Here is a 57671-nt window from a genome sequence, read left to right as displayed (position 1 = left end):
CGAGTGCACCACCTCGGCACCGAGCCGGGACAGGCCGTCGATCACTTTTCCGACGTTCCCCTCGTTGCCGGGAATGGCGTGGGACGAGAGCACCACGAGATCGCCTTCACCTATGGAGATCCATTTGTTGTCCGCCGCAGCCATCAGTGCCAGCGCAGACATCGGCTCGCCCTGAGAACCCGTCGAGATGACGCAGACCAATCTCGGGTCGTAGTCCCCGATCCGCTCTATGTCGATGAGACTCTCGTCGGGAATGCTCAGTAATCCCATCGATCGGGCGAGCGAGACGTTCTTGCCCATCGAACGACCCAGCGTGGCGATCACCCGGCCGCACTCGATCGCCGAGTCCGCGATCTGCTGAATCCGGTGGATGTGGCTGGCGAAACAGGCGACGATGATCCGCTTGTCCTGGTTGGCATTGAAGAGATCGGTCAACACCCGGCCGACCGCACGCTCGCTCTGGGTGTGGCCATCCTCCTCCGCGTTGGTCGAGTCGGACAGCAACAGGCGGATCCCGGGGCCTGACGCGATCGCGCCGATCCTCGCCAGATCGGTCGCGCGGCCATCCACGGGGGTCAGATCGATCTTGAAGTCGCCGGAGTGCAGGATCACCCCTTGAGGCGTGTGGAACGCCGTCGCAAAACCGTGGGGCACCGAATGGGTTACGGGTATGAACTCGACGTCGAACGGGCCGATCTTCCGTCGCTCACCGTCGCGCACCGGCACGAGCTCCGTTTTGTCGAGAAGGCCCGACTCTTCGATCCGGTTTCTGGCGAGCCCTAGAGACAGCTCTGAGCCGTATACCGGGAACGACAGATCCCGCAGGAGAAAACTAAGCCCCCCGCAGTGATCCTCGTGCCCGTGGGTGATGATGCAACCCTCGACGCGGTCGGCATTTTCGAGCAGGTAGGTGAAGTCCGGGAGGACAAGGTCGATGCCCGGCATCTCCGAGTCGGGGAACATGAGCCCGCAGTCGAGGATAAGGATCCGCCCGTCCACCTCGACGCAGGCGCAGTTCCTACCGATCTCGCCCAGCCCCCCGAGGAAAACGACTCGAACCGGCGAAGCGGGCGGGGCCGGCGCGTCAGGCATGCAGCTGGTCAAAGACCCGGCGGGCGCGTTCCTCCAGCCCGTCGGGCTCCACTCCCATGGGAAGCCTGCAGTGGCCGACCTTCCTGCCGAGGGTCCTCAACATCGCTTTAGCCGGTACCGGGTTCGGAGCGTCCTCGGTCGACTGGAACTCGTGGGACGGGATCAACCGGGCGTTGACCTCGCGCGCGTGATCCACGTCGCCCTTGAGGAACGCAGAGATCATCTCGGTGACCAACTCGCCCGCCCAATGCGCCTCAACGGAGATCACGCCGACAGCGCCGACGGCTAGCAGTGGGAGTGTGTCGGCGTCGTTGCCGCTGTAGAGCTCGAAGCCTCCGGGCGCATCGGCGGCCAAGGCAGCGCTGGCCGCGGGGTTTGCCGTCGCGTCCTTCACGCCCACGATCACCTCGTCACGGGCGAGCTTGAGGATGGTGTCCTTGCTCGCCTTGCGCCCGGTCCGGACCGGGATGTCGTACAGCAGCACCGGCAGGTCCCCCGCCGAGTCGGCGATGGCGCGAACATGCGCTTCGATACCGGCTTGGGACGGCCGGTTGTAGTACGGCGTCACCGCCAGGATCCCCGCGACACCAGCCTGGCGGGCGAGCTTGGTTAGCTCGGCCGAATGCCTGGTATCCGCTGTGCTCGTCCCGGCGACAACAGGAACCGTCACCGCGGACGTGACCGCCCTCCACAGGTCGGTCTTTTCCGAATCGGAGAGAACCGGGCTCTCGCCTGTTGTACCCGTCAGGACCAGGAAGTCATTTCCGTGCTCGGTCAGCCACTTGGCGAGCGAGACGGCGGCGTCGACGTCGAGGTCACCGCCGGGACCGAACGGGGTAACCATTGCGCAGCCGACTGCGCCGAACCTGCCGGTCATTGGCATGTGCAGAGCCTACCGGGGCGGCGCCGGCGAAACCCGCATAAACAGCCGCTCCCGGGCATCAGGCGATCTGGAAGACCTCGAACTCCTCGCCGGTATCGGTCAGGTTCTCGAACTCGATGACGCCTAGCTCGGTGAACCGCTCCCGCAGCCACGAGTCGCCGTTGTCGAGGAGGCCCAGTTTCTTGCAGTTGGGAACGATCTTCGAAAACAGCATTCGCTGGAAGAGCTGGCGCTCGGGCGACCGGGTCACTACGGACACCGCCTCTTTGACGGGGACTCCCAGCCGCTCCCACACCTCCTGCTGCAAGAAACGGTCCCGCATCCGCACCGCCGCCTCGAACGCGAACTCCTTGCGTTCACGCAGCTCCCCTTCGGAGAGGTTCGAGTAAAGCTCCTGAAGGGACAGCACACCGAACGCAACATGTCGTGCTTCGTCCGACATCACATAACGGAGGAGTTGCTTCAACAAAGGTTCGGTCGTGATGTCGTGCATGAAACCGAACGCGGCGAGGGCAAGGCCTTCGACCATGATCTGCATGCCCAGATAGGTCATGTCCCACCGGCTGTCAGCGATGATGTCGTCGAGCAGCATCCTCAGATGAGCGTTGACCGGGTAGTGGCCGGACAGCTTCTCGTTCAGGTACTTGCCGAAGACCTCGACGTGGCGAGCCTCGTCCATCACCTGAGTTGCCGCGTAGTACTTGGCGTCGATCCACGGGACCGTCTCGACGATGCGCGCGGTGCATAGAAGGGCGCCCTGCTCGCCGTGCAAGAACTGCGAAAGCATCCAGTTCTGGCTCTCGCAACCGAGACGCAGCCACTGCTCGTCCGTCCAGTGCTCGAACGGCGTTCCGGTGACGTCGATGTCCAGGCCCCGGGCGCCCATGAGCTCGCGGTTCGCCATCACCACCGCTTCCTGGTCCACGTCGGTGTCCCAGGGAAGGTCGGTCTCGCCGTTCCACTGCGCCGTCTTCGCCTTCTCGTAGAGGCGTTCGAGCCGGGCACGGGCGCCTTTGTCGTAGTCCCACGTGAACAGCGCTCCGAAGTGCGAGTCGACGCTGTGGTCTGAAGCGCTGGAGTCGTTGTTGCTGATGGCGAGGATCGCTTCCAGGTCGTTGACCCCGGCCCGCCCGATGATCTGCTCGTTGATTCCTGGGCTCTCATTGAGAGTCGTCACGCTGAAACCCCCGCTTCACGCGCTGTCAGATAACGCTGTTAGCTTAACTGGGATAGCCGACCTGTCAAGGAATACGGCCGGGCGTGGGGCAGGGGCCCCCACGCTCCCAGAGGGCGGGGCCAGATGAATGTCGGGCGCCCCGCCCGGGCGGTGTCACAGTCCGAGGAGGGCCTCTAGGCCGACGGTGAGCCCGGGGCGGCCGGCCACGTTCCGGACGGCAAGCAGCACGCCCGGCATAAACGACTGGCGGTCGTAGGAGTCGTGCCGGATGGTCAGGCTCTGTCCCGTGGTTCCGAGTAGGACCTCCTGGTGGGCGACCAGCCCGCGCAACCTCACCGAGTGGATGCGTATGTCCGCTGGCCCGGAGGCTCCCCGGGCCTCTGGAATCGTTTGGATCTTGGTCGGGTCGGCCATCCAGTCGGCCGAGGCGGCGGCCATCCGCTCAGCGGTCAGCACGGCCGTGCCGGAGGGGGCGTCCACCTTGGCCTCGTGGTGGAGTTCGATGATCTCGGCCGTCTCGAACCAGGGTGCCGCGATCTCGGCGAAGCGGATCATCAGCACCGCGCCGATGGCGAAGTTGGGGGCGACGACGCACCCGAGGCTGCCGCCGGCGGGGAAGGCGTGGCGCAGCGCGGCTTGTTCGTCTTCCCCGATCCCCGTCGTTCCGATCACCGTGTGGATCCCGTACGAGGCGCAACGGGTGGCGTTGCCGACCGCAGCTCCCGGGACGGTGAAGTCGACCGCGACGTCGACCTTGTCGCCGGCGAGGCTTTCGAGGTCAGGTGCGATCTGGACGTCGCCAGCGGCCGTGAGCCTCCCCTCGGCTGCCGGGTCGACCGCCGCCACGAGCTCCATGTCAGTGGCGGCGACAACGGCAGCGCAGACCGTCGAGCCCATTCGGCCGCCGGCGCCGATGACAGCTACTCGCATCGGCGGCGACAGTAGTTGCAGCAGCTGATGCTGCCGTACGATCTCAGCATCAGAGTCGGCCCATCGCGCAAAATCCGATTGCTCACCGTCATGGCGGCAGCCGGGCTGCCGGTCGGTGCAGCTGCAGCGTGGATACCGATCCGGTCAGACCTTCCGAACACGACGGCCGCTCTGACCGTCGTGCTCGCTGTGGGGGTGGCAGCGGCGGCGGGAGGGAGGACCGCCGCCGCCGTCGGTGCCCTTGCGGGTACCTTCGCGTTCGACCTGTTCGACACCGCCCCCTACGGGCAATTGCTCATCACACACCTACGCGACGTCGTCACTGCCATTGCTGTTCTCGTGGCGGGCCTGTGTGTGGGCGAGCTAAGCGCCCGGTTGAGCTCTTACCGCCTGATCGCCGACAAGCGTGGTGAGGATTTCGCGGTGTTGAGCGCTGCCGCGGGATTGATCGCTCTTGGCGAGGAGGCCGCGGTCGTCGTCCGTGCTCTTGCCGGGGAGCTGCAGGAGTTGCTGCACCTCGAGGACTGTGAGTTCGAATTCGGGCCTCCGAGCGGAAAGCGGTTGTGTGTCTCGCGCGAGGCTTCCCTCATAGCCCTCGGCCCGAAGGTGACCGCAACGCGGGACATCGATCTTCCGGTCTGGCTCGGAAGCGAAGTGGTGGGTCGATACCGGATGACGGTTTCGGGTGATCCGCCTTCTAGGGACCGCCTCGCCGTCGCTCTCGGCCTGGCAGACCAGGCTGGAGCGGCGTTGGCCGGGTCCCAACCAGATCCGTCGCCGGGAGGGCCGACCCGGCGCCGGCGGATGCACCTAGTCCGTTAGGCGCTGGCCTCGGACGAGCTTTCGGGCACCGAGAGCAACTCGTAGTAAGGGTTGATCATGGCGAGGTGGCCCCGCCGCTCTCCGACCATTCCTTCGAGAAGCAGCTCGGTACCTATCCGAACCCCGGGTATCTCCCTCCGCCCGAGGAACACGACAAGGAGCTCCGCACCGCTGCCGTCTACGACGGTGCACTCCAGAGCGGGGACACCGGACCAGGGTTGTATGCGGACCGCTCTGATGCGACCTACGACTTTGGCCGATTTTCGGAAGCTCAAATCCGAGATCGGTACAGCGCCCGGAATCGCTGTGGCGGAGACCTTCCCAGACGACGCCGGCGGTTTCTGGTCGGGGTCCAAACGGAGGTCCCTAGCGGTGAGCTCGCGTTGGGTCTGCGAGATATCTGCGACGTTGAACGGAACCAAGGTGGCGTTGACGTGGGGTATTCGGCCAAGCGACTCGACGAGACGGTCGGCGTTCCGGCCGTGCAGAAGAAGACCGAGCCCTCGCCGGTAGGTTCGGATGGGGATCAACACGCTGACTTCGGTCTGCCCGTCGCCCGCCGCTTTCGCCGCCATTTCGAGCGCCGCGCGTCCTAGCCGTCGATCGGCGACCTCCACGACGTCCAACGGCAGTGACGACAACCCGAGATCCCGCCACCTCCGCATGACCGCATCAGCACGCTTGTCGTCGACGTTGAAGTGCACGGCGTAGAGATCGTCCGGGTTGAGATTTCGTGCGTACTGGATGGCCCTGGCAGTCGCCAGATCGATTCGGTCGACCAGCACAATCACAACATGGCGCCGAAGGACCGGTGCCTCGCATGCCTGAAGGGCAGCTCCTTCGCCGAGGACGGTGTCCTCGGCGCGGTATTGAGCGTTCGTCTTCATCAGTCCGTAGACCAAGATTGGAAGCACTACGACCACGACCCACGCGCCGCTGGTGAACTCGGTGATCGCGAAGATCAGCACCACGAGCAGGCACACCACGGCAGCGGTCAGGTTGACCGCTACACCGCGTCGCCATCCCTGCTCGCGATGGGTGAGGTGATGCTTGGTCATGCCGGCGCCGGCCATCGTGAATCCGGTGAACACCCCGATCGCGTACATGGGAATCAACGAGGCGACTCGCGCTTGCGTCGCGACCAGCAGGGCGATCGACGCAACTGCGAGGACGATGATCCCGTTCGAGAAGACCAGGCGGTGTCCTCTGACCGTCAATGGCCGCGGCAGAAAGGAATCCTCGGCGACGAAACTCACGAGGAACGGAAAGCCTGTGAAGCTGGTATTTGCAGCCAGAATCAGTATCGCCGCGGTCGCAGCCTGAAGGCATCCGTACAGAAGCGAGCCGACGGCGCTGGGCCCGTATACGAGCTTGCCGATCTCCGAAATGACCGTAGGGGTGCCCGAGCCGAAGGGCCGGGCATGTCCGAGTGCCGCCAGTATCGACACACCAAGGAACATCGAGCCAAGGATCGAGCTCATGATGGCGAGCGTTGTCCTTGCGTTCCGAGGCTGCGGATCGCGAAACACGCTCACCCCGTTCGAGATCGCTTCAGTGCCAGTCATCGCCGAGCCCCCGTTGGCGAAGGCCTTCGCCGCGTAGAACAAGGAAACTCCGAGCAGCAACCCTCCACCCTCCTGACCAAGCGGGATCTGTCCGCGGTGCACCGGCACGTGACCCAGGTCTCCGGCAGCCGCCTTGACGAGGCCGCTCACGATCAGCACGCCCATGTTCGCGATGAAGAAGTAAGTCGGTATCGCAAAGAGACGACCGGCTTCCCGCAGCCCCCGGAGGTTGCCGTACGCGATGGCAACCACGAAGGCGATTGACAACCCGAGTATGGCGTGCCGGAGAGGAGGCACGGCCGAGACAATCGCGTCCGTTCCCGCCGCCGCCGAAACGGCCACCGTGATGGTGTAGCTGATGAGCAGGGCAGCCCCTGCGATCTGAGCCACGTTCGGGCCGAAGTTGTCTCGGCTGACGACGTAGGAACCGCCGGCCTTTGGGTACGCCCGCACGACGTCCCGGTAGCAGATCGTCACGACCGCGAGCACCGCGAGAATGATCAACGTCACAGGCGTCACCAAGGCGAACGCCGCCAAGCCGCCGACGGGAATCAGGATCCGAAGGATCTCCTCGGTGGCGTACGCCGAGGAGGACATGACGTCGGAGGAAAGCACCGCGAGGGCCGTCGGTTTGCCGAGGCGTTCCTCTTTAAGGCGCTCGCTGATCAGCGGCGGGCCTAGCAGGCGCTTTTTCAGCCGGTACGCGGTGGACTCTCGGGGGACGGAAACGTCCGACAGCCCGACCTTGGGGTTGGTCCATCCCGGGAGGGGCTTCCCGTCCCCCTCCGGGGTGACGCGGACGTTGCCGTCCGCGGCGGGTGGTATTTCAGTGGCAGATCCGTCGTTGATCGCTGATCCCTCCCGAGCTAACCAGCAGCTTGCACCCTAATCAGTCCGCGGAGCTCGGATACGGCTGCTCCGCTCCCAGGCGGTCGGATCGGCTTACGCGGCCGCCAAGTCGTCGGCGTCGAATGGTCCCACGCACGCCACCGTGGTCGGGCGGGACATCCAGCGCCGGGCCGTCTCGTTGACCTGATCGAGGGTGAGGTTGGCGAGCCTCTGCTCGACTTCTTCGACGGCGAGCACCTTGCGGTGAACCAGCTGGCTGTGCCCGATGCGGCTCATCCGCGCGCCGGAGTCCTCAAGCCCGAGGGCCATCGAGCCCCTGATGTGGCTGCGGGCGCTGTCGAGTTCGGCCTTGGTGATCCCCTCCTCGGCGACGCGCTGGATCTCGTCGAGGATGAGGTCGCGAACCTCGGCCGCTTTGTCCGGGGAGGTTCCCGCGTAGACCGCGAGGGCGCCGGCTCCCTGGAACCCGAGCCGGTACGCGTACACGGAGTACGCCAGCCCACGCTCCTCGCGGATCGACTGGAACAACCGGCTCGACATGCCGCCTCCGAGCACGTGCTCGACGATGCTCATCGCGTGGCGTTCGTCATCGTCCCGGTCCGGTGCAGGTACGGCGACGGCGAGATGGGCTTGCTCGGTCCTGCGGCGCAGAACTTCGACCCGCGACGCCGGGGTCGCCGGCGCGATGCGGCCCGGTGCCGAGCCTCCGGCACGTCCGGCGAGCCGTGATCCGAGCCGCTCGACGATCTCGTCGTGATCGAGCTGCCCGGCGGCCGCGACGACAATGTTGCCGGGCAGGTAGTGCTCCCGGTGAAAGGCCGCGATGTGGTCGCGGTTCATTCGCGAGATGGTTTCGGCCTCGCCAAGCACCTTGCGCCCCAACGGATGGCCAGGAAACAGAGCGGCCGCCAGCACGTCGTGAACGAGATCCGCCGGTTCGTCCGAGTGCATAAGGATCTCCTCGAGTATCACCTGCCGCTCCGATTCGATCTCGTCGAGCCTGAACGCCGGCGACCACATGATGTCCGACAGGATGTCCACCCCCATGCCCGCGTCCTCGCCGAGCAGGCGGACGTAGAAGGTCGTGTACTCCTTCGTGGTGAAGGCGTTCATGTCGCCGCCCACCGAGTCGATCGACTCGGCGATGCTCAGGGCGCTGAGTTCGTCGGTTCCCTTGAAGAGAAGGTGCTCGAGAAAATGGGACGCCCCTGACTCGTTCGGGTTCTCGTCAACCGAACCGGTGCCCACCCAGAAACCGATGCTTGCCGAGCGCACGCCCGGCATCTGCTCGGTCACCACCGTGAGCCCTTCGGGCAGGACGGTGGTGCGGAAGTTCACGGGCGGCGCCGGCGCGGGTTGCGGCGTGGGCCGCGATCCCCAGAACTGCGGTCGCGGCTTCCGACCATCTCGCCCGGACCGAGGTCGCCGAACGTCTCCTGGGCTTCGGCCTCCCAGGTGTCCTCGAATGAAACCTCGCCGGCATCACCCGACGACCCGCCCTCGCGACCAGACCCGCGTGAAGACGAACCACCGGAGTTACCGCCGTGCGACGTTTCTGCCGGCGGGCTGCTTGCGAGCGACAACGACACCTTCCCCTGCGGGTCGATGTCGTCCACCCGGACCTCGACCTCGTCGCCGAGGTCGAGGACATCCTCGACCTTGTCGATCCGGCGGCCCTGACCGAGCTTGGAGATGTGCACCAGTCCGTCGCGCCCGGGAAGGATGTTCACGAACGCACCGAACTTGGTGACGTTCACGACCCGCCCGCTGTAGACGGCGCCGACCTCGGCCTTCGGCGGGTCCAGGATCATCTCGATCCGCCGGCGGGCTTCGGCGACGGCACCGCCGTCCTTCGCCCCGATGGTGACCGTGCCGATCACTCCGTCGTCGTCGACCGCGATCTCGGTGCCCGTCTCCTGCTGCAACGCGTTGATCACCTTGCCCTTGGGCCCGATGACCTCGCCGATCTTGTCGAGCGGGATCTCGAAGCTGACGATCTTCGGCGCGGTGTCGCGAACCTCGAGACGCGGTTCCCCGATCGCTTGGTGCATTACGTCGAGGATCTTCAGGCGAGCCTCGCGCGCCTGACGCAGGGCTGAAGCCAGGACGGATGCGGGAAGGCCATCGATCTTGGTGTCCAGCTGGAGCGCGGTGACAAAGTCAGCCGTGCCGGCGACTTTGAAGTCCATGTCGCCGAACGCGTCTTCGGCGCCGAGGATGTCCGTGAGCGTGACGTACTGGTCGTCGACCTTCACCAGGCCCATGGCGATGCCGCCGACCGGCTCCTTGATCGGAACGCCGGCATCCATCAGCGACAGGCTCGACGCGCATACCGACGCCATCGACGTCGACCCATTGGACGACAAGACCTCGCTTACCAGCCGTAGCGTGTAGGGGAATTCCTCCGCAGGTGGAACCACGGGGAGAAGAGCACGCTCAGCGAGGAGACCGTGCCCGATCTCGCGGCGCTTGGGGCTTCCGACCCTGCCGGTCTCTCCGTTCGCGTAGGGCGGCATGTTGTAGTGGTGCATGTAGCGCTTCTTGTCGTCGACGCCGATGGTGTCGAGAAGCTGGTCCATCTTCGGCATACCCAGCGTGGTGATGTTGAGCACCTGGGTCTCACCCCGCTGGAACAGCCCTGATCCGTGGGCGGTCGGAACGATGCCCACCGCCGCCGAAAGCGGGCGGATGTCCGTCGGGCCTCTGCCGTCGATCCGCACGCCGCTCGTCGCGATGCGCTGCCGTACGAGCTTCTTCGTGAGCGAACGCACCGCGGCCTTGATCTCCCGCTCGCGGCCCTCGAACTCGCCGGCCAGCTCGGCCAGGATCGAGTTGGCGACCTCCTCGGTCGCGGCCTCGCGCTCCGCTTTTGCAGTGATCGTGGTGACCTTGTCGACCCGATCGGTTCCAACCTCCGCCACCCGCGCGGCCACGTCATCGCCGTAGTCGACCTGGGGCTCGTAGGGAAGGGGGGGTCGGGACCCCGCCTCGGAGACGAGCCGGCGCTGAAGCTCGATGCTCTCCCGAATCCAGGTCTTGGACTGCTCGAGACCGTCGGCGATGACCTCCTCGGTCACCTTCGGGGATCCGGACTGGTAAAGACCCCACGCTGCTTCCGTCCCACCGGCCTCGACCATCATGATCGCGATGTCCCCGCCGCTCGTCTCCCGGCCGGCGACGACCAGTTCGAACGCGGAGGCGTCACCCTCGTGGTACGTCGGGTGGGCGACCCACTTGCCTTCGCCGTTGAAAGCGATGCGCACCGCGCCGATCGGTCCTTCGAACGGTATGCCGGAGAGCATCAGGGCGGCGCTCGCGGCGTTGATCGCCAGTACGTCGTGGGGGTTCTCGAGGTCGGCGCCGAGCACGGTCACCACGACCTGGGTCTCGTTCCGGTACCCGTCGGCGAAGCTGGGCCGGAGCGGCCGATCGATCAGGCGGGCGGTCAGGATCGCAGTGTCCGCCGGCCGGCCCTCCCTCCGGAAGAACGAGCCGGGGATCTTCCCGGCCGCGTACATGCGCTCCTCGACGTCGACGGTCAGCGGGAAGAAGTCGATTCCCTCCCTGACCCCTGAAGCCGCGTTCGCGGTCGCCAGAACCAGGGTGTCGCCGATGCGGCCGACGACCGCTCCTTGCGACTGCTGCGCAAGAAGCCCGGTCTCGAAAGTGAGGACCTTGCCGGTCCCGCTTAGCGGGGCAGAGACCCTCGTTGAAGGCTGGGTAGTGGCGGCCATGTGGCACGCTCCTTTCTGCTGCCCCATCCGGGGCGGTTGGAGCGGCGGTCGGGCCAGTTCCCAGTCGAAAGCCTCCCGGAAGTGTTGGGGACACGGGAGGTTCTCGACTGGCAGCTGACCTTCTGTTGCCGCTCGTATCTCATCATGTGGTTATCGATGTGGTTATCGGACAGCTCGGCTGTTGGTCGGGCCCAAAGCCAGTACGGCTTGTCGGGTCATCGGGCTATCGGCGAAGGCCGAGCCGGGCGATCAGTTCGCGGTAACGCTCGACGTCGTTGTCGCGCACGTAGTCGAGTAGCCGGCGCCGCCGTCCGATGAGCTTCATCAGGCCGCGCCGGGTGTGGTGGTCGCCCTTGTGGATCTTAAGGTGCTCGGTCAAATGTGCGATTCGCTCGCTGAGGATGGCGACCTGAACTTCCGGCGAGCCGGTGTCGGTCTCGTGGGTACGGTAGGTCGCGATCGTTGCGGCTTTGTCTGGCATGAAAGCAGGTATTCCTCGGGATTGGTTTTGACGAATGCCTCGTCGGCATGACGGCACATCGGGTCGTGACCGGTCGCCCAGCTCCTGGGAACCGACGACCGGGCGCGCCCGGCTCCGCCGGTCACAAAGGCGATGTTAGCAGCTGGGGTGATCTGTGACCGATGAGAGCGATGCCCCGGAACAGGGCCGCGGCGACGCCTTGCGCGTCACGCCGGGCGTCGAAATCCGGCTCGAAGAACTCGACTGGCGGTTCTCCCCCGCCGGCGGTCCCGGTGGCCAGCACGCCAACACGTCCAACACCAGAGCGGAGGTCACCTTCGACATCGCCGCCTCGACCAGCCTTCGGGGCTGGGCCCGGCAGCGTCTCCTCGACCGGCTGGGACCGACGGTCACCGCGTCCGCCGGCGAGCGCCGCTCCCAGGCGCAGAACCGCCAGCTCGCTCTCGACCGGCTGCGCGCTCGCCTCGCCGCCGGGCTGAAGGTCGAGCGGACCCGGCGCCCGACCCGACCGACCGAGGCCTCGCAGAGGCGCCGGCTCGAGGAAAAGCGCCGGCGGGGCGATCTCAAGCGGCAGCGGCAGCGCCAGCGGCAGCGGGGCAGCTCCGACGATCCGTGAGCGGCGCCGGCTTACACCCCGAGCAGCGTGCGGCACTCCTCGACGTCCCGCCCCATCTGCTCCACGAGGGCCTCGACGGTCTCGAAACGCGCCTGGCCCCTGATCCGGTCGGCGAACTCGACCCGTGCCTCCTCGCCGTACAGATCGCCGTCGAAGTCGAGCACGTGAGCTTCGAGCAGCGAGCTGTCCTCGCGCTCGTAGAACGTCGGCCTTCTACCCAGCGACAGCGCCGCCGGCAGCCGGGCGCCACCGGGGCGGATGTACCAGCCTGCGTAGACGCCGTCCGCCGGCACCATGATCGTGGAAGGCACGGCGAGGTTCGCGGTCGGGAAACCGAGGAGCCGTCCCCTCTCGTCACCGTGGACCACCACACCACGAACCTGATGAAGCCTTCCCAGCAGCAGCGATGCCTCTTTGACGGCGCCGTCGGCCAGAAGGGACCTGATACGAGTCGATGAGATCGGCTGCGCGCCCGGGCCTTCACTGAAAAGGGTGACGCCTGTGACGTCGAAGCCGAGCTCCGCCCCCATCTCCTGCAGAAGCGGGACGTTGCCTCGCCGCTTGTAACCGAAGTGAAAATCGTGCCCGACCACGACGGCCCGAGTCGACAGGCAGCCGACGAGCACCTCGCGCACGAAGTCCGTCGCCGATTCCTCCGCGCGCTCCTCGTCGAAGCGGACGATAAGCACGTAGTCGACCCCGGTCTCCCCCAGCAGCTCGATTTTCTGGTCGAGGTCGGTCAGCAGTTTCGGGGCGGACTCAGGCCGGACGATCGAAGCCGGATGCTGGTCGAAGGTCACCACTGCGGACGCGACTCCGAGATCGGCCGCCTCGCGGCGCACCCTTTCGATCACCTGCCGGTGCGCTAGATGAACCCCGTCGTACGCGCCGATCGTCACCGCACACGGACGCGCGGAGACGCACTCGCCGGGATGGTGGAGGACCTCCATTGCCGCCGAGGTTACCGAGAGATGGTCACAACAACGGCGGGCTTCGCGGTCCCGCCCCGGTGCGGTTGGTACACGGCAAGCAGGTCGCCGTCGGGTCCGATTACCGACCACGGCCCCACCGAGTCACCGTCGATCCCGAGGACCGCGCGGTCCAGGACCCGGCCGTTGGCCACTTGGGCGGCGACCTCGGTGTCGACCTTCACCGGGGTAAGCCACGGGACGGATTCCGCAAGGGGGCGCACCGAAGGGACGTCCAGCGCGTCGAGCGGCACCGCGTCGTCGGCCGACCAGGGCCCGACCGCGATTCGCCGCAAGGCCCGTAGGTGAGCCCCGCCGCCCAGCGCCGCGCCGAGATCGGCCGCAAGCACGCGGATGTAGGTACCGGACGAGCAGTCCACGCTGACGTCGAACACGGGGTCCGGCGCAACCTGCCGATCGATGTTGAAGCGGAACACCGTCACCGGCCGGGGTGCGCGCTCGACCTCGACCCCTGACCGGGCCAGCTGATGGAGCCTCCGGCCGCCGACTTTCAACGCGGAAACCATCGGCGGCACCTGCTGGATCTCGCCCGTGAGCGCAAGCCCGGCTGCTCTCGCCTGCTCGATCGTCACTCCCGCCATATCCCACCGACCGACGACTTCGCCGGACGCATCGAGCGTGGAGGTCGCCGTCCCCAGGACGACCTCGGCCGTATACGACTTGGCGAGCCCGCTCATGAACTGCATCAACCTCGTCGCCCGCCCGAGCCCGACCAAGAGGACCCCTGTCGCGTCGGGATCGAGGGTGCCGGCGTGGCCCACCTTCCGCTGGCCGAAGATCCGGCGGCAGCGACTCACGACGTCATGGCTGGTCATGCCCGCCGGCTTGTCGACCACCGCGAGGCCGTCTACCAAGACTCCTCCGGGCGTTGACCCTCACCGGTCTCCCCCGACTTGCCCTCCTCGGTGTGAATCGTTCGAAGGATGTCCTCGACCCGCTGCCCCGCCTGGACGGCCGGGTCGGCGGCGAACCGCAGCTGGGGCGTCCGTTTCAGGCGAACCTGAGATGAGATCGCCCCCTGCAACCGAACCCGCGACTCCGACAGTGCGGTCGCGGTTTCGTCGTCCAGGGAGGAAAAAAACACGACCGCGTGCCGCAGATCGGGTTCGCACTCGACTGCCGTGATGGTCAGCAACCCGAGCCTCTCGTCGAGATCCTCCATTCGTTCGAGCGCGTCAGCCAGCACCTCGCGCAGAATCTCGTTCACCCTGGCCGTGCGCGGAAACTGACGTGCAGCGTGCGCGGAAGCCCGCCTGCTTCGTCCCGTCACGAGTCCTCGTCGCTCATCCAGCCGCGACTCGCCGACGTGACTTCCACTTCGGGGAACGACCAAACGAACCTCTCCACCGAGTCCAGCACCTCACGCGCGTGGCTCGCCGAACCTGAGACTGCAGCCATACCCACGATCGCGTGATGCCAGGCGTCCTGCCGCCCGACCTCGGCGGCGGCAACAGCGAAGCGCCGGCGGGCACCGTCGAGGATGGGGCGAAGGGCTGCCCTTTTTTCCTTGAGAGAGTGCGCCGCGGGGAGGCGCAACTCCATGGTCAGCGAGGCGACATGCAAGGCCGGCCCCTTTTAGGTGCGGGGGATCTCCCGCTCCTCGTAGGTCTCGATGACATCGCCCTGGCGGAGGTCCTGGTTGTTCGACAAGCCTATGCCGCACTCGAATCCCTCGTGGACCTCGCGCACGTCGTCCTTGAAGCGCTTTAGAGACGTGATCGCGCCCTTCCAGATGATGACTCCGTCGCGCAGGAAGCGGACCTTCGAGCCGCGGGTGATGACGCCGTGTCGGACGTAGCAACCGGCGATCGCTCCGACGCGGGGGACGCGGAAGATCTCGCGGACCTCTGCCTCGCCGGTGATGACCTCCTCGAACTCGGGAGCCAGCATGCCGACCATGGCGCTCTCGATGTCCTCGATCAGCTTGTAGATGATCTCGTAGGTCCGGATCTCCACGTCGTGAGTCTCGGCAAGTTCGCGTGCGCCACGATCAGGTCGCACGTTGAAGCCGATGATGGTCGCGTTCGAGGCCTCGGCGAGGCTGACGTCGTTCTCGGTGATTCCACCAACCGCGCGATGGATGAACGACAACTTGACCTCGTCGCGCTCGAGCTTGCGCAGGCTTTCGGTCACCGCTTCGAGCGATCCCTGAGTGTCGGCCTTGAGGACCAGGTTGAGCGTGGCGGTCTCCCCGCGCTGGATCTGCTCGAAGATGTCCTCGAGCTTTGCCCCGGTGCCTGTCGCCGACGACGTGCGGCGCTGGTCGACCGCGCGGTAGCGCTGCTCGCGCTGCTCGGCGATGTCGCGCGCAGTCTTGGCCTTGTCGGTGACACGGAACTCGTCGCCGGCGGATGGAACGATGTCGAAACCGAGGATCTGAACGGGGGTTGAGGGGCTCGCCTCTTTGACGTTGTCTCCGTTGTCGTCGAGGAGAGCCTTGACGCGGCCCCACGAGGCCCCCGCGACCACCGAGTCCGAAACTCGCAGGGTGCCGGACTGAACGATGACAGTCGCTACCGGGCCCTTGCCGGCGTCGAGGTTCGCCTCGAGCACGATCCCGCGGGCACGACCCTCCGGATTGGCCTGAAGCTCCTCCAGCTCCGCGACAAGCAGAACCTGTTCGAGCAGCTCCTCGATCCCGAGGTTCTGGAGCGCCGAGATCTCGACCATGATCGTGTCGCCACCCCAGGCTTCGGGAACCAGGCCCTGCTCCGAGAGCTGCTGCATGACGCGGTTGGGATCCGCTTCAGCGCGGTCGATCTTGTTGATGGCGACGATGATCGGGACGTCGGCGGCCTTGGCGTGGTTGATTGCCTCGACCGTCTGGGGCATCACGCCGTCGTCGGCGGCGGCGACGAGGATCACGATGTCGGTGACCTCTGCGCCGCGCGCACGCATTGCGGTGAAGGCCTCGTGGCCAGGGGTGTCGATGAACGTGATGAGCTGGCCGTTGTAGGTGACCTGATACGCGCCGATGTGCTGGGTGATCCCGCCGGCCTCGCCGGCGACGACGTTCGTCTCCCGGATCCGGTCGAGCAACAGTGTCTTGCCGTGGTCGACGTGACCCATGACGGTCACGACCGGCGGCCGCGGCCGGAGGTCCTCGTCGTCCTCCTCCTCGTCGTCGAAGTACTTGGCCTGAAGCTCGGCTTCTTTTTCCTCGCCGGGATCGACGAGGCGGATGTCCGCGCCCAGCTCGGCGGCGAACAGCTCGATCATGTCGTCGGAGAGTGACTGCGTGGTCGTGACCATCTCGCCCTGCTGGAACAGGAACCGCACCACGTCGGCGCCGGACCGGTTCAGCTTCGGCCCTAGCTCCTGGGCGGTCGACCCGCGCTCGACGATGATCTCGCCTTCGGGAACGGGCGCGTTCGAAGGCGTGTAGTGGGTTAGCTCTTGAGCTTCCAGCTCCTCGATGTTCCGCCGGCGCCTGCGGGTCGGACGGCGCCCACCCGGCCGCCCTCCACCCCGGTTGCCGAAAGCGCCACCTCGCGCAGGTGCTCCAGCCCCTGCGCCGGGAGCTCCGCCTCCGCCACCACCGGGACCTCCGCGGAAACCACCACCGCCGCCAGCGCCACCGGGACCTCCCCGGAAGCCGCCACCTGCGCCGCCGGGTGCCGGGCGCGGTCCGCTGCGGAAACCACCGCCGGCGCCACCGGGACGGCCTCCGCCGGATCCGCCCGTTCGGGCAGGACCGCCTCCACCCGCTGGGCCGGCGCCGGCACCGGGCGCGCGAGGACCACGCCCCGGAGGGGGCGGAATCGGCTTGCCGGAAGCCGACATCGGCGGCCGCCGCGACCCGGGCGGCGGCGGGATCGGCTTGCCGGATGATGAAAGCATGGGGCCGTCGGGCTGGGCGGCGCCACGTCCCGAGCCAGTCCCCTGTCCAGGGCCTGCTTGACCGGTCCCGTCTGCGCCCGGAGGCGCCTGCCCAGGGCCGCCCTGACCGGGACTCGCTGCGGGGGCACGCACCCCTGGACCCTGAGGGCCGCCGGTCTGGCGGCCTGCCGGACCGGGGCCTGTACGGGCGGCAGGACCCGCGCCGGTCTGACGCGCCGCGGGAGCCGAGGCGGGCTGCCTTGCCTGGCCGGGGCCGCCGGGCTGTCGGGGAGCAGCGGGAGCGGGTGCTGGCGCGGGCGCGCTTGCCGCCGGGGCCTGCGGGCGGGGCTGTGGTGCCGGGGCCTGCGGGCGGGGCTGTGGTGCCGGGGCCTGGGGCCGAGGCTGTTGTCCCGCGGTCCTTGCTGCCGGCGCTTGCGGCTGGCCTGAGGGTCCTACCGGGGTCGTAGCCGGAGACGCCGCGGGAGCATGCGGTTGAGAGGTGGGGGGCGCAGGGCGGGCCCTCGGGGTGTCAGCGGTGCGGGCTGCGGGGGCCTCTGTGCCTCGGGCCGCAGGGGAGTCTGTGCCTCGGGCCGCGGGGGCCTCCGCCGAGGGCGCTTGTGCGACCCTCGCCGGCTCCGCGGTCCGGGTAGAAGCACCCGATGCCCTCGACCCGGCCGGTACTGGCTCGGCCTCTGGGGCAGCCGCCTTCTTGGCTTCGTCGGCCTTCTTGGCCCCGTCAGCCTTCTTCTCCCCGTCCCCGTCGGGTTGCACGGGGCGGCGCAATCCCTCTTGATCCGCCTTACGGCGGACGCGGTCGGCCTGCTGCTCCTCGATGCTCGAGGAGTGGCTCTTTACTCCGATCCCAAGCTGCACGCAGAGATCGAGAGCTTCTTTGTTAGTGAGGCCGAGCTCACGTCCTAGCTCGTAAACCCGGATCTTCTTCGGCAAGTTCCTGCGTCAATCCCTTCTGGTGTTCTGGCTCGTCTTCTCGTTCTGGTGTCCGCTTCGCTGACCGGTTCGGGCAGCACCCTCCATGTTCGCACGTTCTTGCGGCGTCACCCGCAGCGCTTCCCACGACCCGGCGGTGACCGGTCCCCTAAACGCCCTGCTAAAGGCGTTGCGCCGGACCGCGGCGCCGAGGCAAGAAATAGCGATGCCGCCCGTTGCGGGGTCCCGGCACAACCAGGCTCCGCGCCCGGGAACATCCCGATCGGCCACGAGCGACCCGTCGGGGCGGCGGGCCACCCTCACCAGCGTACCGGCGAAACCCTTCCTTCTGCAGCCGACGCAGGTCCTTTCAGGACCCTCAGGCTGCGGCTCGGCCGATCCGGAAGACTCCGGCCTGGTCTGCTCGAGATCCCCGGCTCGGCCGGCGGCTACCGGTCGCCCTCCTCGCCGGCGGCGGTATCTCCGCCAGAAGGGACCGTCTCTGCCGGAGCCCCTGCTGGGGTCTCTGCAGGAGTCTCTGAGGGGGTCTCTGCCGGGGTCTCTGCAGGAGTCTCTGCCGGAGCGACGTCACTGGCCGGTCCTGCGGAGTTGTCGACGACCTCCCCGTCAGTGGCTTGCTCGGCGAGGAGCTGACCGTCTTCCTCGTCGAGAAGGACTTCCTCGTTCGACTGCGACCATTCCTCGGCGGAGACCGCTTCCCCACCTTCGGCGGGCTGCCAGACCATCTCGCCGGCCTCGTTGGTCACCCACTCGCCTTCGGCCCACTCCTGGTTGGCGTAGGCCTCCTCCTCTGCGATCTGGGTCTCACTCTTGATGTCAATCCGCCAGCCGGTGAGACGGGCGGCCAGACGGGCGTTCTGGCCCTCCTTACCGATCGCCAGCGACAATTGAAAGTCGTGCACCACGACAGTCGCGGTGCCGCTCAGCTCGTCCAGGTGGACTTCTTTCACCTTCGCCGGCTGTAGGGCACGCATTACGAACTCGCGCGGGTCGTCGGAGAACGGGACGATGTCGACCTTCTCGCCGCGCAGCTCGTTCGTGACCATCCGTACCCGCGCGCCACGAGCGCCCACGCAAGCCCCGACCGGATCGACGTTCGGGTCGTTCGACCAGACCGCGATCTTGGTTCTGTGACCCGGCTCGCGCGCCGCCGCCTTGATCTCGACGACGCCGCTCGAGATCTCGGGTACTTCGAGCTCGAACAGGCGCTTGATCAGCCCCGGGTGGGTCCGGCTGACCACGATCTGCGGGCCCTTAGTGGTCTTGCGCACCTCGACGATGTAGGCCTTCAGCCTGGCGCCGTGCTCGTAGCGTTCGTAAGGGACCTGCTCCGCCTGGGGCAGGAGTGCCTCGACCTTGCCCAGGTCGAGCAGCGTGTACCTGTTGTCGCTTTGCTGGATGATCCCGGTGACGATGTCGCCCTCGCGGCCGGCGTACTCCTCGTACTTGAGGTCGCGCTCGGCTTCGCGGATCCGCTGGGTCATGACCTGCTTGGCGGTCTGCGCGGCTATACGCCCGAAGTCCTTCGGCGTGTCGTCCCACTCCCGGATGACGTAGCCGTCCTCGTCCAGCTCCTGGCCGTACACGCGGATGTCACCCGTCTCCGGATCGATCGTGACAACAGCCTCCTCCGCCGCGTTCGGCAGCCGCTTGTACGCGGCGACGAGCGCGCCGCTCAAGGCGTCGAGAAGGGTGTCGGTGCTGATGCCCTTGTCCTTGGCGATCTGCTGGAGAGCGTCGAGGAAAGCGAAAGTGTCTTTCATGATCCTGCGTCCTTCGCATCTAGGGCAGCGGGCGCGGCGGACGCTTTGGCGACAGAAGCACCGGTGCCGGTCCGGGCACCACGGCGTCTCGCAGCGGGCGCTGGAGTGGGTCCCCACACCAGGACGGTGCGGGCACGTTCAATCTGGTCGTGTCGGATCCGAAGCACGGAAACGTCGGGGCGGTCCGACGGTTCGATCTCGATCGCGGCCTCGTCTGCGGCGACCAGTCGACCGCGGTGGCGGCGTCCGCCTTCGACCGGTTCGGTGGTCTTGACGTTGATCTCCGAGCCGACGTAGCGGCGGTAGTGGTCGAGATCGCGGAGAGTCCGCTCGACGCCGGGGCTCGACACTTCGAGCTGGTAGCTGCCCGCGGGGGTCAGTTCCGGGTGCTCGTCCAGAAGCGGCGAGATGATGCGGTTGGCCTCCGAGAGGGTGTCGAGGTCGATTCCACCGGGGGCGTCGACGAGCACGCGCACCAGACCGCGGCTTGACTCGACGTCCCAGAGCTCCAGTCCGGCCGACCCGAGGGCAGGCTCGACAATGGTTCGGATAGCTTCAGCCGATCCCACCCCTGGTCACCTCCTCTGTCATCTCGTACCGTCTCAAAATCCCACATACGCAAACAAAAGCGTGGGCACCCTGCCCACGCAGGTGCGGCCCACGCCAGCAACCGCCTGGGTAGGCGGTTCACCTCATTATAGCTGTGACATGTGCGCGTCCGGGCCCCCGAACCCCACCTCGTCCACAGGGTGGGGACCTGTCAGTAGGCCCGGGTCAGTAGGCCCGGGTCAGTAGGCCCGGGCGACCACCGCCTGGAGCCCCGGCTCGTCGTCGGTCGAAGCAAGCGAACCGTCCTCGCGCCGCAGACAACGCACGCTGACCCCCTCCCCGGCCAGCTTTATCTCTCCTTCGGTCCCGACGGCATCCCAGGAGATCACACCAAACCCGTCCGACGAAGCCGATACCGCCTCCTCGAGAGATTCGACGCGGTTGGTCCTGGACTCCCGGCGCGCCTCCGCCTCCGAAAACAACACCCTCTGCGCCTCCCCCAGCACCGCTCCCACTTCCACGGCGACGCCGGCGAGCCCGACGGGGTTCTTCTCCTGCCTGTCTCTCCGGACGAGAGTCACCCGACCTTCGGCCAGGTCACGCGGACCGACCTCCACCCGTACCGGAACGCCCTTCAGCTCCCACTCGACCGAACGCCTTCCGAACGACGTCTCGACCCGGTCGTCCAGCCGAACCCGGACACCCGAGCTTCGAAGATCGCCCACGATTGCCTCGGCGGCTCTTCGCACACCCTCGTCATCGCGCACAACCACCACGACCACCTGCACCGGAGCCAGCGCCGGAGGCAGCCTGAGCCCGGCGTCGTCGCCGTGGCACATGATCAGAGCGCCCACCAGCCGCGTCGAGACCCCCCAGGAGGTCTGCCACGCATACTCGAGCGAACCGCTTTCCGAGGAGAATTGGATCCCGAACGCCTTGGCGAAGTTCTGGCCCAGCTCGTGGCTCGTGCCCATCTGAAGAGCCTTGCCGTCGCCCATCATCCCCTCGCAGGTCCACGTCCGGATCGCGCCGGCGAATCGCTCCCGCGCGGTCTTGTGGCCGGTCAGCACCGGCACCGCGAGGACCTCCTCCATGGTCGATACATAAACGTCGCGAAGAATCCGGAGCGCGTATGCCCGCGCCTCCTCCTCGCTGACGTGCGCGGTGTGGCCCTCCTGCCAGAGGAACTCACTCGTGCGCAGGAACAGCCTGGGGCGGAGCTCCCAACGGACGACGTTCGCCCACTGGTTGATCAGCAGGGGCAGGTCCCGGTAGCTCTGGACCCACTTGGCGAAGAAGCTGTTGATGACCGTCTCGCTCGTGGGCCTCACGACGACCGGCTCTTCCAGCTTCCGGCCCCCGCCGTAGGTCACCACGGCGAGCTCGGGGCTGAACCCCTCGACATGCTCGGCCTCGCGCTTCAAGTACGACTCCGGGATGAACAACGGGAAGTAGGCGTTCTCGGCACCGGCAGCCTTGATCCGGTCGTCGAGCTCGGCCTGCATCCGCTCCCAGATCGCGTAGCCCCAGGGGCGGATGACCATGGTGCCGCGGACAGGGCCGTTGTCAGCGAGCTCGGCTTGGGTGATGACGTCCTGGTACCAGCGGGGAAAGTCCTTGTCCCTGGGGGTCAGCGGCGATGCCATGAGGATTAGAAGCTACGGGAAAAAGACCGCCCGGCTCAGAAGCCGGTCACGGTGAACGGAGCCGGGTCGGCCGCGAACAGCCGATCGGCGACTCCGAGGCTGCCGGCGGTCAATTCCTCCACCCGGCCGGCGGCGGCGAGCGTCGAGGCCTTCACCCCTCCTAGGTAGAGCGAGCCGAGGTCGGTCACCTGCATTCGCAAGTCCGGCTGGGCGCCCGGGGCGGGCCGGCACTCCGATGCGTCGGGTCCCGCCTCGAGCGACCAGATCCCCACGGCAGGATCCCCGTCCCGCCCCGCGTCGGCCGGAAGGAGGTCGACCACCAAACGTCCCTCGGTCGGGTATCCCCGTTCCTCGAGCGCGGCACGAACGTCGAGGACACGGACGTAGAGACGGTCGAACACGTGAAGGGTGCGGAGTCGTCGTGGATCCTTCATCCTCCAGCGAACCTGCTCGGCAACCCGCCTCCGCCGGAAGGTGACCTTGCCCACGAGGTCGAGGTCGAGTACGAAACGCCAGAGCGCGGCCTCGGACTCGGGGTTCGCGGAGCAGATCTCCTCGACAACGACGTCTACGAAGTCGCCCATTAGGACGCTGCCATTCTCCCGGGCGCGGTAGGTCGCGTAACCGTCGTCGGAGACCACGAAGAAAAGTGGCCCGGCTCCGCCGCGCTCCTCTGGTCGGTCTTCGAATATGTCGTCCCAGAACTGAGCCGTCCGGTTGGGCTCACCGGCGTGGCCGGTTCGGCTCTGTTCCCAAAGATCCGGAAGAAGCTTCGTCGCCTCGTCCTTCTCCACCACGCGCAGTTGGATCTCAGGGACCGGCCGGCTGAAAGCGGATCTTGACGCCTCGAGCTCGTACACGGCGGCATCGGTCGACAACCCGAAACCGAACCTTCCGTAGATGATCGACTCGGACGCGATCAGCCCGGCGATCGGCTCGTCCCGGGAACGGCAGTCATCGAGCATTCGCTCCATCATCTGGCTGAGGAAGCCGCGCCGGCGGTGAGTGGGGTGCACCCCCACCATGCTGACTCCGCCCATCGGCACGATCGGGCAGCGCCGGCCGGGTGCGGAAGGCACGGTGAGGTCCATCGTCCTGACGATCGAGTTACCGACGAACTGACCCCGGTCCTCCACGACGAACGCCCGCTGGGTGTCGATCCTGGCGGCGTGACGGCGATCCGACGCTTCGTCGTCGGCGCCACCTGTAGATGCCTCCAAAAACGGCACGCGCACCGACTTGATAAACGCCAGTTCCTCCCCGGACTCCAGACGCCTCACCGTCGGTGCCATGCGCACCAGTGTTGTCCTCGCCGGGGTCGGCCGCTAACGAATAAGGCTACAAGCCCGCGCTTTGTGGAATGTTGCTGCAGCCGTCCAGCCTTTTGTGGCAGAGACCCCGCTCAACGCACCCCTACTACATTCCACAAAGCCGGCGACGGGTGGCTGAACATGCCACTATTCGCTGTCGCCGGCGTCGGCCTCGCGCAGTCGGCGATCGATCAACTCGACGCGGGCCTCGCTCTGGTTGGCATCCGCGCCTTTCGCGTCTAGAAGCGCGGCGCGATCGGCCTCCGCTTCCGCGGCAGCCGACGAGTCCGCGGCGGCGAGACGGGCGGCGATGCCTTCCTTGACGAGCTTCTCGGCCTCGTCGACCAGGGCGGTCACCATCTCGTCCTCGGGCACCACCCGAACGATCTGCCCGCGTATGAACAGGTGGCCTCGGTGCCGGCCGGCCGCGATGCCCAGGTCTGCGGAACGCGCTTCCCCGGGCCCGTTCACGACGCAGCCCATCACTGCGACCTGCAGCGGGATCTCGCGGTTCTCCAAAGCGGCCTGCGCCTCCTGGGCGACCTTGTACACGTCGATTTCGGCGCGCCCGCAAGCGGGGCAAGCGATGAGGTCGACCGACGTGCGTTCCCTCAGGCCGAGCGCCTCCAGAAGGACGCGACCGGCGCGGGCCTCCTCGACCGGGTCGGCGGTCAGCGAATAGCGGATCGTGTCCCCGATCCCTTCTGCAAGCAGTGTGGCAATTCCACCGGTGGCCTTGATGGTTCCAGCCGGGGGGGGTCCGGCCTCAGTGACGCCGAGGTGGAGCGGGTGGTCGGTCACTTCGGAGAGCTGCCGGTACGCCTCGATCATGAGAGGAACGTTCGACGCCTTGACCGAGATCTTGACGTCGTCGAAGCCCTCCTCGGCGAACAGGCCGAGCTCGATCTGCGCCGACTCGACCAACGCTTCGGGAGTTGCGCCGCCGTACTTCTTGTAAAGCCGCGGGTCGAGCGACCCGGCGTTCACGCCGATCCTCACGGGCACGCCGCGGTCCTTGCACTCCCGGGCGACCAGCTTGATCTCTTCCGGCTTGCGCAGGTTGCCGGGATTGAGCCGGAGGCAGTGCACGCCGGCCTCCAGCGCGGCGAGCGCCATCTCGACGTGGAAATGAATGTCGGCGACGATCGGGACCGGGCTCCGCGGAACTATCCGAGCGAGCCCTTCAGCCGCTTCCTTCTCGTTGCATGTGCACCGGACGATGTCGGCGCCGGCTGCGTTCAACTCATAGATCTGGGCGAGGGTCCCTTCGACATCAGCCGTCTTGGTGATCGTCATGGACTGAACGCTGATGGGGGCCCCGCCTCCGACGCGGACCTCGTTCCTCGGGTGACGAAGCACCACCTGGCGGGTCGGGCGGCGTGGGTAACGGGACTGGGCGGTAGCCATTTGCCTTCAGGCTACCTACGAGCTGAGTGTGCGCAGGTTGATCAGAATCCAGCCCGCGCTGTAGAGGACGAAGAAGGCGAGGCTCGCGTAGAGCACCGGCAGCAGCTTCAACATGTCGACCCGGTACGGCCGCCTGACGCTTCGAACGCCCTCGTAAAGATCGATGGCCACCCGGCCGCCATCCAGCGGGAAGAGCGGCAGCAGGTTGATGATCCCGATCGAGATGTTGATGAGCGCGACCACCCACAGGACGGTGGGAAGGCCGCTCTGAGACGCCTGATGAAGAACGCTCGGCAGCCCGACGACCGTCACAACCTGATTCGAGTTAGACGTTGCCGCCTTCTGGCTGGTCAGCATCTGGAAGTAGGAGCTGATCCCATGCAGGGTGACCAGATGCCCGAGAGCGCTGAATGTTTGCGCTCCGCCGGCGACGAACGCCCCGCCCGCCTCGCTGACGGACGCACTCAGCGACGAGTGGATCGTCGGGGCGACCCCGAGGCCGATGATGCCGGCGTTGCCCGCCGGGAGGTTCTTCGATCCCGTGACTTTGGCCGCGCTTGCCGGAACCGGAGTCGGGAAAAGGTGGAGGATCCGACCGTCACGGGAGACGGTGACATCGAGCCTCTGCCCGGGACGGGCCTGGATGAACTTCCCCTGCTGCAGCCACGACGAGAACCTCTGACCGTCGATCGCCTCGATCCGGTCCCGCACTTGGAAGCCGGCTTGTGCGGCTGGGCTCTGTCCATTGTTGAACGCGAGGATCTGGCTGATCGGGTTGTTGGCGGGGACGTTGGTCAGGTACCGACCTTGGTCCCCGGTCCAGAAGAACATTGCGAACAGGACGACGAGGGCGATGATGAAATGGGCCGATGATCCGGCGACGTCGATCAGAAGCCGCCGCCACATCGGTGCCGCGCGGTAGGTGCGCCGTTCGTCCGCTGGGTCGACCTCTTCGAGGCTGTTCATTCCGAGGATTCGGCAATAACCGCCGAGAGGGAGGGCCTTTACCCCGTACTCCGTCTCGCCTCTGACGACAGACCAGAGTCGCGGCCCGAACCCTACGAAGAACTGGGTCACCTTTATCCCGCCGGTCTTGGCGGCGATGAAATGGCCGAACTCGTGCGCAACGATGCACAGGACCAGTGCGATGATGAGCAGGACCGTCTCGCCGGCACCGGCCAGGAACCCGATCGCGATCACTGCGGCAACACCGAGTCCCAGGCGGAGCAGATCCATTCGCTGAGAACGCGGATCGGGCGGCGCCTGCTGCCCGTCGTTGTCGTCTTCGAAATGGCGACGGTTGGCCAACCCCAGCGGATCGGTCTCGATGGTGTCGCGCCAGTTCTGGCGCTGGACGCTCACCGCCCTGCGCGGGCGAGGCGGCCTACTGCGGCAAGAGCGAGGTCCCGTCCGGCCCGATCGGCTTCCAGCACATCAGCCACCGTACCGGGAACGCTCGCAGGACAGTCATCAAGGGCTGCGGATATCACGTCGGGTATGTCGACCCACCTGATCGCGCCTTCCAGGAACGCGGCGACCGCGATTTCGTTGGCTCCGTTGAGCCATGCCGGCGCCACGCCCCCGGCGCGGCCGGCCCTGTACGCCAGTTCGAGGCACGGGAACGCGCCACGATCAGGCAACTCGAAATCGAGTGAACCGACCGAGGCCCAGTCGATGGCGCCGAACGGGGTTTCGAGCCTGTCCGGATAGGCCAGCGCGTAACCGATCGGAAGCCGCATATCAGGAAGCGATAGTTGGGCGAGGGTCGCGCCATCGGTCGTCTCGACCATCGAATGGACCACCGACTGCGGATGCACGACCACCTCGATCCGGTCATAAGAGACGCCGAACAGCTCGTGCGCCTCGATCACCTCGAGCCCTTTGTTCATGAGCGTCGAGGAGTCGACCGTTATTTTCGGCCCCATCCGCCACGTTGGATGGGCAAGGGCGTCCTCCACGGTCACTTCAGAAAGGGATTGACGGGTCCTGCCGCGGAAAGGGCCGCCGCTCGCGGTCAACACCACTCGGCGCAGCGGCATCGAGGGCGGATTGGGCAACGACGCCATCCCTTTTTCCCCGAGAATCGCCCGTAAGCACTGGTGAACGGCGCAGTGCTCGGAATCGACCGGGATGATCTCTGCGCCCTCCGTCGCACGAGCCGCCTGAACAACGGGCCCGCCGGCGATCAGCGACTCCTTGTTGGCAAGGGCTAAACGGCGGCCCGCCTGGAGCGCGGCGAGAGTGACGGGCAGGCCGGCGAAACCGACCACTCCGTTGACGACGATGTCACCGTCCTTTGCGATCTCGGCGAGCGCGTCGGCTCCGGCGAGCACTTCCACGCCGGCCGGCACGCGCGACTCGAGTTCAGTCGCGCGGGACTTGTCGGCGATCGCGACCCTCTCGGGCCGAAGTTCGACGGCTTGTTCAGCCAGGCGGTCGACAGACGAGGACGCTCCAATCGCGACCACCCGGTAAGACCCGGCCGAGGAGGTGACCACGTCGACTGCCTGGGTGCCGATCGACCCCGTGGAACCCACGAGGGTGACGGACTTCAACGGGTCGCCTACCTGACGATGCTGAACAGGGTCGCCACGTAATAGGCGGCGGGCAACACCACCAGCAACGAGTCGAATCGGTCGAGCAAACCTCCGTGGCCACCCAGCAGTACTCCGGAGTCTTTCACGCCGAGATCACGTTTGATCATCGACTCGAACAGGTCGCCCGCTGGCGCGATCAGACCCACGACGACGCCGAGGACGAGGCCGTGCTTCATGCCTCCCCATGGGGTCAGCTCCTTGCCGATGATCGCTCCGACAATGACCGCGGCGACAAGCCCTCCGATGAAACCTTCGACCGTCTTGCCCGGGCTCACCCCGGGCGCCATCGGGCGACTTCCGACCCACCTTCCAACGAGGAAGGCGACGATGTCAGAGGCGACCGCTACGACGACTGCGCCGAGGAACAGGCCCTTGCCGTGGTGCGCACGGAGCATCAGTGGCGCATAAGAGCCGAGGACGGCCACCCAAACGAACGTCATGGATGTCACGGCGACGTTGGCTAACGGCCGGGCGTCGACGATCCGCAGCAGGTACCACATCATCGCCCCGCCGAAGACGAGAACAGTGACGAGAGGCAGCGCCTCGACGCCCTTCCAGTAGGCGCCGAGGCAGACACCGACGGTGCCCACCAGTCCTAGAAGCGTCGCCGGACGGAAGCCGGAGCGCTGGAGCATCCCGTACGCCTCCGCCGCGGCGGCGGTGATGACGACTGTCGCGAGGACGACGAGAGCCTTCGATCCGATCGCGTAGCAAATGATGAGCAGGACGATGAGTCCTAGGCCGATGACGACCCGGCTCGGCAGGTCCTCGCCACGCGATCCGGTGCCGTTGGTTCCGACGGGCGGCTCCATGCGAGCGCGCCTCGGCGCGCCGCGGCTGTGGCGCGGCCGGGTTGAAGGAGCGGGCGGCGCGCTGGCCGCGTTCGCCTCCACAGTGTCGAACTCGTCTTCCGCGCCGACGACGGGCACTGCCCCTGTTCGACGGGCTTCAATCCGCTCGAAGTCCTCATCAAAGGAGTAGAGGTCGGAGTGCTCCGTCCGCGACTGGTTGAGCACCCCCTCGGGTTCGAGGTCCGCCAGATCGCCCAACTCGTCGAACTGCTCCCAGTCGTCCCCGCTGTCTCGCCACTGGGTGCCGCGAGTGCCGAGGGCTCGCCATGCGGAGAGGTCGTCGTTGTCCTCGTCCGCATCACCGATGAGAATCTTCGGGACCTCCCCCGTGGGCGGATCACTCCAGTGGGGCAATTCGGTGCCTCCTCGTGCTCCGGCGTCGGTCGGATCCGGCTCATAGGAAACGGGCGGTTCCGCCGGCGGCGGCGTCCGCCCCTCGGCCGAATTCCAAGGTGTCGACGCACGGAAGGAACTTGCGGATGGCCGGGGCGGATCTTCGGCCCAAGCAGGGGCGGAGCTCTCCTTGGCCCAGGGCGCCTCGCCCGGCTCGATCCCGGTCGAAATATGGGCCGGAAGGTCCATCTCGGTCGTCCGTTCCCCGACTTCCCAAAGGTCGTCGGGCCTATCCGTGCCGACGGGATCGGCCTCGGCGGGGGGGACCACGAAACGATGCGCTGCGGCGGGATCGAATGCGGAGGGTTCTGCGGTGGGCTCGGCGGAGGGTTCTGCGGTGGGCTCGGCGGCGGGATCGGACGAGGGATCGGCCGACCAGTCACGCTCGGCGGGCGAGAACCGACGGCCCCGGTTGCGTTCCTCGGAATAGACCGGCACAGCGAGCGGGGGCATCGGCACCGCGGACGCCGGGTCGACCGAGTCGGGCAGTGGAAAACGATGCGGAGGACGAGGACCCTGAGGCGCCGGCGGGACGTCGCCGAAGCGCAATTCGTCGTCAGGGCGGCGACCGGCGGCCTCCCCTGCGTCAAGCGCGGCCTGCGCCTCTTCCGCCCGGATGATTCGAACACCCTCGGCCGGACGGCGCTCTGACCAGTCTTTCCTGTCTCTGCGCTCGCTCACGGCATTCCTCCTAAACACATCGCGCTCCGCTGATCCGTAACACCGGGATCAGACGGTCAGAAGCTCTTCCTCTTTGTTGTGCAAATCACGGTCGATCTCGGCGACGAAGTCATGGGTCACCCTTTCAAGCTCTTTTTCCGCCCGGTCCAGCTCGTCGCTGGAAATCTCGCCGTCCTTCTCGAGACCTTCCAGGTCCTTCCGTGCGGACCGGCGGATATTGCGCACCGCCACACGACCCTCTTCAGCCTTCTGGTGGGCGACCTTGACGAAGGCCTTCCGCCGCTCTTCGGTGAGGGGCGGGAAGCTCAGCCTGATGACCGATCCGTCGTTGCCCGGGTTCACGCCCAGGTCCGAGTTCTGGATCGCCTTCTCGATCGCCTTGAGCGAACCCTTGTCGTAAGGGGTGATAACCATCAGCTTCGCCTCGGGCACCTGGATGCCGGCAAGCTGCTGAAGGGGCACCTCGGACCCGTAGTACTCGACCTTGAGCTTCTCGACCAGCGCCGGCGCGGCCCGGCCGGTGCGGATCGTGGCGAACTCGCCTCGAGTGTGCTCCACCGCCTTGACCATCTTGTCCCGGACGTCCTCGAGCACGGCGTCGACATAGCTGTCGTCCATTACCGGATCAGCGTACCGATCTGCTCCCCCACCAGGGCGCGACGCAGGTTTCCGAGCTCCATGATGGAGAACACGAGGATCGGCAGGTCGTTCTCCTTGCAGAGGGTGATGGCGGTCAGGTCCATCGCACGAAGCTGCTTGGCCAGAACCTCGTCGAAGGTCACTTCGGGCAGGAGCTTGGCGTCAGGGTTGGTTCTCGGGTCGTCGTCGTAGACCCCGTCGGCGCCGCCGTGGGTCCCCTTGAGGAGGACGCCGGCGTCGATCTCGACGGCCCTCAGGGCGCCGGCGGTGTCGGTGGTGAAGAACGGGTTGCCGGTCCCTGCCGCGAACACGACGACCCTGCCCTTCTCGAGGTGCCGGATCGCCCTCAGGCGAATATACGGCTCGGCGATCTGGGACATGCCAATCGCCGTCTGCACCCGGGTGGGCTGGCCCAGCCGTTCGAGGGCGTCCTGTAGAGCGAGCGCGTTGATGACAGTGGCGAGCATGCCCATGTAGTCCGCCGTTGCCCTGTCCATCCCCGATGCGGACCCGGTCGCGCCGCGCCAGATGTTGCCTCCACCGACAACCACCGCTATCTGGGTGCCGGTTTCGGCTCCGACCTCGGCGATCTCCTTTGCGATTCGCTCGACGACGGTGCCGTCGATCGTTTCGTCGGCGGCGTCGCTGGCGAACGCCTCACCGGAGATTTTCAGAACTACCCGCTTCCACGGCGGCGGTTGGTTCATTGGGCAGCCAAGCGTAGTCCCAGACCTAGCACCGGAGGTGCGTCTTGGATGCCCGAAAACGGCTCCGGGTCAGACGCCGATTACGGCCTGGGCGAAACGGACGACCTTCGCCGACCCGAGCACCTGGGCAACAGTTTGCTTGTCGTCCCGAGCGAATGGCTGTTCGATCAGCACGCCGCCGGGTACCCGTTTGAACCATCCGTCCAGGCGGCCGTCGACGATCTTGGGTATCGCCTGCTCGGGCTTGCCCTCGTTTCGTGTCTGGGCCTCCAGGGCAACGCGCTCAGCATCCACCTCGGCGGTCGGTACCTCGTCGCGCTGGAGGTAGGCGGGCCGACCGAACGCGATGTGGACCGCAACGTCGTGCGCGAGCTCAGCGGTGCCGCCCGACAGTTCGACGATCACCGCGTTCACACCTCTGCCGTTCTGGATGTGGAGATAGGTGTCAAGGATGTTGCCGTCGGCGGCGTCGAAGCTGACAACACGGCCGATCTCGATGTTTTCCTTCAAGGTGAGCTTGAGATCGTCTATGGCGTCCTTGTAGCCGTCGACCACCGCGTCGCCGTTGGCGGCAACGTCCTTAGCGAGCTTGTTGACCAAGCTCACGAACTGCGGAGACTTGGCAACGAAGTCGGTCTCCGACTTCAGCTCTACGAGGGCTGCCGCGTTGCCGGAGATGGCTACTCCGACAGCGCCCTCTACGTTTTCGCGGTCGGACCTCTCGGCAGCCTTGCCGAGTCCGCGCTCACGAAGCCACGACACCGCAGCCTGAAAGTCTCCGTCCGCTTCGGTAAGAGCCTTCTTCGCGTCCATCATCCCGGCGCCGGTCGCGTCGCGAAGGGCCTTCACGTCTCTGGCCGAGATCTCTGCCATTGGTTTGTCTCACTACTCCTCGGTGCTAACTGCTTCGGGTGTTGTCGGGGGGGTTGGGACCGCGGGGGTTGGGACCGCGGGGGTTGGGGTCGCGGGGGCGGCGGTCGGGGGAGCGGTCGTGGGGTCGGCGGTGGGGCCGGCGGTCGTGGGGTCGGCGGTGGGGCCGTCGGTCGTGGGAGCCGTACTCGTCCCGCCGTCGCCGGATCCTGACGCTTCGGGTGCTGGCGCCGGCGCTTCTGCCGACGGCGCCGGCGGCTCGGACGCTGTCTCAGCCTCGGCCGATCCCGCGGGCTGAGTCGCAGGAGGCTGAGTCGTCGGAGGTTGAGTCGCAGGAGGCTGAGTCGCTGCGGTCTGCGGCGTGGCGCCACTTGTAAGGCGCGCCTCTCTGTCCGCCTGTGCGATAGCGGCTTGCCGACGGGCCTCCCGCTGCTGTTCGGCCCGGCGGGCTTCCTCCTCCGGATCCAGGACAGGGGGTCCTGCCGCTTGCACCCCGTTGCGAGAGGCGCGACGAGAAGCGATGAATCGCCCCTCTTCGACTGCGTCGGCAATGATCCGGCACATCAGGGTGCCGGCCCTGATTGCGTCGTCGTTACCCGGGATCACGTAGTCGATGAGGTCGGGGTCGCAGTTCGTGTCAACGACGGCGACGATCGGTATGTTCAGCTTGTTGGCCTCTGTGACCGCGATGTGCTCTTTCTTGGTGTCGATGATGAACACCGCTTCGGGCAGCCTCGACATTCCGCGGATGCCGCCGAGGTTTCTCTGAAGCTTGTCGAGCTCACGGCTGAGGATCAGGGCCTCCTTCTTCGGCATCGCCTCGAAGTCACCGGCCGACCGCATCCTCTCGTACTCCTGCATCTTCTTGACCCGGCCGGCGATGGTCGAGAAGTTCGTCAGCATCCCGCCGAGCCAGCGTTCGTTGATGTACGGCATCCCGCACTGGTCGGCGTAGCGCGCTATCGGATCCTGAGTCTGCTTCTTGGTTCCCACGAAGAGGACAGAGCCGTTGTCCGCCACCAGATCGCGAACGAACGAGTACGCGACGTCGATCCGTTCGAGAGTCTGATTGAGATCGATTATGTAGATGCCGTTGCGTTCACCAAAGATGAATCGCTTCATCTTCGGGTTCCAGCGCCGGGTCTGGTGTCCGAAATGGACTCCAGCCTCCAGGAGCTGCCTCATCGTGACGACGGCCATGGTGAATCCTCCCATCGGTTGGTCTCATCCGTCCGGTGCGCGCGCCGCAACTGCCGTTGCGGTGACCGTGGGTGCACCGGGGGGTTTGTTTGAGTGTCCCGCCTGTTCGGGACGGCCTACCAGCGTAGCGCGTGAACGGCGGCGACGTTACATGTGCTCAGCACATGGCTCAGCGCCGCGGTCAGAGGTCGGCGGTCAGCGGTCAGCGGTCAGCGAGGAGCATCCGGCCGCGAAGTTGCATGATCGCCTTGGTGTGTATCTGGCATACGCGGCTTTCGGTGACGCCGAGCACCTCGCCGATCTGGGCGAGGGTCAGGTTCTCGTAGTAGTAGAGGCTGAGGACGATCTTCTCCCGGTCACCCAGGCGGTTGATGGCGCCGGCCAGGATCTGCTTCATCTCCTCGACCTCGAATGCCGCCATGGGGCCGTCGCCCCGGTCGGCCAGGGTGTCGCCCAGCGTGGCGGACTCGCCTCGCTCGCCACCGGAGATGACCTCGTCAAGCGCGACGATGCCGATGTAGGAGATTTGGCTGAAGATCTGCTGCAGCTCCGACTCCCCGATATTGAGCTCCGTCGCCACCTCGGCATCGGACGGGGCGCGGCCGAGAGACGCCTCGAGACTGGCATAGGCCTGCTCGACCGAGCGGGCTTTCGCACGGACTGAGCGGGGCACCCAGTCGATCGATCTCAGCTCGTCGATGATGGCACCTTTGATCCTGGTGATCGCGTAGGTCTCGAACTTGATGTTGCGGCTCATGTCGAACTTCTCGATCGCATCGATCAAGCCGAACATCCCGTAGCTGACCAAGTCAGCCTGGTCGATGCTGTGGGGCAGGCCTGCGGAGACGCGGCCGGCCACGAACTTCACGAGGGGGGAGTATCGGACAATCAGCTGGTCGCGGATGCGCTGATCGCCGGTCTGCTTGTAGTCCTCCCACAGAAGGTCGACGCTTTCTTCCCCGTCTCCCATATCAGTTCCCGATCACCGACCCGGCAGGCTACCTGCTTGGGAGCTTCGAAGCTCTCATCGTTGCCCACGAAAGGTCCCTGTTCACCGCCGGATAACCATGCTCGGTCAGCTCTCGTTAACCGTGCCTGTTCAGGTCCCGGCGCCATGAGCGACTCTCACCCACCACGCACCTTCTCTACCCAGGACGCCGCGAGCCTCAAGCGCATCGAGGATCGTGGCTGTGCGGCCGACCGCCAAACCGCTCCGCCCGACGACCTGCCCCAACGACGAAGGCCTCCACCCGACTGCGTCAACGATTGCTTTCTCCTCCGAACTCAGCTCGACAGAGTTTCGACGGGTTCCAGCACTGGCTGAACCACCGCCGGAACTGTCCGGAAGGAGAATCCCCAGGGCGTCCAGCACATCCCGGGCGCAACGAACCGGCCCAGGCCCGTCGTAAAGGAGTTGGTTGCTCCCCTCGCTTGCGGGGCTACGAACCGGGCCGGGAACAACCCGCACCTCCACCCCGCGCTCCAACGCCGCCTCGGCTGTGATCAGGCTTCCTCCCTTTGAGTGGGATTCCACCACGACGACCATCACGGACAGCCCGGCGATGATCCGATTCCTGGTCGGAAAACGCCAGGCCTGCGCCGGCTGCCCAGGCGGTGTCTCCGAAATCACCGCTCCTGCTTGGCATACCCGCTCCCAGAGCGACGCATGCTGCTTCGGGTACGGCACATCGACGCCGCTGGCAGCGACACCGATCGGGGGTGCAGGCCGTCCCGCCGAACCTGCGTCGACCTCGTGTGTCAAGCCCTCGAGCGCGCCGTGATGGGCTGCGCCGTCGATTCCGAGAGCCAGGCCCGAGACCACGCATACACCCGCCTCGGTGAGGTCGCGTGCCATTTCGAATGCGATCGCCCTCCCGTCGGGAGTGGCGTTCCTGGTGCCGACGATCGCCACCCGTGGAAAGGTCAGGCGCGCGAGCGACCCCCGCCAGAACAGCACCCCGGGGGGATTGGGATCTTGTACCAGCGCCTCGGGATAGTCCTCCTCCCCGAACCAGGTCACCTGTACGCCGCGGCGGGCCGCTCGATCCCACCAGCCGGTGACCTCGATCCTCGAGGCCGCCTTCTCCCAGGCGCGACCGTCGTCGCCTTCGCGCCCCTGATCGTCGCCGGCTGCGAAGAGGGAGAGCGACTGGGAAACGCCAGCGGGCTGCCCGCCGTCAGCCCGTGACCGTCTCCGGAGCCGTCCCTCGCATACCAACTCCCACGCCTCACGAGGTTGGTGCTCGCGAAGAATCGACACGAGTGTCGCAGGACCCATCCCGGGCAGACGGGTGAGGGCCGCTGCCCAGGCGGCTTGATCCCTATGGGCCTCGGCCTGTGCCTCGGCGTTGAAGTCGGACATATCGCTGCTCACACCGAAACCCGAGGAGGCGTGAAGACTTCCGCGCGAAGGGCAAGCGCCGACTGGACGTGCTCAGCGGCTATTGGGCCGTGATTCTCGGCCAGGTCTGCGAGCGTCCGGGCCACCCGCCTCACGCGGTGAACGCCGCGTGCGGAGATCCTCCCTTGGCGCATCCGAGTTTCGAGCAACTGTCTCGCGGCTCGCTCGAGCGGAGCGAGGTCGTCGAGGAGTCGCGCGGAGATGGCGGCGTTGCACGTCACACCGCGCTTCCTAGCCTCATCCCTCGCGGAGCGAACACGGGCGGCGACGGTCTCCGTCGACTCTTCCACGGTCGGTCGATCGCTCATAAGTTCGGACACCTCGGGACGATCGACATGCACCCTGAGGTCGAAACGATCGAGCAAGGGGCCGGAGATCCTCGACGCGTACCGCGTGATCGCCGAGTCGCTGCACCTGCAGCCCCCGGGTGCGCCCTCGCCGCCGCAAGGGCATGGGTTCATGGCAGCGACCAGAAGCACGCGCGCTGGGAAAACGACGCTCGCGCGCGCCCGGCAGACCATGATCGTCCCCTCTTCGAGGGGTTGGCGGAGAGTGTCGAGCACGTCGGCGGGGAACTCACCGACTTCGTCGAGGAACAGGACCCCATGATGGGCGCAGCTCAACTCGCCAGGTCTGAGCTGCGCGGTCCCGCCTCCGATCAGCGATACCAGGGAGGCGCTGTGGTGCGGTGCCCGGTACGGCGGTCTCTTGACCAGCGAACCTGGTGGGAGCTGTAGCCCGGCTGCGGAGTGGACCCGCGCGACCTCCAAAGCCTCAGGAGTTTCTAGCGGCGGCAGCAGGCCGGGAAGGCGCTCGGCGAGCATGGTCTTCCCGGCACCCGGAGGCCCGACCATCAGGAGGTGGTGCCCTCCCGCTGCGGCGACCTCGACCGCCAAGCGACCGAGAGCCTGGCCGCGCACTTCCGCCAAATCCGGGCCACGAAACTTTTCCGGAGGGGGCAGTGGCGCCGGATGGTCAGGCCATCCCTCCTCGTCGCGTAGTACGGAAACAAGTGTGCGGAGACTCGGGATCGGCGCTACCGAGGAGCCGCGCACCAGACTCGCTTCCTCGGCGCAGGAGGTCGGCACCACGACAACTTCCGCCCGGATGGCATCGACCAACGGGAGGACTCCAGCCACTTTGCGGGCGCTCCCGTCCAGCCCGAGTTCACCCAGGAAGCCGAGACCCGAAGCGCATCCTTCCGGCAGCTGACCGTCGGCGATCAACAGGGCGACAGCTATCGGCAGATCGAGCCCGGCCCCTCCCTTTCGGATTCCCGTCGGTGCCAGGTTCACGGTGACTCTGTGCTGCGGCCAGCTGAGACCGCTTGAAATGACAGCGGCCCTCACCCGATCCCGGGCCTCTCGGCACGACGCATCGGGCAGACCGACGATCGTGAAGCAAGGAAGCCCGCGAGACACGTGGACCTCGACATCTATCGGTCGGCCTTCGACGCCCACGAGCGTCGCTGACGAGACGGTGGCAAGCACTGAAAAAACCTCCCTGCCGGTGGATTGAGGGGGCCGTTTTCGCCTGCTCCGAGCGATCCGGCGAGAGGCTACGAAGGCGGTAGGACGCCAACGCTGCGATCGGGGGCCTCGTTGCTCCGCCGGTGGCCGCCGGCGTGGGCCACAATCGGCTGAATGCCCCCCGACGATTTTGATGACCATGACGAGGAAGAGGAAGAGGAAGAGGAAGGCCTGGAGGTACGGACGATCCACCCCTTCCAGGCGCGGAAGGCTTATGTCTGCCCGGGATGCCAGCAGGAGATCGCCTCAGGAACCGGGCATGTCGTCGTCGTTCCCAAGGGCGCATCCGATCTGCGCCGGCACTGGCACCGGCCGTGCTGGGAGCGCCGTCGGACCCGCCGGCCTGGTCGGGCCGGTTAGGTCACTGGGCGGGAGCGCAAGCCGACGGTCGCTGCGGTCACCGAGCAACCTTTTTCGCAACTTGGCACCCAATTGGTGCCAATTTGCAAGAAAAACAGTGAGGTGGACCCTGAGCGACCGACTGCGTCGACGGGCTCAGAAAGCTCCCTCGATCACGTCGACCTGACCCGCGAGCACCGACGCCACGTCGAAGCGGACCGCCCAGGACCGCCGGCCCAAGCGGTCACGGTTCTCCGCGAGCCACCGGGCCGCGAGGCGTCGGATCCTGAGCTGCTTCGCCCGCCCGACCGCCTCCGCCGGGACACCGAAAAGAGTCCCCGATCGTGCCTTCACCTCGCAGAAGACGACCGTCGAGCGCTTGACCGCGACTATGTCCAGCTCGCCCTGACTGCAGCGCCAGTTCCGGTCCACCACCTCGTAGCCGGCGGCCGAGTACCACGAAGCCACCTGCTGCTCGCCGCGCGCCCCGGTGGCTCGGTTTCCCCCCGAGGCGGCGGTCGCCGCGATGGCTAGAGCTCCTTCTCCGGGAGTTCCTCGATGTTGACGTCTTTGAAGGTGACGACCCGCACAGAAGAGACGAAGCGGGCCGGCCGGTACATATCCCAGACCCATGCGTCGCCGAGGGTGATCTCGAAATACGTACGGTCGCCCTCACCCTTCGCTTCCATGGTCACGTCGTTAGCCAGGTAGAAGCGTCGCTCGGTCTCGACCACGTACTTGAACATGGCGAGCACCGCCCGGTACTCCTGGTAAAGCTGCAGCGCGATTTCGGTCTCGTACCGTTCGAGGTCCTCGGCGCTCACGGGCTCCATGGTAGGCCCAGCCGCGGTCGATTGGAGTCCATCACAGGGTTGCAGACCGGCGGCGCATGAAGAGCAGCCCTGGGCAAATTCGTGACATCTGGTTTCTCCGGGACAAGCGCAACCCCAAACGTCAAAAATTCACCGCAAAAACCGTTTGTACCGCAAAATCCAAAATGGGGACCACCTAGGGGCGGACAGCCCCGCCAGCCCACCCGCCGGCGCCAGCTCGCCCCGCCCCGCCCCGCCGGCGCCGGCGCCCCGAGCCTCAGAGAAAGGACGCCTCCCAGGGCGGCCACACCTTCCAGATCGCCCTGCCCACGATGGTGTGGGTCGGAATCGGCCCGAAGAAGCGGCTGTCCTCGGAGTTGGAACGGTTGTCGCCCATGACCCAGACGTCTCCGGGCGGCACCTTGACCGGCCCGAAGTCGGAGGTGATCGTGCCCGCCGGAAGGTAGGGCTCCACCACTACTTCATCGCCGACGTACACCCGGCCCCCTCTTCCCGACACGGTCTCCCCTGGAAGCGCGATAACCCGCTTGATCAGGACGGTCTGGTCCTCCGTCACGCCGACCGCGACACCGATCGACCGGAAAAACCGACCGAACGGGTTCTTCGTAACCGTCCTCGCGCCGTCCAGGCTCGGCGGCGCCTTGAACACGACAACGTCCCCCCGCCGCGGCGAGTGCAGGTCGTAGGCGAGCCGCGAGACGACGACGCGGTCGTTGATCCGCAGCTGGGGCACCATCGAAGCCGACGGGATGTAGTACGCCTGAGCCACCAAGGCCCGAACGACGACCGCGACCGCGACCGCGATCACGACCAACGCGATGTCCTCTGCGATCCCGCGGCGTCGCTGGGCCCGGCCCTCGGCGGCGCGGGCCTCGGCGGCGCGGGCCTCGGTAGCGCGGGACTCGGCAGCGCGGGCCTCGGCAGCGCGGGCCTGATCAGCGCGGCTCAACCGCTCAACCGCTCAGGCGGTCAACCGCCCCAGCCGTTCAGCGGCTGGCGGGCTGCCGCTTCTCCTTTATCTTCGCTGCCTTGCCGGTGCGCTCACGCAGGTAGTAGAGCTTCGCCCGGCGGACGTCCCCCTGGGTTACCACTTCGATCTTGGCGATGACCGGGGAATGCACCGGAAAGGTCCGCTCCACTCCGACACCGAAGCTCATCTTACGGACGGTGAACGTCTCTCGGACCCCGGATCCCTGCCGGCGGATGACCGCACCCTGGAAAACCTGCACCCGCTCCCGGTTCCCCTCGACAACCCGAACGTGGACCTTCAACGTGTCGCCGGGGGCGAAAACGGGGATGTCGTCTCGCAAACTGTCGCGGTCAACCAGATCCGTGGGGTTCATCGCTTCGGCTCCTGCCGGGGAGAGGGGACCCTTGAGGATAGTGCGGAGGGAGCGAACTCGGCCAGCAGCCGCTCCTCCTCTTCACTCAAGCCTCCCCTCGCCTCGATCAGGTCGGGCCTGTCGGTGATGGTCCTGGCCAGCGACTGAGCCTTGCGCCATCTCGCGACCAGTCCGTGGTCGCCGCTTCGCAGCACGTCCGGCACTTCCCAGTCGCGAAACACAGCCGGCCGGGTGTACTGCGGGTACTCGAGCAGACCGTCCGCGAAGCTCTCCTCGAGCGACGATTGGTCGTTCCCCATCACGCCGGGCACCAACCGTGCCACCGCCTCGAGCACGCAGATCGCCGCCGACTCGCCGCCGGCCAGGACGAAGTCGCCGACCGACAGCTCTCCGTCGACCAGGTGGTCCCTGACCCTCTGATCGACGCCCTCGTAACGGCCGCACAGCATCGAGAAACCGTCACCTGCGGCCAACTCCACTGCCCAACTCTGGTCGAACCGCCTTCCGCCGGGGCCGAGCAACAACAACGGCCTTGGTGGTTCGGCGGCCTCCACGACGGCGAACAGCGGCTCGGGCGCCAGGACCATTCCGGCTCCTCCGCCGAAGGGCGCGTCGTCGACCGAGCGGTGCGGGTCGTTGGCGCCGGAGCGGAGGTCGTGCACCCGAACGTCGAGTAAGCCGGCGCGGCCGGCGCGACCGATCAGGCTCGACTGGGTCCAGGTCCGAACCAGATCCGGAAAAATGGTGAGTACGTCGACGCGCACGCGCTCTCTCAATCCGCCCGGCGCGCGCTCACAGGTCGAGCAGACCTTCTGGCAGATCGACCGTCAACCCGTTCTCGCCGTCGCCCGAGTCGACCACAAACCGCAAGGGAATCAGCGTTCCGTCGCCGAGTACCAGTAGATCGCTGGCCGGGTTCGTTTCCACCGCTTCGACCACTCCCAGCCTTTCGCCCGAGACCCCGAAAACATCCCGGCCCACCAGTTCATGAACCCACAACGAACCGGGCTCGTCGATCGGCGCCGCCCTGAGAACCTGTCCCCGAAACGCTTCCGCGGTCTCGCGGCTGTCGATCCCATCGAAGGTGACCAACCAACGGTCTCTGCCGGCGGCGGGCGCCGTCGGCGACGACTGTTTCACTCGCAGCTCCCCGTTCGGTCCGGTCAGCACCGAACCGGGGGCGACTCTTTCGCTGCGGTTGGTCCAGAGCTCAACAACTACGTGACCCTTCAGCCCGTGCGGCTTGACGATCCTGCCCACATCGAGCAGCTCGCTCATCCGCAGCCGGGGCCGATCAGTCAGTCGACTATGTCGACCGCGACGTCCACGCCGTCCTTCGCACCGGCGGCACGAACCACCGCTCGGATCGATTGGGCTACGCGGCCGCGCCGGCCGATCACCTTGCCCATGTCGTCGGGTGCCACCCGGAGCGAAAGCCTGATGCCGTTGCGGGTTTCGCTCGTGTCGACGTTTATGGAGTCGGGGTTGTCGACGAGCTGCCTGGCCAGGAAGACAAGAACCGCTTTGGCCCGGCCTCCGTCGGGCTGTCCGTGGTCATCCCATTCCTCGCCCATTTCGTCATCGCCCACTTCGTTGTTGCCCGATTCGTTGTGACCAGCCACTCCGTTGGCGCCCTCGTCCGCGAAGGTCACGACTTGGCTTGCGCAGCGCCAGCCTTGAACTCCTCGAGGGCGCCGCTTTGGGCGAGAAGGCGGGCGACGGTGTCGGTCGGCTTGGCGCCGTCCCGAAGCCACCGAACGGCCCTTTCGTTGTCCACCACCACGCGGCTCGGTTCGCTTCTCGGCTCGTAGGTTCCGAGGATCTCAATAAACCGTCCGTCGCGCGGGGAGCGGCTGTCAGCTGCGACGATGCGGTACACCGGCTGCTTCTTTTTTCCCATCCGCATCAAGCGGAGCTTTACGGCCATGATCTGAGCACTCTCTTGCTGTTCGGGGCGGCCCTACCGGCGCCGCTTCTTTTTGTTGGATTTGCGGCTACCTGACGTAGCCCGCCTTGCGACTTTGCCTCCGAGGCCGGGCATCATCGCCATCTGGCGCATGTAGGTCTGCATTTGCTTGAACCTGTCGAGCAGGCTGTTGACCTCGGTCGTCGACGTCCCGCTTCCGTTGGCGATGCGCAGACGTCTAGAACCGTTGATGATCGAGGGGTTGCGACGCTCCTCCGGGGTCATGGAGTGGATGATCGCCTCGATCGGGCCCATGAGGCCGTCGTCGATCTCGGCGTTTTTCAGCTCCTTCGGGAGCCCGGGAATCATACCCATCAACCCGGACAGCGGGCCCATCTTCTTGACCTGCTGGAGCTGGTCGAGGAAGTCCTCCAGCGTGAACTGCCCCTGCTGCAACCGGTTCAGCGTGGTCTCCGCCTGCTCCCGATCGAGGTTCGCCTCCGCCTTCTCGATAAGGGTCAGCACGTCGCCCATGCCGAGGATCCGGTCGGCCATCCGATCAGGGTGGAACTGGTCGAAGTCGTCGAGCTTCTCCCCTGTTGAGGAGAACACGATCGGCCGGCCGACCACCTCCTTCACCGAGAGTGCGGCGCCGCCGCGAGCGTCGCCGTCGACCTTGGTCAGGATGACGCCGTCGAGTTCGAGCGTCTGGTGGAAAGCCTCCGCAGTGGCGACCGCGTCCTGACCGGTCATCGAGTCGATGACCAGGAACGTGTAGTGCGGCTCGACCGTCTCCGAGATCCGGCGCACCTCGTCCATCAGTTCGGCGTCGATCGAGAGGCGCCCGGCGGTGTCGACGATGAGCACGTCGCGTCCGAGGCGAACCGCCTCTTCGAGCCCCTTCTTGGCGACGGTGACCGGGTCGGACGGCTCGCTGAAGACCGGCACGCCGACCTGCTTGCCGAGGACTCTCAGCTGCTCGACCGCGGCCGGCCGCTGGAGGTCGGCGCCGACGAGTAGCGGATTCCGGCCCTCCTTGCGCTTGTAGAACGAAGCCAGCTTGGCGGCGGCGGTGGTCTTACCCGATCCTTGAAGGCCTGCCAGAAGGATGATCGTCGGTGGCCGCGACGCGTAGGTCAGCTTCAGCGTCTCCCCGCCGAGGATGTTGCGAAGCTCCTGGTGGACGATTTTGATGACCTGCTGGCCCGGGGTCAGGGCTTGAGAGAGGTCGATCCCTACGAGGTCCTCGCGGACCCGCGAGACGAAATCCCTGACGACGCGCAGGTTCACGTCGGCCTGCAGCAGGGCGAGGCGGATCTCTCGCAGCGCCTCGTCGACGTCGGCTTCGCTCAGCCTTCCGCGGCCGCGGAGCCGGCTGAAAACCGCGTCGAACCGGTCGGTCAGGGACTCGAACATGCGGCTCACCAGCGTAGTTGACATGCCCGCTTTCCCCGCCTCGGCCTAAATGGCTCGGGCTGGTCGGTCTGGTTGAGATAGAAACTTGCAGGTGACCAGCGAGCCGCTCATCTCCGCAAGAGGGCTCGTGAAGTGCTTCGGAAGGTTCACCGCTGTCGACTCGATCGATTTCGAGGTGGGCCGCGGCGAGTCGTTCGGGTTCCTCGGACCGAATGGGGCAGGCAAGAGCTCGACCATGCGGATGGTGGCGTGCGTCTCTCCCCGAACTTCGGGCGACCTGACAGTGCTGGGCATGGATCCGGACCGGGACGGAGCGGCCATCAGAGCGCGACTGGGAGTCGTGCCCCAAGAAGACAACCTCGATCCCGAGCTATCGGTCCGGGAAAACCTTTACGTGTACGGCCGCTACTTCGACATTCCGCGGCCGGTGCTGCGCGAAAAGATCGAGCAGTTACTTCAGTTCGCGCAGTTGACCGAGCGCGGTGCGGACCGAGTCGACCCTCTGTCGGGAGGCATGAAGCGCCGGCTGACGATCGCCCGCTCGCTTATCAACGACCCGGATCTGCTCCTGCTCGACGAGCCGACGACGGGTCTCGATCCGCAGGCGCGTCACGCGCTCTGGGACCGCCTGTACCGCCTCAAGGCCGACGGCGTCACGCTGGTTCTGACCACCCACTACATGGACGAGGCCGAGCAACTCTGCGACCGTCTCGTCGTCATGGACCGCGGGCGGATCGCAGCAGAGGGCTCTCCAAGGGACTTGATAGACGAGTACTCGACGCGGGAAGTGGTCGAGTTGCGTTTCGGGGCGGGAGAGAGTGAGCGGATGGCGGAGAAGGTCGCCGACCTGACCGAACGGATCGAGGTCCTGCCCGACAGGATCCTTCTCTACACCGACGAAGGTGACGAAGCGGCCGAATCGGTGCATCGCAGGCAGCTGTCCCCGCTCAGCCTCCTCGTCCGCCGCTCGACGCTGGAGGACGTATTCCTGCGCCTCACCGGACGCCACTTAGTGGACTGAAGCTGCCGTGTCTTTATCCCCCGCTCTTCGAACCAGCGCATACTTCGCCCGGGCGTACCGGCGTACTTGGAGAGCCTCGGTCGCGGCCACGTTCATCAACCCGCTGCTTTACCTCCTTGCAATGGGCGTCGGGCTGGGGTCGTTCGTAAACAAGGGGGCACACACTTCAGCGCTCGGGCAACTCTCCTACCTTCAATTCGTCGCCCCAGCGCTTGCCGCGACGGCCGCAGCGACCACGGCGACCGGCGAGTCCATGTACCCCGTGCTTGGTGCGATCAGGTGGCAGCGCACGTATTACGCGATGTTGTCTACGCCGCTGGGGGTGCGCGACGTCGTGATCGGCCATCTGCTGTGGATGGCAACCCGGATAGCCATGGCGGTCGCTTCGTACCTCGTCGTCATGGCCGCGTTCGGAGCGATCGTTTCCTACTGGGCGGTCGCGGTTCTGCCTGTTGGGGTCCTCACCGGAATGGCGTTCGCCGCGCCGCTGGCTGCCTTCGCGGTTCGCCAGCAGAGCGACAACCCGTTTCCGCTCGTGTTCCGCTTGGGGCTCGTACCGCTGTTTCTCTTTTCCGGAGTGTTCTTTCCGATCAGCCAGCTGCCCGCTGGTGTCCGGTTCATCGCCTACATCACGCCGTTGTGGCACGGAGTCGACCTGAGCCGGCAACTGACCTTGGGAGATGTCAGCATCGGCAGCGCCGCGGTGCACGTCGTGTTTCTCGCGGGCCTCACAGGACTGGGCGTAGCGACGGCCTTGCGCAACTACCAGCGGAGATTGCTCGTATGACGTCGGCGCGAGCGAGCATCATGTGGCAGAGACCGTTCCCACCGTCGGTCTTCGGGCTCGGTCTCAGCCGAAGGCTCATCGAGCGGAATGCACTGGTGGCGCGCAAGACGTGGTGGATTCTCGCGTCCGGGATCAGCGAGCCGGTCTTCTACTTGCTGTCGATCGGAATCGGGATCGGAAAACTTGTCGGAGGGATACCAGGTCCGGGTCACACACTCATTCCTTACGCCACGTATGCAGCGCCGGCGCTGCTCGCGTCATCGGCGATGAACGGGGCGGTGATCGAGAGCACGTTCCAGGTCTACTTCAAGCTCAAGTACACCAAGGTGTACGACGCCGTTCTCGCCAGTCCAATGAGCGCGGGCGACATCGCAAGAGGGGACATCCTCACGGCGCTCCTCCGCGGATCGATCTACGCCGCGGTCTTCGTCGTGATGATGGCCGGCTTCGGGTACGTGCAATCGGTCTGGGCCGTTCTCGCCCTGCCGGCCGCCGTACTGATCGGTTTCGCGTTCGGAGCCGTCGGGATGGCGGCGACCACCTTCATGCGCGGATGGCCCGACTTCGACTTCGTCAACCTTGCGCTTCTGCCGCTGTTCTTGTTCTCCACGACGTTCTATCCGTTGTCCGTCTATCCGCGCTGGCTGCAGCTCGTCGTGGAGTGCACGCCGCTTTTTCACGGAGTCGCGCTGACCAGATCGCTCACCCTCGGCTTCGTGGGATGGGACTCGCTCGGTCACGCCGCGTATCTGGTCGCGATGGGATCGATCGGCCTGGCTGTCGCCGGCCGGCGAATCAAGAAGCTCCTGCTGAGCTAGCGTGCCGGGCTCATCCCTCCGAAACAAGCGCGTCCACGAACTCGGCGGCGTCGAAGTCCACGAGGTCCTCCGCTCCTTCGCCGAGCCCGACCAGCTTGATCGGTATGCCGAGCTCCGAGCGGATCGCCAGCGCAATCCCGCCCTTGGCCGTGCCGTCGAGCTTGGTGAGCACTACGCCTGTGACGCCGACCGCGTCCGCGAACTGGCGGGCCTGGACGAGACCGTTCTGCCCGGTGGTCGCGTCGATGACGAGCAACACCTCGGTCACCTGGCCGGGTGGGCGTTCGGCCACCCGCCGAAGCTTTTTCAGCTCCTCCATGAGGTTGGTCTTCGTGTGCAGGCGGCCGGCTGTGTCTGCGAGCACCAGATCGACGCCTCGGGCCGCGGCGTGCTGCACCGCGTCGAATACGACGGCACCAGGATCCCCGCCCTCATTGCCACGCACGACGTCGGCGCCCACGCGCACCCCCCACGTCTCGAGCTGATCCGCCGCGGCGGCTCTGAACGTGTCGGCCGCGGCCATCACCACCTTGTGGCCCGAGCGCGCCTCACGTTGCGCCAGCTTGGCGAGCGTGGTGGTCTTGCCGACTCCGTTGACGCCGACCATCAGCCACACGGTCGTTCCCTCGCCCGCGAAGTGGAGCTGCGTGTCGCCGGCGAGGGACTCGACCAGATCCTCTTTCAGCCCTTCGATCAAGACGTCGGGATCGCTGATGCTCTCCTGCTTCACGCGGGTGCGGAGGCTGTCGAGGATGCTCGTGGTCAGGTTGGCGCCGACGTCGGCGAGGATCAGCGCCTCCTCGAGCTCTTCCCACGTCGCTTCATCGATGCGTCCCCGCAAGCGGACCGATCCGATGTAGCCGGCGAACAGCTGGCGAGCCCGCCCGAGACGATCCCTGAAACGAGGCGGCGCCCCGACCGCTTCGAGTTCGACCGGCTCCTCTACCTCTACTGCCTCTACCTCGAGCGGCTCGACCTCGACCGGCGCCTCGACCTCGACGGGCGCCTCCACCGGGGCCGGTGGGGCCTCGACCTTCGGCTCTTCGGGCGGCGCTTCCACCTTCGGCCTCGCCGCCTCAGGCGGGCGGGTTACCTCCGGGCGCGGCGGTGCCGGGGGCGCTTGTCGGCGGCGCCGGCCGGTGACAATGAAGCCCGTCGACAGCACCAGCACCAGCGCCAGCACTATGAGCACGACGATCACGGTGAGCATGGCTTTGCGAGCCTACCGGGGACGCACAAGTCGCCCGGCGGGCTCTGCCGGGGTTTGGCCGCTAGTTGGTTGCGGCGGCGGACACGCGCTCGCTAACCACCCGGGACGAACCGCCGGGCACCATCGTGACCCCGTACAAGCAGTCGGCCGCCTCCATAGTGCGCTTCTGGTGGCTGACGATCAGGAGCTGGGCTTCGTCCCTGAACTCGTGAACCAGGTCCAAGAACCGGTGCAGGTTCACGTCGTCGAGCGCGGCCTCGACCTCGTCCATCATGTAGAAGGGCGACGGCCGGGAACGGAACACTGCGAACAGGAACGCCAGCGCGGTGAGGCTGCGCTCCCCGCCAGACAGCAGCGACAGCCGCCGGACGTTCTTTCCAGACGGTCGCGCCTCGACCTCTATGCCGGTTTCGAGGAGCTGCTCGGGGTCGGTCAGTCGAAGCCGGCCTTGGCCGCCGGGGAAGAGGGTTGAGAACAGGCGCTCGAAGTTGTCTGCGACGTCGGCGTAGGCCGCCCGGAAAACCTCGACGATCTCCGCGTCTATCGCCCTGATCACCTTGGTCAGCTCCCTGCGTGCCCGGCGAACGTCCTCCAGTTGGGCCTCGAGGAAGTCGTGGCGCTCCATGAGCGCGGTGTGCTCTTCCAGAGCCAGCGGGTTGATCGGTCCCATCAGCCGCAGCTCGCGTTCGAGCTCGGCGCGGCGGCTCGTGGCGCTGGTGCCCGGGGGGAGCTCGGGGCATTCCGCTCCTCGTATCGCCTCGGGCTCGCAGTCCAAGTCGCGGCGGATCGTCTCGGTGAGCGTTTCCAGCCGCACCCGGGCTTCGGTGTCGCTGAGTTGGACCCGGGAGATCCGCTCTCGGATCTCGGAGAGCTGACGCTCCGCGGCGCTCCTCTGCCGGCGCAGTTGGTCCAGCTTTTCGACCCGCTCTCGATCGGCCTCCGCCTGGACTCGCCGGGCGTCACGCAGACGGGCGACGGTCGTGGCGGTGGCTTGTTCCCTGTCCAGCACAAAGGCGAGGAGCCTTCCGGTCACTTCGGACGCGCGCTCGAGGTTGACTCGACGGGTTTGGGCTTCCTCCCGCTCGGTCACGTTGCGCCTGAGCCGTTCCTCGACTTCCCGGAGCCGGCGCTCGGTGAGGCTCCGGCGTTCCTCGAGGCCCGCAGCCCGAACCTCCAGATCCCGGCGCATAGCAGCGACGGCTGCCGATCGTTCGGCCAACCGTGAGCGTGCCGCCCGTTCCGCCGCGGCGCGCTCCGCCTCGGCCTCGGCGGCCTGCTCGAGCGCCGGCAGGATCGCCTCTAGTTCTGAGACTCGTGCTCGTTCGCGGGTCAGCCTTTCTTCGAGCTCGGCGCGTTGCGCTCTTCCCGCCTCCAGCTCGCTTTGCGCCTCGGCAAGCTCGTGCTCCGCCCGCCGGAGGCCTTCCTCCGAGGACCGCCGGCGACCCTGACCGGACTCCTGCGCTTTGCTTGCTGCCGTCGCGGCATGCCTTGCGGCTTCGGCTTCGCGAGAGGCGCGTGCATGCGCTGCCTCAGCCTCGGCGACCCTGGACGCGGCTGCCTCGACCTGCCGTCGGGCTTCCTCCACCGCTGCCGCCGTCGCGCCCGCCCCCCCGGCTCCCGCTCGCCAAAGTCCGCCTGAGAAGCGGTCGCCGTCGGTGGTGACCACGATCAGATTCGGGTAGGCGATGGCGACGTCCAGCGCCTGCGACCATGAGCCTTCGGCGACGACGGTCGAGCCGAGCAGCTGGTCGAGGAGCGCCTCGACGCCCGGGAGCAAGGCTCTGGCTCGCCGGCGGAGCGGTTCGGCGCCAGAAACGTGGGCCGCCGCAGCTCGGGGCGCGTCGAGGTCGGGGAGGGCGACGACCGCCCCGGCTCCGCCGTGTCGGTGGAGCTCCTCCAGCCCTTTTCTGGCCGCGTCGAGGTTTTCGACCACTACGGCTGCGAGGACTTCCCCGGCTGCCGCCTCGAAGGCGGCCTCGAGCCCAGGGTCGATCTCGACCAGCTCCATCAGCGTGCCGACGACGCCCCCGACGCCGGCGAGGCGCTCGGCGCCCGCTCGGGCCCTGGCGTGAGCCAGAGCCTGAGACAGCGCCTCCTCCCTTGCCATCCACCGCTGGTGGTCGGCGTCGGCGGCACGCCGGCGGTCGGCAACGGCGGCGAGCTCCGCTTCGGCTGACGCCTCGGCTGCCCGCGCGTCCTGCTCGGCACGCGCGAGCTCGGGAGCGCGCTGTATGGCCTCGGCGGCGGCCTCACGGAGACGGGTCGCCTCGCCTTCGAGCCTGGTCGACCGCTGGGCGATGACCTCTAGCCGCGCCTCGAGTCGCCGCAGCTCTCCGGCCGAGCGGTCGAGCGCGGCGCGAAGGCCTCCGAGCTCGCCCCGCACCTCCGCCGCCGGGTCGCCGATCGGACTCTCGTCCCCGCCCCATTGGGTTTCCACCGCCTCCGTCTCCTCCGCGAGGGCCCGCTCGGCCTCGGTGAGCTCGTCCGCGACCGGCATGAGGTTGAGCGCGTCTTGGTCGGTTGCCTGGAGCCGCTCGACCAGAGCCGCGGCCTCTGCCTCGAGGCTGGCCACGACGTCGACGTCGACGGTCGCCGACATCGAACGCTGGATCGAGCGTTGGCGCTCGTTGAGCAGGGCAACCATTCCCGAGGCTCTCGCCTTCAGTGCCTCGGCGCGGGACAGCAACTCTCCCAGGTCCGACTGAAGATTCGCCCCGGAGCTGTGCGCCTCGGCCTCACTGGCCAGGATCTGGGCATCCAGGCGGCCCAATGCCAAGCGCACCTGCTCTTCGGTGCGGGCGAGGTCGGCCTTGTCACGCGCCGCGCCGGCGAGCCGGGCCTCGACGTTGGTCAGGTCGCGGCCGAGCAGGTGGCGTCGGACCGCGTCGAGCTCAGCCACCAGGTCTCCGTGACGGCGCGCCGCCTCCGCCTGCTTCTCGAGGGGCCGCAGCTGGCGGCGGACCTCCCTCAGAAGATCCTGCAGCCGGACGAGGCTGGCTTCGGTGGACTCGAGCCGGCGCTCCGACTTCTCCTTGCGCCGGCGGTACTTGAGGATGCCCGCCGCTTCCTCGATGATCAGGCGTCGCTCCTCGGGCCGGGAGTTGAGCACCGCGTCGAGGTTGCCCTGCGAGACGATGGTGTGCTGCTGCCGCCCCACCCCGGTGTCAGAGAGAAGCTCCTGGATGTCCAGCAACCGGCAGGGGACCCGGTTGATCGCGTACTCGGACTCGCCGGTCCTGAACAGAGTCCTGGTGATGGTTACCTCGGAGAACTCGATTGGCAGGAGGCCTGCCGAGTTGTCGATGGTCAACGAGACCTCGGCCCGGCCGAGCGCAGGTCGCTTTGACGAGCCGGCGAATATGACGTCCTCCATCTTCGACGAGCGAACTGTGCGCGGTCCCTGCGCACCTAGAACCCACGCCACCGCGTCCACGATGTTCGACTTGCCGCTCCCGTTGGGTCCGACAACGACCGTCACGCCCGGCTCGAACTCGAGCGTCGTCGAGTCGGCGAAAGACTTGAATCCCTTGAGGGTCAACGACTTTAGGAACACAGGATCTCAAACCTAGCTTTGGGAGGACTGACCGGTCTCACCCCTCCACGCTGCCTGCTGCCGCCTCAGGAGTGGTGGATTTCCCGATCAGATTTGGCAGTGGGGGCAGGAGAACCCGCTCCTGCCGTTGGAGCGCACCCTGACGATCGGCGTGCGGCACCTCGGGCACGGCTGGCCCTCCCGCCCGTAGACGTTGTGCTGCGTCTGGTAGTCGCCGACGTCTCCGTTGATGTCCCTGTACTGCTCGTCGGCAAGCGACGACCCTCGGTGTTTTACCGCCTCCTGAAGCGTTTCGATCATCGAGCGGAACAGACGGCGGATCTCCTGCGCTGTGAGCTGGTCGGAGCTGCGGTCCGGAGCCAAGCCAGCCGTGAACAGAATCTCGTCCGCATAGATGTTGCCTATCCCGGCGACGAAACGCTGATCCATGAGCAGCGGCTTCAACTTCGTGCGTCGTGCCGCGAGAAGCTCGGCGAACCGGGTCCAAGCCATCTGGTCTTCGATCGGGTCGAAGCCCAGGTGGGCAAGTTCGGGAACCTCCGCCTCCAGAGCCTCAGGGGTGGTCACGAAGAGCTCGCCGAAGGTTCGCGGGTCCACGAACCGCATCTGGGGAGCTCCCACGAAGCTGATCACGACGTGAGTGTGTTTCGGCAGCGGCTCCCTCGCAGTGCCGCGAAGGATCTGCCCGCTCATGCCCATGTGCGCGACCAGGACATCGCCGTTGTCAAGCTGCATAAGGAGGTACTTCCCGCGCCGCCTGGTCGACGTGAGCTTGCGTCCCTCGAGCTTCGATATGAATTCCTTAGAGCCCGACCGGCCTCCGTGGCGGCGTATGGACCGGTTCCCCGTCACCTCCACCTTTTTGATCTTGTGGTTGAGGAACTCTTTCTCGACGTCCCGGCGGATGGTTTCTACTTCGGGTAATTCAGGCACGGTGGCTCCCTACCTCTCCGTCCTGCGCAGCTCGCCGGTAAGCCCCTCCACGGCCCGCGCGTTGTGGATCCCGCTCGTCCTGAGCGCTTCCCATGCCTGGCGTGCCGCCGCCTGTTCCGCTTGTTTCTTCGAGCGACCGCGCCCTACGCCTCTTGCCGAGCCGAGCACCTCCACGACCGCCTCGAACTCCTTGGCGTGATCGGGCCCCTCATCGGTCACCGAGTACACGGGGAGCTGGTCGAACGACCGCGCGCAAAGCTCCTGAAGCCTGGTCTTGTAGTCGTGCCCTCCCGGGCCGGCCGCTCCGGTTTCGATCCGTTCCCCCAGAAGTCTCATCACCAGCCTGTCGGAGGCGTCCCAGCCCCGGTCGATGTAAACCGCTCCTATCAGGGCTTCCATCGCATCGGCCAGGATCGACGGCTTCTCCCGCCCTCCCGACTGGTCCTCGCCTTTGCCGAGCAGAAGAGCGTCGCCGACTCCCAGCTCGACCGCGATCTCCGCGAGGGCCGCCGAGTTGACAACCGAAGCACGTACCTTCGCCAGCTCCCCTTCGGACATGTCGGGGTAGGTCTGGAACAGGTGAACGGTGACAACCAACCCGAGCACCGCGTCGCCCAGAAACTCGAGCCGTTCGTTAGAGCTGGTGCCAAGGTTCTCCGCGCACCACGACCGGTGGGCGAGCGAGAGCGACAGCAGCGACGGGTCGCGGATGTCCCACCCCAGTCGGCGGGCTAGGTCGTTCTGTGCCTCGGACCGGTCAGCTTCTGTCGGCAGCGCCAAGCCTCCGTCCGGCGCCCGGTCAGGCCGCCTGCAGCTTTGCGACGACGTAGTCGACCGCGTCACGGACAGTTTTGAGGTCCTCGAGGTCCTCGTCGTCGATCCTGAAACCGACCGTCCTCTCGGAGAGCTCCTCCTCCAACGCCTCGACGAGCTCGATGAGGGCCAACGAGTCGGCTCCGAGATCGTCGCCGAAGGACGCTCCCTCGGTGATCGTGTCCGGGCTTACCTCGAGAATGTCCGCGAGGCAGCCCCGGATCATTTCGAAGACCTCGTTACGGCTGAGCGGGCTTCGCTCGACGTGGGTCTCAGCTGGCACGTGTTCTCCCTAAGGTGGGGTCGCAGGAATCGACGGCCCCGAAGCGGCGGTCCAAAATCGTGACAGAAATGTTACCTCGCGAGGCGTCGATAGCGACCTCACCCGCCGACGTGCGTCATGAGTGAATTTCTATGACTGTGAGTATTTATTAAGCTGTCTTGACCGCCTTCTACTGGCCGGCGACCGCAGCCCGGAGCTGCCCTAACAGGCCTGCCTGAGCCGCCTGGTGGCCCACCCTGACGGCGTTGACGATGGCTCTCGCCGAGGACGATCCGTGGCTGATGATGCAGACCCCGTCCACGCCGAGGAGCACGGCTCCGCCGTAGGTGTCGGGGTCGAGCTCGGTGGCCAGCGGCATCAGCGCCGGCATGAGGACCTCGGATGACGCCTTGGTCTCCTCGGTGGATCCGAGGGCGCCCAGGACGGCGTTGAACGCGAACTTCATGGCCCCCTCCAGCGTCTTCAGCACCACGTTGCCGGTAAATCCGTCGGTGACGACAACGTCGACGGCGTCGGTCATCACGTCGCGACCCTCGACGTTCCCGAGGAATGTGACCGCTGGGCCGGCCTCGCCGGCGGCGAGCAGCGCGTGGGTCTCCTTGGTCAGCGGGTTGCCCTTCCCGGGCTCCTCGCCGATCGACAGCAGACCGACTCGAGGCTCGGCGATGCCGAAGCGCTGCCGGGCGAACGCCGAACCCATTTGGGCGAACTGCACCAGCCAGGCAGCGCTGCACTCGGAGTTGGCGCCGGCGTCTATGAGGATCGTCGGAGTCGAACCCGGCACCGGGATGGGCGTCGCTATGGCCGGGCGCGCGACGCCCGAGATCCTTCCCATCCGGAAGAGGGCGCTCGCCATCGTGGCGCCTGTGTTGCCTGCGCTGACCATCGCCGACGCCCGCCCGTCGCGCACCGCCTCGGCAGCGCGCAGAAGAGACGAGTCCTTCTTGGACCGGACCGCCTTGGCAGGGTCGTCGTGCATCTCGATGACTTCCGACGCCGGGATGACTTCGATCCCGCCGGTGTCACCGACCCGTTCGGGGTCCCCAACCAGGACTACCGGCAGGCCGGCCTCTGCGGCCTGGCGGGCGCCCGCGACGATCTCGGCGGGCGCCTTGTCTCCGCCCATCGCGTCGACCGCGACGGGCAGGGACGCCGGTTCAGCCAACGTCGATGGCCTGCCGCCCCTTGTACCAACCGCACGTCGGGCAGACCACGTGGGGCAGCTTGGCGTTGTGGCACTGGGGGCAGATGCTCCGCGCAGGACTGTTGAGGACCCACGCGCTCGCCCGCCGGCTGCGGCTCTTGGCTTTTGACGTCTTTTTCTTCGGGACGGCCATCGTCTCGTTCCTGTCTTTTGTCGCTGAGGTCTCTCGTGGGGGGGTGGACCGGTGCTTTCCCCGTCTGAGGGCTGGTCCGCACAACGGATCACAACCGATCCGCGCAGGGCCACCGGCGGCCCGGCCGTCCGGAGAGTCTAGGCGGTCATTTGGACGGGCGCTCCTTCAGAGCGTCGAGAGCCGCCCACCGGGGGTCCGCCGGCGCAGTCGCGCAGTCGCACGTCCCGGCGTTCAGGTCGGCTCCGCAGGTGGGGCAAAGCCCGCGGCACGCGTCGCTGCAAAGCGGCGCAAGCGGCAGCTCAAGGAGAAGTGCGTCGCGAACCAGCGGTTGCAGGTCGAGGACCTCGCCTGAAAGCGGGTAGGTCTCCTCGTCCTCCTCGGTCTTGTCGCGATCGTGGGGCCGGTAAAGCTCGCGGACGCGAGTGTGCAGCTCGCCGGAAAGGGGGTCGAGGCACCGGCGGCACTCGCCTCGCCACGGCGCGGTCAGGTCCGCGGTGACTTCGATACCACCGTGAACGGAGTCCAGGGTGGCGTCGGCCAGGACGACCGCGTCCGCAGGGACGACGCTCCCCGCAACCGCGAGTTCGCCGACTCGTCCGGATCGCTGTTCCTGCCGGCGGACACCAGGCGAGCGCTTCAGTGTGGTGATCGACACCAACCACGGGTTTTGAGCCACGCCTCCAGTAAACAGGCTGCTAGGTCAGATCCTGGTCGAAGAATGCGTCCTCGCCGACGGCGCCGTTGGAGTCGCTGCCGGCGATGGAGACGTCTCCCTGTTCGACGACCGGCGGCGGTGTGACCGATAGCTTCTCCCGGCCGGCGGTGACCGTCTTCATCGTGCGGTCCAGAACGACCTCGAAGGCGGCGAGCTTCTGGTCGCAGTAGTCCTCCGCTTCCAGGCGCAACCGGCGGGCCTCGTCCCGGGCGTCCTCGACGATACGCCTAGCGCTCTGCTGGGCCTCGCGCACGATTTCGGTTCGCTGGACCATGCGCTCGGCTTGAAGTCGGGCGGCTTGGAGGATGTCTTCGCCCTCGCGGTGCATTTTGGCGAGGAACTCCTCGCGCTCCTTCAGCATCCAGCGGGCTTGCTTGGTCTCTTCGGGAAGACGCTGGCAAGCCTCGTCGAGCAGCTCCAGCACCTCTTCCTTGTTGTCGAGTTTGACCGACGACGACAGGGGCAGGGTCCGGGTTCCTTCGATGATCTCGATGACCCTGCGGATCAAACCTTCCGTGTCATGGGTGGCAGAAGCGCCGTCCAAGAGGCTCATACCGTCGCCTCTTTTCTCGACGTTGCGCGGCTCGTGCTCCTCGCGGTGCCACGAAGTGGGCTCACCCCGTCGACCGAGAACTTCTCGCGAAGCTTTCGAAGGACCGGTTCGGGGACGGTGAATCCGACCCGATCGGCGCCGCCGAAGCGAGCGAAATCCCTGACGTACTTCGATGCGATAAACGAGTACTCGGACGACGACGGAATAAACAGTGTTTCGACGGCCGCGACTTTCTTGTTCATTTGTGCCTGCTGAAGCTCGGCTTCAGCGTCGGATGCAACCCGAAGTCCCTTGATGATCACGTCGGCTCCAATTTCTCGAGCCAGGTCCACCACCAGACTGGACAAAGGGGCCAAACGGACATTCGGCAGATGGGCGACCGACTCGGCGATCATCTCCTGCCGCTCGTCGAGCGTGAACAGCGGTTCGCCCTTCTGGGTGTTGCGCATTGGTGCCACAACGACCTCTTCGAAGAGCTTGGACGCGGCTTCCACTATCTCGAGGTGACCGTTGTGAAAGGGATCGAATGATCCCGGGAAAAGGGCGGTCCTCAAATCTCACCTTCTTGGCGGAACTGCAATCGTGACCACGGTACCGCCGTATTTTCTCACCTTCACAGTCTCCCATGCTGGTCCGGGATCCCAGGGGTCGCCTGACTCGGCGACCAGGAGACCCGTCCGGCCCTGCAGTTCGTCCATCAGCGCCGGCCATTCTTCGTAGTCGTAAGGCGGATCGGCCAGGACGACGTCGACCGGATCCATCGTCGATACGAACCGGAGCGAGTCGCCTCCCAGCACTCTCGCTTGCGACGCCAGATCCCCAAGGACCGACAGGTTCCGGGTGATCGCGTCCCGCGCACCGCGGTCGTTGTCGACGAACGTCACCTGGTTCGCGCCGCGGGACAAGGCCTCGATTCCCAGGGCTCCGCTGCCCGCAAACAGATCGACGATCGACGCGCCCTCCACCGCCTCCATGCTCGCCAGGATCGAGAACAACGCCTCGCGAACCCTGTCGCTCGTCGGCCTCGTCCGGTTTCCGGCCGGGGCACGAAGTTGGCGCCCCCGGGCCACGCCCCCAACCACCCTCACGAGCCGAACCTCATGGGCCCAACCAACAGACAGGCACGGTAAGGGTGGTATGCACAGAAATTGGCTTCAGCTCTTGAACAGGAATTCTCTGTCCTCGTCGTCGAGCAACAGTCCGATCTCGGCTGCCAGCTCGGGGAGACCTTCGAGACCGGGGTAACGGTCGACCAGTTCGAAAGCGACATCGCGCGCCCTCGCAACCATCGGCCGGTCCCTCCGCAAGGATGCGAGCTTCAGGTCGGTTACTCCCTTCTGCCGGGTGCCGAGAATGGTGCCCTCACCTCGAAGGTCGAGATCGACCTCGGCGAGCTCGAAGCCGTCCGTCGTGCGCTCGAGCGCGCTGAGCCTCTCTTCGGCGTCGGGCGTCGTTCCCTCACCGAGTAGAAAACACCACGACGCGTGCTCCCCTCTCCCGACCCTCCCCCGAAGCTGGTGCAGCTGAGCTATGCCGAAACGGTCGGCGTCTTCGATCACCATGACCGTCGCGTTAGGGACATCGACTCCAACCTCGATGACTGTCGTTGCCACCAGGACGTCGAGGTTGCCGGATCGGAAGTCGGTCATGACCGACTCCTTCTCCTTTGAGGACAGTTGCCCGTGGAGAAGCCCCAACCGAAGTCCCTCCAACTCCGCGGACGCGAGTCGGTCTCGTTCATCGGAAGCCGATCGAGCCTGAATGCGCTCCGAGTCCTCGACCAGCGGGCAGACGACGTAAGCCTGCCGGCCCTCCCTCGCCTCCGCTCGGACCTTGTCCCAAGCCAACACTTCCTCGAGCGGCCCCCGGACCCAACTGGTGACGATCGCCGTTCGACCGGGTGGAAGCTCGTCCAGCACCGTCGTGTCCAAGTCGCCGTACACGGTCATCGCGGCTGTCCTCGGTATCGGTGTCGCGGTCATAACCAGCACGTCCGGGATCACTTCGCCACTGCCCTTCGAACGCAGCGCAGCCCGTTGCTCGACGCCGAAGCGGTGCTGCTCGTCGATCACGACTGCGCCGAGCGACCTGAAAACAACCGACTCTGTGAGAAGAGCGTGCGTTCCGATCAGCACGTCAACCTCTCCTGACTCCAGTCCGGCGTGCAGACGGGTTCGCTCCGCCGCAGTGGTGCGGTTGGTCAGCAACTCGACCCGCAAGGGGCGTTCGGCGAAAAGCGTGTTCGGGCTCGGCACGTTCAATCCCTCGACCAGAGCGCTCACGCCGGCGAAGTGCTGCTCGGCGAGCACTTCGGTTGGAGCCATCAGAGCACCTTGGTGCCCGCCCTGAACGGCGGTCAGGAGGCACGCCACCGCGACCACGGTTTTCCCGGCGCCCACGTCGCCCTGCAAGAGCCGGTGCATCGGATGCGGCCCGGCCATGTCGGCGACGATCTCGGCAATCGCCTTTTCCTGCGCGGCGGTGAGGGAAAAAGGAAGGGCCTCGCGGAACCGGGCCACCAGTTCCCCCTCCACGTTGTGCCGGATGCCGGTTGCTTCGCTCTCGACCGCCTTCTTCCTCAACACCAGGGCGACCTGGAGCCTCAGCAGCTCGTCGAAGGCGAGACGGTCGCGGGCCTGCCGGGCGGCCTCGAGGGTGGCGGGCTCGTGGATCTGCTGCATCGCGGTGTCCCGGTCGATCATCGCGAGCTGTTTCAGGAGGTCGGCCGGAAGGGGGTCCTCGAGCGGTCTCGCTCGACGGAGCGCCTCGGCGATCCAGCCGGCCAGCTGCCAGGTCATGAGACCGACCTTTTCGGACTGGGGGTACACCGGCACGATCCGCCCGGTCCGATCGCCGATGAGATCAACGACCGGATTGGTCATCTGGAGGCGCCCGCGGTACCGCTCGCACTTACCGAAAACGACAGCCTGAGTGCCCTCGGAGAGCTGCTTGGCGCGCCAAGGTTGGTTGAAGAAAGTCGCCTTCAAATAACTCGAGCCGTCGAAGAAGTCGACCTCCACGAGAGAGCGTCCCTGCCTGGTCCGCCGGGCGTTGACGCGCCGGACCGCTCCGAGCACCATCGCCTCGTCGCCTTCCCGGAGATCGACTATCTCGGCCTGGTTGGTCCGGTCGATGTATCGCCTCGGGTAATGGGTGAGGAGATCGAGAACCGTCTCGATGCCCATCGCGGACAGAGCCTCGGTGTTCTTCGGTCCGACGCGACTGAGCCGCTGCACGCCTGTCTCGGCTAGACGTGGGAACGAGGCCATCAGCCCAAGATAGGTACTAGCTTGCGACCTTCATGCGCTTGGCGTCGCCCCGGCCCTCGATTATTCGATACTGAACAGGTACGGGTATACAGGC

57 protein-coding genes and 2 pseudogenes (2 of these 59 only partly in view) are annotated in these 57671 nt (G+C 66.5%); 6 read left to right on the top strand and 53 right to left on the bottom strand.

The genetic code is table 11. The features are described from left to right. The 4 genes from VFZ97_02995 to dapB form a co-directional block, all read right to left on the bottom strand. Nucleotides 1–1092, bottom strand: partial view of a ribonuclease J gene (locus VFZ97_02995; GenBank protein ID HEX6392379.1) — the 5' portion only. 591 nt of this gene lie to the left of the window's left edge; the window shows 1092 of its 1683 coding nt (coding positions 1–1092); the start codon lies at nucleotides 1090–1092; its stop codon lies beyond the left edge, outside the window. Continuing rightward, on the bottom strand, nucleotides 1085–1975 hold the full coding sequence (dapA, locus tag VFZ97_02990) for a 4-hydroxy-tetrahydrodipicolinate synthase (GenBank protein ID HEX6392378.1): 891 nt from the start codon (nucleotides 1973–1975) through the stop codon (nucleotides 1085–1087). Before dapA ends, VFZ97_02995 begins: the two co-directional genes overlap by 8 nt. 58 nt (nucleotides 1976–2033) lie before the next feature. Beyond that, nucleotides 2034–3152, bottom strand: a complete 1119-nt coding sequence (locus VFZ97_02985; protein HEX6392377.1) for a ferritin-like domain-containing protein — start codon at nucleotides 3150–3152, stop codon at nucleotides 2034–2036. Between the two features lie 153 nt (nucleotides 3153–3305). Beyond that, a complete protein-coding gene (gene dapB, locus VFZ97_02980) occupies nucleotides 3306–4082 on the bottom strand; it encodes a 4-hydroxy-tetrahydrodipicolinate reductase (protein HEX6392376.1) in 777 nt (258 codons plus the stop codon). Between the two features lie 27 nt (nucleotides 4083–4109). Between dapB and VFZ97_02975 the strand changes: the two genes are divergently transcribed. Continuing rightward, the gene (locus VFZ97_02975; protein ID HEX6392375.1) at nucleotides 4110–4904 is read left to right on the top strand and encodes a DUF4118 domain-containing protein; all 795 of its coding nucleotides are present in this window, start codon (nucleotides 4110–4112) and stop codon (nucleotides 4902–4904) included. Here the strand turns inward: VFZ97_02975 and VFZ97_02970 are convergent. From VFZ97_02970 to rpsO, 4 genes are all read right to left on the bottom strand, one after another. Then, nucleotides 4901–7135, bottom strand: coding sequence for an amino acid permease (locus VFZ97_02970; protein HEX6392374.1), 2235 nt, complete (start codon nucleotides 7133–7135; stop codon nucleotides 4901–4903). The genes VFZ97_02975 and VFZ97_02970 overlap by 4 nt on opposite strands. 276 nt (nucleotides 7136–7411) lie before the next feature. Continuing rightward, the gene (locus VFZ97_02965; GenBank protein ID HEX6392373.1) at nucleotides 7412–8656 is read right to left on the bottom strand and encodes a pitrilysin family protein; all 1245 of its coding nucleotides are present in this window, start codon (nucleotides 8654–8656) and stop codon (nucleotides 7412–7414) included. After that, nucleotides 8653–11052, bottom strand: a complete 2400-nt coding sequence (locus VFZ97_02960) for a polyribonucleotide nucleotidyltransferase (GenBank protein ID HEX6392372.1) — start codon at nucleotides 11050–11052, stop codon at nucleotides 8653–8655. Before VFZ97_02960 ends, VFZ97_02965 begins: the two co-directional genes overlap by 4 nt. 223 nt (nucleotides 11053–11275) lie before the next feature. Then, nucleotides 11276–11533 (bottom strand): 30S ribosomal protein S15, encoded by a 258-nt coding sequence (gene rpsO, locus VFZ97_02955; protein HEX6392371.1) that lies wholly within the window; start codon nucleotides 11531–11533, stop codon nucleotides 11276–11278. A gap of 154 nt (nucleotides 11534–11687) precedes the next feature. On the opposite strand from rpsO, the gene arfB reads away from it, so the two are divergent. Next, nucleotides 11688–12149, top strand: a complete 462-nt coding sequence (gene arfB, locus VFZ97_02950) for an alternative ribosome rescue aminoacyl-tRNA hydrolase ArfB (protein HEX6392370.1) — start codon at nucleotides 11688–11690, stop codon at nucleotides 12147–12149. Nucleotides 12150–12160: 11 nt separating this feature from the next. Here arfB and VFZ97_02945 read toward each other — a convergent pair whose 3' ends face one another. The 23 genes and pseudogenes from VFZ97_02945 to VFZ97_02835 form a co-directional block, all read right to left on the bottom strand. Further along, nucleotides 12161–13099, bottom strand: a complete 939-nt coding sequence (locus VFZ97_02945; protein ID HEX6392369.1) for a bifunctional riboflavin kinase/FAD synthetase — start codon at nucleotides 13097–13099, stop codon at nucleotides 12161–12163. Between the two features lie 11 nt (nucleotides 13100–13110). Continuing rightward, entirely contained in the window at nucleotides 13111–13992 is an 882-nt protein-coding gene (gene truB / locus VFZ97_02940; GenBank protein HEX6392368.1) for a tRNA pseudouridine(55) synthase TruB, read from the bottom strand. Next, on the bottom strand, nucleotides 13986–14408 hold the full coding sequence (rbfA, locus tag VFZ97_02935; GenBank protein HEX6392367.1) for a 30S ribosome-binding factor RbfA: 423 nt from the start codon (nucleotides 14406–14408) through the stop codon (nucleotides 13986–13988). Before rbfA ends, truB begins: the two co-directional genes overlap by 7 nt. After that, nucleotides 14405–14701 carry a DUF503 domain-containing protein gene (locus VFZ97_02930; GenBank protein ID HEX6392366.1) on the bottom strand — a complete coding sequence of 99 codons (297 nt, stop codon included), beginning with the start codon at nucleotides 14699–14701 and terminating at the stop codon, nucleotides 14405–14407. The genes rbfA and VFZ97_02930 overlap by 4 nt, the downstream gene beginning before the upstream one ends. 12 nt (nucleotides 14702–14713) lie before the next feature. Further along, on the bottom strand, nucleotides 14714–16441 hold the full coding sequence (gene infB, locus VFZ97_02925) for a translation initiation factor IF-2 (protein HEX6392365.1): 1728 nt from the start codon (nucleotides 16439–16441) through the stop codon (nucleotides 14714–14716). Between the two features lie 86 nt (nucleotides 16442–16527). Beyond that, complete coding sequence (locus VFZ97_02920) at nucleotides 16528–16881, bottom strand: hypothetical protein (protein ID HEX6392364.1); 354 nt, start codon at nucleotides 16879–16881, stop codon at nucleotides 16528–16530. A gap of 934 nt (nucleotides 16882–17815) precedes the next feature. After that, nucleotides 17816–17905 (bottom strand): annotated as a pseudogene (locus VFZ97_02915) (hypothetical protein). 9 nt (nucleotides 17906–17914) lie between these two features. Beyond that, nucleotides 17915–18241, bottom strand: a pseudogene (locus tag VFZ97_02910) (YlxR family protein). Between the two features lie 92 nt (nucleotides 18242–18333). After that, nucleotides 18334–19668 (bottom strand): transcription termination factor NusA, encoded by a 1335-nt coding sequence (gene nusA, locus VFZ97_02905; protein ID HEX6392363.1) that lies wholly within the window; start codon nucleotides 19666–19668, stop codon nucleotides 18334–18336. Further along, nucleotides 19665–20237: a ribosome maturation factor RimP gene (gene rimP / locus VFZ97_02900; protein ID HEX6392362.1), complete on the bottom strand. Its 573-nt coding sequence runs from the start codon at nucleotides 20235–20237 to the stop codon at nucleotides 19665–19667. Before rimP ends, nusA begins: the two co-directional genes overlap by 4 nt. Before the next feature lie 219 nt (nucleotides 20238–20456). Then, nucleotides 20457–21863 carry a proline--tRNA ligase gene (gene proS / locus VFZ97_02895; GenBank protein ID HEX6392361.1) on the bottom strand — a complete coding sequence of 469 codons (1407 nt, stop codon included), beginning with the start codon at nucleotides 21861–21863 and terminating at the stop codon, nucleotides 20457–20459. Nucleotides 21864–21898: 35 nt separating this feature from the next. Then, nucleotides 21899–23155 (bottom strand): GNAT family N-acetyltransferase, encoded by a 1257-nt coding sequence (locus VFZ97_02890; GenBank protein HEX6392360.1) that lies wholly within the window; start codon nucleotides 23153–23155, stop codon nucleotides 21899–21901. Nucleotides 23156–23320: 165 nt separating this feature from the next. Beyond that, the gene (gene ispG / locus VFZ97_02885) at nucleotides 23321–24580 is read right to left on the bottom strand and encodes a flavodoxin-dependent (E)-4-hydroxy-3-methylbut-2-enyl-diphosphate synthase (protein ID HEX6392359.1); all 1260 of its coding nucleotides are present in this window, start codon (nucleotides 24578–24580) and stop codon (nucleotides 23321–23323) included. A gap of 15 nt (nucleotides 24581–24595) precedes the next feature. Continuing rightward, complete coding sequence (locus VFZ97_02880; GenBank protein ID HEX6392358.1) at nucleotides 24596–25942, bottom strand: M50 family metallopeptidase; 1347 nt, start codon at nucleotides 25940–25942, stop codon at nucleotides 24596–24598. Beyond that, nucleotides 25939–27135: a 1-deoxy-D-xylulose-5-phosphate reductoisomerase gene (dxr, locus tag VFZ97_02875; GenBank protein HEX6392357.1), complete on the bottom strand. Its 1197-nt coding sequence runs from the start codon at nucleotides 27133–27135 to the stop codon at nucleotides 25939–25941. Before dxr ends, VFZ97_02880 begins: the two co-directional genes overlap by 4 nt. Nucleotides 27136–27143: 8 nt before the next feature. Then, nucleotides 27144–29102 (bottom strand): phosphatidate cytidylyltransferase, encoded by a 1959-nt coding sequence (locus VFZ97_02870; GenBank protein HEX6392356.1) that lies wholly within the window; start codon nucleotides 29100–29102, stop codon nucleotides 27144–27146. Nucleotides 29103–29150: 48 nt separating this feature from the next. Then, nucleotides 29151–29720 (bottom strand): ribosome recycling factor, encoded by a 570-nt coding sequence (frr, locus tag VFZ97_02865; GenBank protein ID HEX6392355.1) that lies wholly within the window; start codon nucleotides 29718–29720, stop codon nucleotides 29151–29153. Next, nucleotides 29720–30448 carry a UMP kinase gene (gene pyrH / locus VFZ97_02860; GenBank protein ID HEX6392354.1) on the bottom strand — a complete coding sequence of 243 codons (729 nt, stop codon included), beginning with the start codon at nucleotides 30446–30448 and terminating at the stop codon, nucleotides 29720–29722. Before pyrH ends, frr begins: the two co-directional genes overlap by 1 nt. Before the next feature lie 69 nt (nucleotides 30449–30517). Further along, nucleotides 30518–31321, bottom strand: coding sequence for a translation elongation factor Ts (tsf, locus tag VFZ97_02855; GenBank protein ID HEX6392353.1), 804 nt, complete (start codon nucleotides 31319–31321; stop codon nucleotides 30518–30520). 12 nt (nucleotides 31322–31333) lie between these two features. After that, nucleotides 31334–32518: a 30S ribosomal protein S2 gene (rpsB, locus tag VFZ97_02850; GenBank protein ID HEX6392352.1), complete on the bottom strand. Its 1185-nt coding sequence runs from the start codon at nucleotides 32516–32518 to the stop codon at nucleotides 31334–31336. A gap of 202 nt (nucleotides 32519–32720) precedes the next feature. Beyond that, nucleotides 32721–33488 (bottom strand): RNA polymerase sigma factor WhiG, encoded by a 768-nt coding sequence (whiG, locus tag VFZ97_02845; GenBank protein HEX6392351.1) that lies wholly within the window; start codon nucleotides 33486–33488, stop codon nucleotides 32721–32723. A 129-nt stretch (nucleotides 33489–33617) separates the two neighbouring features. Then, nucleotides 33618–34892 (bottom strand): DNA-processing protein DprA, encoded by a 1275-nt coding sequence (locus tag VFZ97_02840; protein ID HEX6392350.1) that lies wholly within the window; start codon nucleotides 34890–34892, stop codon nucleotides 33618–33620. Then, entirely contained in the window at nucleotides 34889–36409 is a 1521-nt protein-coding gene (locus tag VFZ97_02835; GenBank protein ID HEX6392349.1) for a YifB family Mg chelatase-like AAA ATPase, read from the bottom strand. The genes VFZ97_02840 and VFZ97_02835 overlap by 4 nt, the downstream gene beginning before the upstream one ends. A gap of 153 nt (nucleotides 36410–36562) precedes the next feature. On the opposite strand from VFZ97_02835, the gene VFZ97_02830 reads away from it, so the two are divergent. Further along, on the top strand, nucleotides 36563–36808 hold the full coding sequence (locus VFZ97_02830; GenBank protein ID HEX6392348.1) for a hypothetical protein: 246 nt from the start codon (nucleotides 36563–36565) through the stop codon (nucleotides 36806–36808). A gap of 135 nt (nucleotides 36809–36943) precedes the next feature. Here VFZ97_02830 and VFZ97_02825 read toward each other — a convergent pair whose 3' ends face one another. From VFZ97_02825 to ffh, 9 genes are all read right to left on the bottom strand, one after another. Beyond that, on the bottom strand, nucleotides 36944–37420 hold the full coding sequence (locus VFZ97_02825) for a YraN family protein (protein ID HEX6392347.1): 477 nt from the start codon (nucleotides 37418–37420) through the stop codon (nucleotides 36944–36946). Further along, on the bottom strand, nucleotides 37318–37611 hold the full coding sequence (locus tag VFZ97_02820) for a DUF2469 domain-containing protein (protein HEX6392346.1): 294 nt from the start codon (nucleotides 37609–37611) through the stop codon (nucleotides 37318–37320). Before VFZ97_02820 ends, VFZ97_02825 begins: the two co-directional genes overlap by 103 nt. Nucleotides 37612–37876: 265 nt before the next feature. After that, a complete protein-coding gene (gene lepB / locus VFZ97_02815) occupies nucleotides 37877–38569 on the bottom strand; it encodes a signal peptidase I (protein HEX6392345.1) in 693 nt (230 codons plus the stop codon). Nucleotides 38570–38606: 37 nt separating this feature from the next. Further along, entirely contained in the window at nucleotides 38607–38963 is a 357-nt protein-coding gene (gene rplS, locus VFZ97_02810; protein ID HEX6392344.1) for a 50S ribosomal protein L19, read from the bottom strand. After that, the gene (trmD, locus tag VFZ97_02805; protein HEX6392343.1) at nucleotides 38960–39727 is read right to left on the bottom strand and encodes a tRNA (guanosine(37)-N1)-methyltransferase TrmD; all 768 of its coding nucleotides are present in this window, start codon (nucleotides 39725–39727) and stop codon (nucleotides 38960–38962) included. The genes rplS and trmD overlap by 4 nt, the downstream gene beginning before the upstream one ends. A 28-nt stretch (nucleotides 39728–39755) precedes the next feature. Further along, entirely contained in the window at nucleotides 39756–40241 is a 486-nt protein-coding gene (gene rimM, locus VFZ97_02800) for a ribosome maturation factor RimM (GenBank protein ID HEX6392342.1), read from the bottom strand. 20 nt (nucleotides 40242–40261) lie between these two features. Continuing rightward, a complete protein-coding gene (locus VFZ97_02795; protein HEX6392341.1) occupies nucleotides 40262–40615 on the bottom strand; it encodes a KH domain-containing protein in 354 nt (117 codons plus the stop codon). Next, nucleotides 40612–40890, bottom strand: coding sequence for a 30S ribosomal protein S16 (gene rpsP / locus VFZ97_02790; protein HEX6392340.1), 279 nt, complete (start codon nucleotides 40888–40890; stop codon nucleotides 40612–40614). The genes VFZ97_02795 and rpsP overlap by 4 nt, the downstream gene beginning before the upstream one ends. Before the next feature lie 33 nt (nucleotides 40891–40923). Then, complete coding sequence (gene ffh, locus VFZ97_02785; protein ID HEX6392339.1) at nucleotides 40924–42309, bottom strand: signal recognition particle protein; 1386 nt, start codon at nucleotides 42307–42309, stop codon at nucleotides 40924–40926. Between the two features lie 67 nt (nucleotides 42310–42376). On the opposite strand from ffh, the gene VFZ97_02780 reads away from it, so the two are divergent. From VFZ97_02780 to VFZ97_02770, 3 genes are read left to right on the top strand one after another with little or no spacing between them, the layout of a single operon-like run. Next, on the top strand, nucleotides 42377–43306 hold the full coding sequence (locus VFZ97_02780) for an ABC transporter ATP-binding protein (protein HEX6392338.1): 930 nt from the start codon (nucleotides 42377–42379) through the stop codon (nucleotides 43304–43306). A gap of 7 nt (nucleotides 43307–43313) precedes the next feature. Continuing rightward, on the top strand, nucleotides 43314–44093 hold the full coding sequence (locus VFZ97_02775) for an ABC transporter permease (protein ID HEX6392337.1): 780 nt from the start codon (nucleotides 43314–43316) through the stop codon (nucleotides 44091–44093). Then, nucleotides 44090–44911, top strand: coding sequence for an ABC transporter permease (locus VFZ97_02770; protein ID HEX6392336.1), 822 nt, complete (start codon nucleotides 44090–44092; stop codon nucleotides 44909–44911). Before VFZ97_02775 ends, VFZ97_02770 begins: the two co-directional genes overlap by 4 nt. 10 nt (nucleotides 44912–44921) lie before the next feature. Here VFZ97_02770 and ftsY read toward each other — a convergent pair whose 3' ends face one another. The 13 genes from ftsY to VFZ97_02705 form a co-directional block, all read right to left on the bottom strand. Beyond that, nucleotides 44922–46121 carry a signal recognition particle-docking protein FtsY gene (gene ftsY / locus VFZ97_02765; protein ID HEX6392335.1) on the bottom strand — a complete coding sequence of 400 codons (1200 nt, stop codon included), beginning with the start codon at nucleotides 46119–46121 and terminating at the stop codon, nucleotides 44922–44924. Nucleotides 46122–46182: 61 nt separating this feature from the next. Further along, entirely contained in the window at nucleotides 46183–49674 is a 3492-nt protein-coding gene (gene smc, locus VFZ97_02760) for a chromosome segregation protein SMC (GenBank protein HEX6392334.1), read from the bottom strand. Nucleotides 49675–49761: 87 nt separating this feature from the next. Then, nucleotides 49762–50607: a bifunctional DNA-formamidopyrimidine glycosylase/DNA-(apurinic or apyrimidinic site) lyase gene (gene mutM / locus VFZ97_02755; GenBank protein ID HEX6392333.1), complete on the bottom strand. Its 846-nt coding sequence runs from the start codon at nucleotides 50605–50607 to the stop codon at nucleotides 49762–49764. Between the two features lie 9 nt (nucleotides 50608–50616). Continuing rightward, nucleotides 50617–51387 carry a ribonuclease III gene (gene rnc, locus VFZ97_02750; protein ID HEX6392332.1) on the bottom strand — a complete coding sequence of 257 codons (771 nt, stop codon included), beginning with the start codon at nucleotides 51385–51387 and terminating at the stop codon, nucleotides 50617–50619. Nucleotides 51388–51406: 19 nt separating this feature from the next. Further along, nucleotides 51407–51703 (bottom strand): acyl carrier protein, encoded by a 297-nt coding sequence (locus VFZ97_02745; protein HEX6392331.1) that lies wholly within the window; start codon nucleotides 51701–51703, stop codon nucleotides 51407–51409. Between the two features lie 169 nt (nucleotides 51704–51872). After that, entirely contained in the window at nucleotides 51873–52868 is a 996-nt protein-coding gene (gene plsX / locus VFZ97_02740; protein HEX6392330.1) for a phosphate acyltransferase PlsX, read from the bottom strand. Further along, nucleotides 52861–53040, bottom strand: a complete 180-nt coding sequence (gene rpmF, locus VFZ97_02735; GenBank protein ID HEX6392329.1) for a 50S ribosomal protein L32 — start codon at nucleotides 53038–53040, stop codon at nucleotides 52861–52863. The genes plsX and rpmF overlap by 8 nt, the downstream gene beginning before the upstream one ends. A gap of 145 nt (nucleotides 53041–53185) precedes the next feature. Then, complete coding sequence (locus VFZ97_02730) at nucleotides 53186–53716, bottom strand: DUF177 domain-containing protein (protein ID HEX6392328.1); 531 nt, start codon at nucleotides 53714–53716, stop codon at nucleotides 53186–53188. 19 nt (nucleotides 53717–53735) lie between these two features. Next, nucleotides 53736–54308 carry an ATP synthase F0 subunit B gene (locus VFZ97_02725; GenBank protein HEX6392327.1) on the bottom strand — a complete coding sequence of 191 codons (573 nt, stop codon included), beginning with the start codon at nucleotides 54306–54308 and terminating at the stop codon, nucleotides 53736–53738. Then, the gene (coaD, locus tag VFZ97_02720) at nucleotides 54305–54862 is read right to left on the bottom strand and encodes a pantetheine-phosphate adenylyltransferase (protein ID HEX6392326.1); all 558 of its coding nucleotides are present in this window, start codon (nucleotides 54860–54862) and stop codon (nucleotides 54305–54307) included. The genes VFZ97_02725 and coaD overlap by 4 nt, the downstream gene beginning before the upstream one ends. Before the next feature lie 3 nt (nucleotides 54863–54865). Then, a complete protein-coding gene (gene rsmD, locus VFZ97_02715; protein ID HEX6392325.1) occupies nucleotides 54866–55396 on the bottom strand; it encodes a 16S rRNA (guanine(966)-N(2))-methyltransferase RsmD in 531 nt (176 codons plus the stop codon). A 66-nt stretch (nucleotides 55397–55462) separates the two neighbouring features. Then, nucleotides 55463–57577: an ATP-dependent DNA helicase RecG gene (gene recG, locus VFZ97_02710; protein ID HEX6392324.1), complete on the bottom strand. Its 2115-nt coding sequence runs from the start codon at nucleotides 57575–57577 to the stop codon at nucleotides 55463–55465. Nucleotides 57578–57637: 60 nt separating this feature from the next. Further along, nucleotides 57638–57671: the end of a DAK2 domain-containing protein gene (locus VFZ97_02705; GenBank protein HEX6392323.1), read on the bottom strand. 1631 nt of this gene lie beyond the right edge of the window; 34 of the gene's 1665 nt are visible here — the last part of the coding sequence; its start codon lies beyond the right edge, outside the window; its stop codon occupies nucleotides 57638–57640.

This window comes from Acidimicrobiales bacterium, assembly GCA_036378675.1.
GTDB lineage: Bacteria > Actinomycetota > Acidimicrobiia > Acidimicrobiales > Palsa-688 > DASUWA01.
This window is presented reverse-complemented; position numbering and strand designations above follow the sequence as displayed.

Coding starts and splice junctions, on each gene's coding strand:
- dapA (HEX6392378.1), bottom strand. CDS start 1,975: ATGCCAATGACCGGCAGGTTCGGCGCAGTCGGCTGCGCAATGGTTACC.
- dapB (HEX6392376.1), bottom strand. CDS start 4,082: ATGCGAGTAGCTGTCATCGGCGCCGGCGGCCGAATGGGCTCGACGGTC.
- VFZ97_02975 (HEX6392375.1), top strand. CDS start 4,110: ATGCTGCCGTACGATCTCAGCATCAGAGTCGGCCCATCGCGCAAAATC.
- VFZ97_02960 (HEX6392372.1), bottom strand. CDS start 11,052: ATGGCCGCCACTACCCAGCCTTCAACGAGGGTCTCTGCCCCGCTAAGC.
- rpsO (HEX6392371.1), bottom strand. CDS start 11,533: ATGCCAGACAAAGCCGCAACGATCGCGACCTACCGTACCCACGAGACC.
- VFZ97_02945 (HEX6392369.1), bottom strand. CDS start 13,099: ATGGAGGTCCTCCACCATCCCGGCGAGTGCGTCTCCGCGCGTCCGTGT.
- nusA (HEX6392363.1), bottom strand. CDS start 19,668: ATGAAAGACACTTTCGCTTTCCTCGACGCTCTCCAGCAGATCGCCAAG.
- proS (HEX6392361.1), bottom strand. CDS start 21,863: ATGGCATCGCCGCTGACCCCCAGGGACAAGGACTTTCCCCGCTGGTAC.
- VFZ97_02890 (HEX6392360.1), bottom strand. CDS start 23,155: ATGGCACCGACGGTGAGGCGTCTGGAGTCCGGGGAGGAACTGGCGTTT.
- ispG (HEX6392359.1), bottom strand. CDS start 24,580: ATGGCTACCGCCCAGTCCCGTTACCCACGCCGCCCGACCCGCCAGGTG.
- frr (HEX6392355.1), bottom strand. CDS start 29,720: ATGGACGACAGCTATGTCGACGCCGTGCTCGAGGACGTCCGGGACAAG.
- pyrH (HEX6392354.1), bottom strand. CDS start 30,448: ATGAACCAACCGCCGCCGTGGAAGCGGGTAGTTCTGAAAATCTCCGGT.
- tsf (HEX6392353.1), bottom strand. CDS start 31,321: ATGGCAGAGATCTCGGCCAGAGACGTGAAGGCCCTTCGCGACGCGACC.
- rpsB (HEX6392352.1), bottom strand. CDS start 32,518: ATGGCCGTCGTCACGATGAGGCAGCTCCTGGAGGCTGGAGTCCATTTC.
- whiG (HEX6392351.1), bottom strand. CDS start 33,488: ATGGGAGACGGGGAAGAAAGCGTCGACCTTCTGTGGGAGGACTACAAG.
- VFZ97_02830 (HEX6392348.1), top strand. CDS start 36,563: ATGCCCCCCGACGATTTTGATGACCATGACGAGGAAGAGGAAGAGGAA.
- VFZ97_02825 (HEX6392347.1), bottom strand. CDS start 37,420: ATGGGTCTGGGATATGTACCGGCCGGCCCGCTTCGTCTCTTCTGTGCG.
- rplS (HEX6392344.1), bottom strand. CDS start 38,963: ATGAACCCCACGGATCTGGTTGACCGCGACAGTTTGCGAGACGACATC.
- rimM (HEX6392342.1), bottom strand. CDS start 40,241: ATGAGCGAGCTGCTCGATGTGGGCAGGATCGTCAAGCCGCACGGGCTG.
- rpsP (HEX6392340.1), bottom strand. CDS start 40,890: ATGGCCGTAAAGCTCCGCTTGATGCGGATGGGAAAAAAGAAGCAGCCG.
- ffh (HEX6392339.1), bottom strand. CDS start 42,309: ATGTCAACTACGCTGGTGAGCCGCATGTTCGAGTCCCTGACCGACCGG.
- VFZ97_02770 (HEX6392336.1), top strand. CDS start 44,090: ATGACGTCGGCGCGAGCGAGCATCATGTGGCAGAGACCGTTCCCACCG.
- ftsY (HEX6392335.1), bottom strand. CDS start 46,121: ATGCTCACCGTGATCGTCGTGCTCATAGTGCTGGCGCTGGTGCTGGTG.
- rpmF (HEX6392329.1), bottom strand. CDS start 53,040: ATGGCCGTCCCGAAGAAAAAGACGTCAAAAGCCAAGAGCCGCAGCCGG.
- VFZ97_02725 (HEX6392327.1), bottom strand. CDS start 54,308: ATGAGCCTCTTGGACGGCGCTTCTGCCACCCATGACACGGAAGGTTTG.
- recG (HEX6392324.1), bottom strand. CDS start 57,577: ATGGCCTCGTTCCCACGTCTAGCCGAGACAGGCGTGCAGCGGCTCAGT.